The sequence below is a fragment of the Thioclava sediminum genome (genome assembly GCF_002020355.1).
Classification (GTDB): domain Bacteria; phylum Pseudomonadota; class Alphaproteobacteria; order Rhodobacterales; family Rhodobacteraceae; genus Thioclava; species Thioclava sediminum.
Genome location: NZ_MPZV01000002.1, coordinates 1 through 56261 on the forward strand (window position 1 = coordinate 1; position 56261 = coordinate 56261).

Annotated in this window: 56 protein-coding genes and 2 tRNA genes (1 of these 58 running past the window's edge); 25 read left to right on the forward strand and 33 right to left on the reverse strand. The window is 64.9% G+C overall.

Annotated features, from left to right (window positions below; genetic code table 11):
- Positions 1-75: transfer RNA gene (locus BMI91_RS07240), tRNA-Glu, on the forward strand.
- 278 nt (positions 76-353) lie between these two features.
- Here BMI91_RS07240 and BMI91_RS20335 read toward each other — a convergent pair.
- From BMI91_RS20335 to BMI91_RS07295, 11 genes are all read right to left on the reverse strand, one after another.
- Positions 354-965, reverse strand: coding sequence for a GNAT family N-acetyltransferase (locus BMI91_RS20335; RefSeq protein ID WP_078604495.1), 612 nt, complete (start codon positions 963-965; stop codon positions 354-356).
- Positions 966-1081: 116 nt separating this feature from the next.
- On the reverse strand, positions 1082-3442 hold the full coding sequence (locus tag BMI91_RS07250) for an aldehyde dehydrogenase family protein (protein WP_208607966.1): 2361 nt from the start codon (positions 3440-3442) through the stop codon (positions 1082-1084).
- A gap of 11 nt (positions 3443-3453) precedes the next feature.
- Entirely contained in the window at positions 3454-4461 is a 1008-nt protein-coding gene (deoC, locus tag BMI91_RS07255; RefSeq protein WP_078570184.1) for a deoxyribose-phosphate aldolase, read from the reverse strand.
- Positions 4462-4565: 104 nt separating this feature from the next.
- Positions 4566-5498, reverse strand: coding sequence for a ribokinase (gene rbsK / locus BMI91_RS07260; protein ID WP_078604496.1), 933 nt, complete (start codon positions 5496-5498; stop codon positions 4566-4568).
- A complete protein-coding gene (locus BMI91_RS07265; protein WP_078604497.1) occupies positions 5491-6585 on the reverse strand; it encodes a DUF4432 family protein in 1095 nt (364 codons plus the stop codon). Before BMI91_RS07265 ends, rbsK begins: the two co-directional genes overlap by 8 nt.
- A gap of 1 nt (position 6586) precedes the next feature.
- Positions 6587-7609, reverse strand: a complete 1023-nt coding sequence (locus tag BMI91_RS07270; protein WP_078549734.1) for an ABC transporter permease — start codon at positions 7607-7609, stop codon at positions 6587-6589.
- Positions 7610-7625: 16 nt separating this feature from the next.
- Positions 7626-8603, reverse strand: a complete 978-nt coding sequence (locus BMI91_RS07275) for an ABC transporter permease (RefSeq protein WP_078604498.1) — start codon at positions 8601-8603, stop codon at positions 7626-7628.
- A complete protein-coding gene (locus BMI91_RS07280; protein ID WP_078604499.1) occupies positions 8600-10114 on the reverse strand; it encodes a sugar ABC transporter ATP-binding protein in 1515 nt (504 codons plus the stop codon). Before BMI91_RS07280 ends, BMI91_RS07275 begins: the two co-directional genes overlap by 4 nt.
- Positions 10115-10190: 76 nt before the next feature.
- Positions 10191-11246, reverse strand: coding sequence for an autoinducer 2 ABC transporter substrate-binding protein (locus BMI91_RS07285; protein ID WP_078604500.1), 1056 nt, complete (start codon positions 11244-11246; stop codon positions 10191-10193).
- Positions 11247-11378: 132 nt separating this feature from the next.
- On the reverse strand, positions 11379-12113 hold the full coding sequence (locus tag BMI91_RS07290) for a DeoR/GlpR family DNA-binding transcription regulator (RefSeq protein WP_078604501.1): 735 nt from the start codon (positions 12111-12113) through the stop codon (positions 11379-11381).
- Positions 12114-12247: 134 nt separating this feature from the next.
- Positions 12248-13921, reverse strand: a complete 1674-nt coding sequence (locus BMI91_RS07295; RefSeq protein WP_208607967.1) for an FGGY-family carbohydrate kinase — start codon at positions 13919-13921, stop codon at positions 12248-12250.
- Between the two features lie 305 nt (positions 13922-14226).
- Between BMI91_RS07295 and BMI91_RS07300 the strand changes: the two genes are divergently transcribed.
- The 4 genes from BMI91_RS07300 to BMI91_RS07310 all read left to right on the forward strand — a co-directional run bounded on the left by BMI91_RS07300 (position 14227) and on the right by BMI91_RS07310 (position 17508).
- On the forward strand, positions 14227-15168 hold the full coding sequence (locus BMI91_RS07300; protein WP_078604503.1) for a sulfurtransferase: 942 nt from the start codon (positions 14227-14229) through the stop codon (positions 15166-15168).
- 14 nt (positions 15169-15182) lie between these two features.
- Positions 15183-16301, forward strand: coding sequence for a YeeE/YedE family protein (locus BMI91_RS07305; protein WP_078605088.1), 1119 nt, complete (start codon positions 15183-15185; stop codon positions 16299-16301).
- Complete coding sequence (locus tag BMI91_RS20130) at positions 16298-16462, forward strand: hypothetical protein (RefSeq protein WP_167376014.1); 165 nt, start codon at positions 16298-16300, stop codon at positions 16460-16462. The genes BMI91_RS07305 and BMI91_RS20130 overlap by 4 nt, the downstream gene beginning before the upstream one ends.
- A 134-nt stretch (positions 16463-16596) precedes the next feature.
- Entirely contained in the window at positions 16597-17508 is a 912-nt protein-coding gene (locus BMI91_RS07310) for a DMT family transporter (RefSeq protein ID WP_078604504.1), read from the forward strand.
- Between the two features lie 6 nt (positions 17509-17514).
- Here the strand turns inward: BMI91_RS07310 and minE are convergent, their stop codons facing one another.
- The 7 genes from minE to BMI91_RS07345 all read right to left on the reverse strand — a co-directional run bounded on the left by minE (position 17515) and on the right by BMI91_RS07345 (position 23472).
- On the reverse strand, positions 17515-17835 hold the full coding sequence (minE, locus tag BMI91_RS07315; RefSeq protein ID WP_198453191.1) for a cell division topological specificity factor MinE: 321 nt from the start codon (positions 17833-17835) through the stop codon (positions 17515-17517).
- Positions 17832-18674: a septum site-determining protein MinD gene (minD, locus tag BMI91_RS07320; protein WP_078520208.1), complete on the reverse strand. Its 843-nt coding sequence runs from the start codon at positions 18672-18674 to the stop codon at positions 17832-17834. Before minD ends, minE begins: the two co-directional genes overlap by 4 nt.
- A complete protein-coding gene (minC, locus tag BMI91_RS07325; RefSeq protein WP_078541781.1) occupies positions 18671-19435 on the reverse strand; it encodes a septum site-determining protein MinC in 765 nt (254 codons plus the stop codon). The genes minD and minC overlap by 4 nt, the downstream gene beginning before the upstream one ends.
- A 230-nt stretch (positions 19436-19665) precedes the next feature.
- Positions 19666-20475 (reverse strand): COG3904 family protein, encoded by an 810-nt coding sequence (locus BMI91_RS07330; protein ID WP_078604505.1) that lies wholly within the window; start codon positions 20473-20475, stop codon positions 19666-19668.
- Between the two features lie 3 nt (positions 20476-20478).
- Complete coding sequence (locus BMI91_RS07335) at positions 20479-21795, reverse strand: hypothetical protein (protein ID WP_078604506.1); 1317 nt, start codon at positions 21793-21795, stop codon at positions 20479-20481.
- A gap of 220 nt (positions 21796-22015) precedes the next feature.
- The gene (locus tag BMI91_RS07340; RefSeq protein WP_093476970.1) at positions 22016-22795 is read right to left on the reverse strand and encodes a DUF4394 domain-containing protein; all 780 of its coding nucleotides are present in this window, start codon (positions 22793-22795) and stop codon (positions 22016-22018) included.
- A 179-nt stretch (positions 22796-22974) separates the two neighbouring features.
- A complete protein-coding gene (locus tag BMI91_RS07345) occupies positions 22975-23472 on the reverse strand; it encodes a lactoylglutathione lyase family protein (protein ID WP_078604508.1) in 498 nt (165 codons plus the stop codon).
- Positions 23473-23574: 102 nt separating this feature from the next.
- Between BMI91_RS07345 and BMI91_RS07350 the strand changes: the two genes are divergently transcribed.
- From BMI91_RS07350 to BMI91_RS07370, 5 genes are all read left to right on the forward strand, one after another.
- The gene (locus BMI91_RS07350) at positions 23575-24462 is read left to right on the forward strand and encodes a LysR family transcriptional regulator (RefSeq protein WP_078604509.1); all 888 of its coding nucleotides are present in this window, start codon (positions 23575-23577) and stop codon (positions 24460-24462) included.
- Between the two features lie 143 nt (positions 24463-24605).
- The gene (locus tag BMI91_RS07355) at positions 24606-25160 is read left to right on the forward strand and encodes a sigma-70 family RNA polymerase sigma factor (protein WP_078520217.1); all 555 of its coding nucleotides are present in this window, start codon (positions 24606-24608) and stop codon (positions 25158-25160) included.
- Positions 25157-25888 carry an anti-sigma factor gene (locus BMI91_RS07360; RefSeq protein ID WP_078604510.1) on the forward strand — a complete coding sequence of 244 codons (732 nt, stop codon included), beginning with the start codon at positions 25157-25159 and terminating at the stop codon, positions 25886-25888. The genes BMI91_RS07355 and BMI91_RS07360 overlap by 4 nt, the downstream gene beginning before the upstream one ends.
- Before the next feature lie 130 nt (positions 25889-26018).
- Entirely contained in the window at positions 26019-28313 is a 2295-nt protein-coding gene (locus BMI91_RS07365; RefSeq protein ID WP_078604511.1) for an arginine/lysine/ornithine decarboxylase, read from the forward strand.
- A gap of 106 nt (positions 28314-28419) precedes the next feature.
- Complete coding sequence (locus BMI91_RS07370) at positions 28420-29496, forward strand: alcohol dehydrogenase family protein (RefSeq protein WP_244176584.1); 1077 nt, start codon at positions 28420-28422, stop codon at positions 29494-29496.
- Between the two features lie 75 nt (positions 29497-29571).
- On the opposite strand, the gene BMI91_RS07375 is transcribed toward BMI91_RS07370, so the two are convergent.
- The 11 genes from BMI91_RS07375 to BMI91_RS07425 form a co-directional block, all read right to left on the reverse strand.
- Positions 29572-29877 carry a DUF4342 domain-containing protein gene (locus tag BMI91_RS07375; RefSeq protein WP_078604512.1) on the reverse strand — a complete coding sequence of 102 codons (306 nt, stop codon included), beginning with the start codon at positions 29875-29877 and terminating at the stop codon, positions 29572-29574.
- Between the two features lie 231 nt (positions 29878-30108).
- On the reverse strand, positions 30109-31647 hold the full coding sequence (locus BMI91_RS07380; protein WP_078604513.1) for an amidase: 1539 nt from the start codon (positions 31645-31647) through the stop codon (positions 30109-30111).
- Between the two features lie 228 nt (positions 31648-31875).
- The gene (locus tag BMI91_RS07385) at positions 31876-32874 is read right to left on the reverse strand and encodes an acetamidase/formamidase family protein (RefSeq protein ID WP_078604514.1); all 999 of its coding nucleotides are present in this window, start codon (positions 32872-32874) and stop codon (positions 31876-31878) included.
- 45 nt (positions 32875-32919) lie between these two features.
- Positions 32920-33633 carry an ABC transporter ATP-binding protein gene (locus BMI91_RS07390; RefSeq protein ID WP_078604515.1) on the reverse strand — a complete coding sequence of 238 codons (714 nt, stop codon included), beginning with the start codon at positions 33631-33633 and terminating at the stop codon, positions 32920-32922.
- A complete protein-coding gene (locus BMI91_RS07395; protein ID WP_078604516.1) occupies positions 33626-34342 on the reverse strand; it encodes an ABC transporter ATP-binding protein in 717 nt (238 codons plus the stop codon). The genes BMI91_RS07390 and BMI91_RS07395 overlap by 8 nt, the downstream gene beginning before the upstream one ends.
- On the reverse strand, positions 34342-35412 hold the full coding sequence (locus BMI91_RS07400) for an ABC transporter permease subunit (RefSeq protein ID WP_078604517.1): 1071 nt from the start codon (positions 35410-35412) through the stop codon (positions 34342-34344). Before BMI91_RS07400 ends, BMI91_RS07395 begins: the two co-directional genes overlap by 1 nt.
- Position 35413: 1 nt before the next feature.
- Positions 35414-36286, reverse strand: a complete 873-nt coding sequence (locus tag BMI91_RS07405) for an ABC transporter permease subunit (protein ID WP_078520226.1) — start codon at positions 36284-36286, stop codon at positions 35414-35416.
- 105 nt (positions 36287-36391) lie between these two features.
- Positions 36392-37627 (reverse strand): urea ABC transporter substrate-binding protein, encoded by a 1236-nt coding sequence (locus tag BMI91_RS07410; RefSeq protein ID WP_078520575.1) that lies wholly within the window; start codon positions 37625-37627, stop codon positions 36392-36394.
- A 41-nt stretch (positions 37628-37668) separates the two neighbouring features.
- On the reverse strand, positions 37669-38325 hold the full coding sequence (locus BMI91_RS07415) for an ANTAR domain-containing response regulator (protein ID WP_078604518.1): 657 nt from the start codon (positions 38323-38325) through the stop codon (positions 37669-37671).
- Positions 38322-39482 (reverse strand): transporter substrate-binding domain-containing protein, encoded by a 1161-nt coding sequence (locus tag BMI91_RS07420; protein WP_078604519.1) that lies wholly within the window; start codon positions 39480-39482, stop codon positions 38322-38324. The genes BMI91_RS07415 and BMI91_RS07420 overlap by 4 nt, the downstream gene beginning before the upstream one ends.
- Before the next feature lie 368 nt (positions 39483-39850).
- Positions 39851-39940, reverse strand: a tRNA-Ser gene (locus tag BMI91_RS07425).
- Positions 39941-40122: 182 nt separating this feature from the next.
- Between BMI91_RS07425 and BMI91_RS07430 the strand changes: the two genes are divergently transcribed.
- From BMI91_RS07430 to BMI91_RS07460, 7 genes are all read left to right on the forward strand, one after another.
- Positions 40123-41088: an SPOR domain-containing protein gene (locus BMI91_RS07430; protein ID WP_078605090.1), complete on the forward strand. Its 966-nt coding sequence runs from the start codon at positions 40123-40125 to the stop codon at positions 41086-41088.
- A gap of 15 nt (positions 41089-41103) precedes the next feature.
- Positions 41104-42279 (forward strand): D-alanyl-D-alanine carboxypeptidase family protein, encoded by a 1176-nt coding sequence (locus BMI91_RS07435; protein ID WP_078520229.1) that lies wholly within the window; start codon positions 41104-41106, stop codon positions 42277-42279.
- A gap of 6 nt (positions 42280-42285) precedes the next feature.
- A complete protein-coding gene (tmk, locus tag BMI91_RS07440) occupies positions 42286-42900 on the forward strand; it encodes a dTMP kinase (protein WP_078604520.1) in 615 nt (204 codons plus the stop codon).
- A gap of 215 nt (positions 42901-43115) precedes the next feature.
- Positions 43116-44240 carry a DNA polymerase III subunit delta' gene (locus BMI91_RS07445; protein ID WP_078604521.1) on the forward strand — a complete coding sequence of 375 codons (1125 nt, stop codon included), beginning with the start codon at positions 43116-43118 and terminating at the stop codon, positions 44238-44240.
- Positions 44241-44262: 22 nt separating this feature from the next.
- The gene (locus BMI91_RS07450; protein WP_078604522.1) at positions 44263-45081 is read left to right on the forward strand and encodes a TatD family hydrolase; all 819 of its coding nucleotides are present in this window, start codon (positions 44263-44265) and stop codon (positions 45079-45081) included.
- The gene (locus BMI91_RS07455) at positions 45078-45881 is read left to right on the forward strand and encodes an MBL fold metallo-hydrolase (protein ID WP_078604523.1); all 804 of its coding nucleotides are present in this window, start codon (positions 45078-45080) and stop codon (positions 45879-45881) included. The genes BMI91_RS07450 and BMI91_RS07455 overlap by 4 nt, the downstream gene beginning before the upstream one ends.
- Positions 45881-46828: an AEC family transporter gene (locus tag BMI91_RS07460; protein WP_078604524.1), complete on the forward strand. Its 948-nt coding sequence runs from the start codon at positions 45881-45883 to the stop codon at positions 46826-46828. The genes BMI91_RS07455 and BMI91_RS07460 overlap by 1 nt, the downstream gene beginning before the upstream one ends.
- A 74-nt stretch (positions 46829-46902) precedes the next feature.
- On the opposite strand, the gene irrA is transcribed toward BMI91_RS07460, so the two are convergent.
- Positions 46903-47328, reverse strand: a complete 426-nt coding sequence (gene irrA, locus BMI91_RS07465; RefSeq protein ID WP_078520235.1) for an iron response transcriptional regulator IrrA — start codon at positions 47326-47328, stop codon at positions 46903-46905.
- 151 nt (positions 47329-47479) lie between these two features.
- Between irrA and fabA the strand changes: the two genes are divergently transcribed.
- The 5 genes from fabA (at position 47480) to BMI91_RS07490 (ending at position 51802) form a co-directional block, all read left to right on the forward strand.
- Positions 47480-47989: a bifunctional 3-hydroxydecanoyl-ACP dehydratase/trans-2-decenoyl-ACP isomerase gene (fabA, locus tag BMI91_RS07470; protein ID WP_075776914.1), complete on the forward strand. Its 510-nt coding sequence runs from the start codon at positions 47480-47482 to the stop codon at positions 47987-47989.
- 31 nt (positions 47990-48020) lie between these two features.
- Entirely contained in the window at positions 48021-49250 is a 1230-nt protein-coding gene (gene fabB / locus BMI91_RS07475) for a beta-ketoacyl-ACP synthase I (RefSeq protein WP_078541827.1), read from the forward strand.
- Between the two features lie 30 nt (positions 49251-49280).
- Positions 49281-50069, forward strand: coding sequence for an enoyl-ACP reductase FabI (locus tag BMI91_RS07480; RefSeq protein ID WP_078604525.1), 789 nt, complete (start codon positions 49281-49283; stop codon positions 50067-50069).
- Between the two features lie 230 nt (positions 50070-50299).
- Positions 50300-51079 carry a pyrroline-5-carboxylate reductase family protein gene (locus BMI91_RS07485; protein WP_078604526.1) on the forward strand — a complete coding sequence of 260 codons (780 nt, stop codon included), beginning with the start codon at positions 50300-50302 and terminating at the stop codon, positions 51077-51079.
- A 51-nt stretch (positions 51080-51130) separates the two neighbouring features.
- Positions 51131-51802 (forward strand): haloacid dehalogenase type II, encoded by a 672-nt coding sequence (locus tag BMI91_RS07490; RefSeq protein WP_078604527.1) that lies wholly within the window; start codon positions 51131-51133, stop codon positions 51800-51802.
- A 7-nt stretch (positions 51803-51809) separates the two neighbouring features.
- Here BMI91_RS07490 and BMI91_RS07495 read toward each other — a convergent pair whose 3' ends face one another.
- Positions 51810-52400: a hypothetical protein gene (locus BMI91_RS07495; protein ID WP_078604528.1), complete on the reverse strand. Its 591-nt coding sequence runs from the start codon at positions 52398-52400 to the stop codon at positions 51810-51812.
- A 63-nt stretch (positions 52401-52463) separates the two neighbouring features.
- Here BMI91_RS07495 and BMI91_RS07500 point away from each other — a divergent pair, with 63 nt between their 5' ends.
- Positions 52464-53288, forward strand: coding sequence for an alpha/beta fold hydrolase (locus tag BMI91_RS07500; RefSeq protein ID WP_078604529.1), 825 nt, complete (start codon positions 52464-52466; stop codon positions 53286-53288).
- Positions 53285-54175 (forward strand): DMT family transporter, encoded by an 891-nt coding sequence (locus BMI91_RS07505; RefSeq protein ID WP_244176585.1) that lies wholly within the window; start codon positions 53285-53287, stop codon positions 54173-54175. Before BMI91_RS07500 ends, BMI91_RS07505 begins: the two co-directional genes overlap by 4 nt.
- A gap of 66 nt (positions 54176-54241) precedes the next feature.
- On the opposite strand, the gene efp is transcribed toward BMI91_RS07505, so the two are convergent.
- The gene (efp, locus tag BMI91_RS07510) at positions 54242-54811 is read right to left on the reverse strand and encodes an elongation factor P (RefSeq protein WP_078520244.1); all 570 of its coding nucleotides are present in this window, start codon (positions 54809-54811) and stop codon (positions 54242-54244) included.
- A gap of 99 nt (positions 54812-54910) precedes the next feature.
- On the opposite strand from efp, the gene epmA reads away from it, so the two are divergent.
- Positions 54911-55951 (forward strand): EF-P lysine aminoacylase EpmA, encoded by a 1041-nt coding sequence (gene epmA, locus BMI91_RS07515; protein ID WP_078604531.1) that lies wholly within the window; start codon positions 54911-54913, stop codon positions 55949-55951.
- 3 nt (positions 55952-55954) lie between these two features.
- On the opposite strand, the gene BMI91_RS07520 is transcribed toward epmA, so the two are convergent.
- Positions 55955-56261, reverse strand: partial view of a DUF2237 family protein gene (locus BMI91_RS07520; RefSeq protein WP_078547997.1) — the 3' portion only. Its footprint extends 83 nt past the window's final position; 307 of the gene's 390 nt are visible here — the last part of the coding sequence; its start codon lies off the right edge, out of view; the stop codon is at positions 55955-55957.

The window sequence follows — 56261 nt, forward strand, 5'->3', positions numbered from 1 at the left end:
GGTCCGTTCGTCTATCGGTTAGGACGCCAGGTTTTCAACCTGGAAAGAGGGGTTCGATTCCCCTACGGACTGCCACTACTCCCCTGATTTCAAAACGATTTCGTCACGCGCTGTTTGGTCGCGTGTGTTTGCGTTTGCCGCCATAGCGCGACTTTGCGCGCGTCGATCCCGCATGAAAAAGCGGCCCGTTTCGGGGGCCAACCCTTTGCAGTAGATGGTGCAGCGTGGGGCCGAACGCCTTGTAGGCGCGACGCCATGTCGATCAGCAGCTCCCGACAAGATCTTCGGGAGCCGTCTGCGGCGGATGTCGGTTAGGCATGACAGCGCGCAACCTCGCCGCCCGGTCTTCACGGTCAGCTGTCATCAGAGTGCGCAGCGATGCCAGTGCGCCGGACTGGATAATGGAGGCGTTTTTCCTTCAGGAAGTTCGTCAATGTAACGCCAGCCCTTTCGATCTTCTGCTCGCGAACCACGTCCCACCCCTGCTGCTCAAAAAGGCCTCGGGCAAGATAGCTCGCGTGGGAGTGAAGGCGTGCTATCACGCCGTCTCGTGCGATTGCCTCGATCCGGGCATAGAGAGACCCACCGACGCCCTGTCGTTGGTAGCCGGGCGCGACGAAAGCAAGATCTATGTAGCCATCATCGTCCAAGGTCATAAAGCCAACGGGCTGGCCTACCAAACGCGCTACCACAGTTCTCTGAGCGGTCAGGCGTGATGCCCAGTTGGGTCCCGAAGGCGGCCCCGACGCCCAAGCCCGCCGCTGCTCAAAATTATAGAATTCCCTAGCTCCTTCACGCACGGCATCAAAGAATATGACTCCGAGCTGATCCGCTTCTGAGATGCGGAAATCACCAATTTCTATGGAAGAGTTCAGCATTGCGGCGGTCCTGCGGTGGCATCTGAAATGAGCGCGATCGAAGCCCAACAGCGCCAAAGCTGACCTTCCCGCGTAACGTCGTATCATGCAAGTTCGGGCTCGAAGCGACCATTGCGCTTCGAGCCTTCACGTTTCTCACGCGCACCATTTACTGAGAAGGCCTGTCCTCTCGGCGCCGCTTTCTCGATGCTCTGTCAGAGGCCTCACGCGCCGTAGGCCACCCAGATGTTTTTCACCTGCGTCGCGCGGTCGAGGAACAGGCGCCCTTGCCCCGCACGGGCACCCCAGTCGCGTGCGTCATCGGCTTCGACCCAGGTCTGCTTGAGGTTCCCGGCGCTTTGCGCCTCGACCATCTGGCAGCCCTCGGCATTCCCGAAATACCACATCGCATCGACGCCATCATGGGCGGCCAGCGTCTTCGCCAACTCGTCGCGCGGGCCCGTGACGATGTTGACCACGCCGCCCGGCACGTCGGAGGTGTCGAGCACCTGATAGAGGTCGGTCGCGGCCAGCGGATGCGTCTGGCTCGGGACCAGCACCACGCGGTTGCCCATCGCAATCGCGGGGAGCACCAGCGAGATCGCCCCCAGAAGTGGTTGCGCGGTCGGGGCCACCAGCCCCATCACCCCGATCGGCTCGTTCATCGCCAGCGTCACGAAGTCCGACTTGGTCGCATGGACCGCGCCGTCGAACTTGTCGGCCTGGGCTGCATACCAGAAGCAGCGCGCGACCGCCGTCTCGACCTCGGCCTCGGCGGCCTTGCGCGAGGCGCCGAAGCTTTCGAGACGGGCGGCGAATTCCGCGCCGCGCACCGAGAGGTTCTCGCCGATGTAATAGAGCACCTGCGCCCGGTTATGGCCCGTGGCCTTGCCCCAGCCCTTGGCCTTATGCGCCGCCTCGACCGCGTTGCGGATATCCTTGCGGTTGCCGAGCCCTGCGAGCCCCACGACCGCTTTGCCGCCCTTCACCTGATAGCTGTAGCCGCTATCGGGCCGCGCCTGCCTGCCGCCGACATAGAGCTTCGCGGTGCGGTCGATCTCGCCGCCCTTGATCGTATCTGCGGGGCCGGTCTCCAGCTCGGCGGGCGTCGTGCCCTTACCCTTGCCGGTTGCCGCCGCCGGGTTGCGCAGATAGGCACGCATGCCTTCGCGCCCGCCCTCGCGGCCGAAGCCGCTCTCGCGATAGCCGCCAAAGCCCGCGCCCGCGTCGAAGATGTTCGTGGAGTTGATCCAGACGATCCCGGCTTTCACCTGCCCCGCGATGTCGAGGCACAGGTTCACGTTCTCCGACCAGATGCTGGCCGCCAGCCCGTAGCGCGTGTTGTTGGCCAGCGCGACCGCATCGGACGGCGTGCGGAAGGTGGTGAGCGTGACCACGGGGCCGAAGATTTCCTCGGTCGCGAGAACGCTTGCGGGTTCGACATCCGTCACCAGCGTCGGCGGGAAGAAGCACCCCTGAGGCGCGGAGCCTTGGGTCAGCGTCGCGCCCTCGCTTGCGCCCTTCTCGACCAGTTCGCGAATACGCGCGAGCTGCGAGGGATGCACGATCGCGCCGATATCGGTGCTCTTGTCCATCGGATCGCCGGTGCGCAGCGTCTTCATCCGGGCACGCAGCAGCGTCTCGAACCGCTCGGCCACGGCCTCGGCGACGAGGATGCGCGAGCCTGCGCAGCAGACCTGTCCCTGATTGAACCAGATCGCATCCACCACGCCTTCGACGGCGGCGTCCAGATCGGCATCCTCGAAGACGACGAAGGGGGATTTGCCGCCCAGTTCCAGCGTCAGCGCTTTGCCGGACCCTGCGGTGCGCTCGCGCAGAATGCGGCCCACATCGGTCGAGCCGGTGAAGGCCAGTTTGTCGATCCCCTCATGGCCGACGATGGCAGCGCCGGTCTCGCCGTCGCCGGTGACGATGTTGATCACGCCTTTCGGGATGCCGCATTCCTGTGCGATCTCGGCGAAGGCCAGCGCGGTCAGCGACGTGTATTCGGCGGGCTTCAGCACCACCGTATTGCCCGCCGCCAGCGCGGGCGCGACCTTCCACGACAGCATCAAAAGCGGGAAATTCCATGGGATGATCTGGCCGCAAACGCCCTGCGCGGTGTGACCCGGCAGCTCGTCCTCCAAGATCTCCGCCCAGCCCGCATGGTGATAGAAGTGGCGCGCGACCAGCGGGATGTCGATGTCGCGGCTCTCGCGGATCGGCTTGCCGCTGTCGAGGGTCTCCAGCACCGCCAGAAGGCGCGAGTGCTGCTGGATGTGGCGAGCCAAAGCGTAAAGATGCTTCGCACGCTGATGGCCCGACAGCTTCGCCCAACCGCTTTGCGCCTTGCGCGCGGCGGAGACGGCGGCATCCACGTCCGACGCTGTGCCTTGCGTGACGCGCGCCAGCACCGTGTCGCTTGCCGGATCGCGGACCTCGAACAGATCGCCCGGCTTGGTCATCGCGCCGTCGATGAAATGGCCGAAGCCGCCCTCATGCTTGGCGAGCCATTTGCGCGCCTGGCTGTCGTCTTCGGGGGCCACGCCGTACTCCATGGTTTCGAGGATGTTCTGAATGCTCATTTTGTCTCTCCTCAGGCCAGCGCGTGACGGCTGCTATCGGCGTAACGGCCGGTGACGTAGTGCTCCAGCTGGCGCTCGATATCGCCCAGCATCGAGCTTGCACCGAAGCGGAACAGGTCGGGGTTGAGCCAGTCGCGGCCCAGCTCTTCTTTCATAAGGATCTGCCAGGCCAGCGCCTCTTTCGCCTGCTTCATCCCGCCCGCGGGTTTGAAGCCGATGCGGTGGCCGGTCGCCATCCCGTAATCGCGCAGCGCGCGCAGCATGGTCAGGCTGACGGGCAGCGTGGCGTTGACGCTTTCCTTGCCGGTCGAGGTCTTGATGAAATCGGCCCCCGCCTGCATCGCCACCATCGAGGCGGAATAGACGTTGTTGAGCGTCTCCAGCTCGCCAGTCGCCAGGATCGCCTTCATATGGGCGTCGCCGCAGGCCTCGCGCATCGCCGCGATCTCGTCATGCAGGCCCTGCCAGTTCCGGGTCAGCGCCAGTTCGCGGTTGATCACGATGTCGATCTCGGCCGCGCCCTGCGCCACCGCCCAGCGGATTTCCTCGAGCCGCAGATGCAGCGGCATCAGACCTGCCGGAAAGCCTGTCGCGACCGAGGCCACGGGGATATTCGACCCTTCCAACGCCTTGACGGCATGGGGCACCATCGTCGGATAGACGCAGACCGCGCCCACGGTCAGCTCGCCCGCGCTCAGGCCCAGCCCCGCCTCGATATGCGAGGCCAAGGGCTTGCGCGCCTTCGCGCAAAGCCGTTTCACCCGGCCCTCGGTATCGTCGCCCGCAAGCGTCGTCAGATCGACGCAGCGCACCGCGTTGACCAGCCACGCCGCCTGATGCGCCTTCTTCACGCTGCGCCGGGTGGTGAGCGTCGCGCAGCGGCGCTCGGCGGCGGCGCGGTTGACGCGGTGGCCCTCGAACATCCCCACATCGAGCGCCATGCCGGGGTTGCGCGCATGCTCCCCTGCGGCCGCGGCGGTGGGCACCAAAGCCCCTTCCGCACGCGTCTCGGTTTTCATTTCGGTCTTCATTGCGTGTCTCCTAAATCGGGACTCGTCACAGCCTCGCCGCCACGTCCGGAGTAATTCCCGGGCGTGCGCGATCGGGACAAGATCAGCATAAGTCAGCCGAGCCCATGCTCGGAAAGAAAGTCGTCGAATTCGGCGGGCGTCGCGTAGCTTGTTTGCGTGCCGCGACGGGTGATCGACAATGCGGCATAGCGCGCGGCACGGGTCAGCGCCGCGGTGGGCTCCACCCCTTGGCCAAGGAAATGCGCGAAACTGCCGATGAAAGCGTCGCCCGCGCCGGTGGTATCGACCGGGCTGACCGAGACCGGGGCGATCTCTTCGACGGTGTCCGCGGTGATCCGGCGCGCGCCGCGCCCGCCAAGCGTCACCACGACGTTGTGGATGCCGCGTTCGATCAGGCTGCGCGCGGCGGCGATCACCTCGTCATCAGTGCCGGTGGGCAGCCCCGAAAGCATCGCCAGTTCGCTCTCGTTCGGGCAGAACCAGTCGAGCCCATCGAGCCGCGCGATATCCAGATCGGGATGCGCAGGCGCGGGGTTCAGGATCGTCGTCACCCCTTCGCGCGCCCCGAAGGCCACAGTGTGATAGACGGTTTCCAGATCGACCTCGAGCTGCATCAGGATCGCAGAGGCTGCGCGCAACGTCTCGGCCGCCGCATCGACATCGGCCGGTGCCAGCGCCGCATTGGCCCCTTTCACGATCAGGATCGCGTTCTCGCCATCACGCTCGACGAAGATCGGCGCCACGCCCGAGGCCGAGCCTTCGACGGTGCGCACATGGGTCGTGTCGATCCCGTTTTTCTCCAGATTGGCGCGGACCTGCGGGCCGAACCCGTCATCGCCCACGCAGGTGACCATCGCCACATCCGAGCCCAGACGCGCCGCGGCAACCGCCTGGTTCGCGCCCTTGCCCCCGAACCCCATCGCGAAATCGGGGGCTTCGAGCGTCTCGCCGCGTCCCGGCATCCGGTCGATATAGGTCACCAGATCCATCATGTTCGAGCCGACGACGGCTATCTTCTCAGGCATTCTCTTTCTCCGTCAGGTCGGAAATCGTCTTGGCGAGCGCGGTAGTCTCGGCCTTGTCAGTATAGCCGAAGCGGGTCGCGAAATGCGCGGTCTCTCCGGCTGGGAGGCTGCGGAGATTGCCCTTCGCCTTCTCCGCCGTGTAACCCTCGGGCTCGCAGGTGGACGGCAGCGCGAAGGCCGCGACCGAGGCATCCTCGCCGTTCAGGATCCAGCGCGCGAGGTGGTCGAACTGATCGGGCCGCCAGCTCATCGAGAACCCGTCGCCCGCGGGCCGCTCCAGAAGCGCGTGGCTCTCGCCCGACGCATCGGCTGCGGGCCGCTCGATATAGAGAACCTGTTCGGGGTTCCACTTCTCGGGCGCGTCCAGCGTGGCGCTGTCTTCGGGCGCTTCCGCCAGCCGTTCAATGAAATCGGTATAGGCCCGCGTCGGCTGAACATGGGCGGGCACGTCGCGGCGGACGCGGGTACGCTCGGGCGTGAAGGGGGCCGCCTGATGGATGCGCCCGTCTTTGACGAAGGCGAAGTTCACATGGCACATATACATCAGGTCCATCGGCAGGGCGGAGCGGTTCTCGACCGCCATCGCCATCTCGATCTGAGTGGTTTCCCGCACCGTGATCGAGGGCATCGCGCGGTAATGCGGGCCGAAGCCACGGATGTAATCGACATGACCGCCAAGGCGCACGAACGCCCCCTGCCCGTCTTCGCCGATCTCCAGATGGGCGGCGTCCATCGTGGCACAGGCCATCTCGCCATGCAGCGGATGGTCATCCTGCGGACCGGGGCAACCGTTGCGCAGCAAGCCAGAGTGATAGGCGAGACAGCCATAGGTTTCGACGATCACCTGCGCCGGGCGCGGCTCGGCAAAGGCGCTGTCCATCGTCAGGCGCACGCCGTCGAACATCGCGTCCCAGAGCATCTGGCCCATGTAGGGCAGCATCTCGACCCGGCCGCGCGGGGTCTCCACGCCCACCATCTCGATGCCAAGCGCGGTGCGCCAGCCGGTGACGGTGAAACTGTCGGTCTTGGCGAGCACGCTCGGGGCCAGCCCGAACCGCTCACGCGGGAGAGGAATGATCACGCTCATCTTACGCTCCTTTCCGGCGACGCCAGGAATTGAGGGCGATCACCCCGATCAGGAAGGCGCCCCAGACGAAATCGATCAGGTGGTTCGAGACCCGCATCATCTGGAAGCCCGAGGACAACAGCGTCAGCGAGATCAGCGCAAGGGCCACGCCCAGCACATTGCCGCGACCGCCTGCCGGGTTGGTCCCCCCCAGCACCGCGATCAGCACCGCCTGCAGCAGGTAAGACGCGCCGTAATCCGACTTCGCCGCGTTGGTCCGCGCCGACAGCAGGATACCCGCCATCGCGGCCAGCATCCCCGTCAGCATGTAGGAATAGAGGATCATCTGGCCGCGCTTCACCCCCGCATAGACCGCCGCTTTCGGGTTGGTCCCGATCAGCTTGAGCCGCAGCCCGAAGGAGGTCCGCGCGAGCAGCAGCGACAGTGCGATGCAGACCAGCACGAAGATCACCAGCGGCACCGGGATGCCCACCAGTTTGCCGTTGCCGATCGCGTTCCACCCCGGCGGGAAGCCGACGATCGCAGGCCCTCCCGTCAGCACGAGGCACATCCCGATGAAGACCTGGCCGGTACCCAGCGTCGCAAGGATCGGCGTAATCTTCAGCACCGAAATCAGGAAGCCGTTCAGCAGCCCCGCCAGCAGCCCCACGATCAGGGCCGCGCTCACGCCCAGCGTCACCGGGCCGAGGCCCAATGCGCCCGAGCCGCCATCGCCCGCCATCGCCCCGAAGAGCGTGCCGGCCGTGATGCCCGCAAGGTTCGCGACGCCCACGATGGACAGGTCGATCCCCCCGGTCAGCATCGCGATCATCATCGCGATCGACAGGATGCCGAGTTCCGGCATGAAGAAGGCCATCGACTCGAAGTTGTAAGACGACAGGAACATCGAAGGCCGCAGCGCCGTCATCGCGATCAGCACCAGCACACAGGATACGGCCAGCATGACGTTGGTCTGTGCCGCCTCGCCCTTGAGCCAGCCGCGCAGGCCGGGCCGGGAGGTGGCGTTGGTCTTGGTCTCGCTCATCATCATCTCCCCTGCCTCACACCAAAGCCCTGCGGTCGCGCAGCGCCGTCACGGTCACAGCCGCAACCAGCATCGCGCCCACGACGACCCGCTGCCATGTCGTGTCGATCCCCATCAGGATCAGCGAATTCTGGATCATCACGAGGATGAACACGCCCAGCACCGTGCCAAGCACCGTGCCGCGCCCGCCGAAGATCGACGCGCCGCCCAGCACCACCGCCGCGATCACGTCGAGCTCCAGCCCCACGAAGTCGCGCGGATTGGCGAGCCAGATCATCGAGCTGTGCAATAGCCCCGCAAAACCCGCCAGCGCGCCCGCCGTGACATAGACGAAGATCATCGTGCGGCCGGTCGAGAAGCCCACGCGCTTCGCCGCCTCCGGGTCCGCGCCATAGGCATAAACCGAGCGCCCGATCATCGTGTGTTTCAGCACCAGATGCAGCGCGACGGCGAGACCCAGATAGATCACGATCATCGCGGTCAGCCCGTAGGTCGAGCCGTTCGCGCGTTCGAGCACGAATAGATCTGTCTTGCCGAAATTCACCAGCGCCTCGGGCATCTTGTTGATGTTCACGTTCGAGGTGCCGACGAGGCCCAACACCAGCCCGCGCACGACCGAGGCCGTGCCGAGTGTCACGATCAGCGGGATCATCTTGAACTTGTGGATGATGCCCGCATTCATCAGGCCCAGAAGCCCGCCGATTATGATTGTTGAGGCGAAGGGCAGCACCAGCCCGTTATAGTCGAGCGCCACCATCGAGCGGACCACGAGATACATCCCCGCGACCGCGAAGGCGGTGAAAGACACGTCGATCCCGCCCGAGATCATCACCAGCAGCACGCCCAAGGCCATGATGCCGATGACGACGTTTTCCTTGAGCAGGCTGAACAGGTTGGACATTTGCCAGAAGGCCGGGTTCACCAACCCGATGAAGATCATCGCGACCGCAAGGATCGCCAGAATGATCGCGTCGGAGCTGCGCAGGAATCTCATGCGGGCTCTCCTTGTTTTTCATTGGACAGCGCCGCGTCGAGCGCCTCTTCGGTCAGCGCGTCGCCCGCGAGTTCTCCGGTGATGCGGCCCTCGGTCATGCACAGCACGCGGTTGCAGTTCGCGGCCAGCTCCGGCAAGTCGTCCGAGATCATCAGAACCGCCAGATCGTTGTTGCGGGTCAGGTCCTGAATGATGCCGTGGATCTGCTCTTTCGAGCCGACATCGACGCCCACGGTCGGGCCGTTCAGGATCAGCACGCGCGCATCGGTCATCAGCCAGCGCCCGATCATCACGCGTTGCGCGTTCCCGCCCGAGAGCGTGCCCACCGGCACGTCGATCCCCGGCGCGGAAATCGCCATCTCGCCGAACATCTTATGGGTCTCCTCCCCCGCCTTCTCGGCATCGAGCCACAGATGCGGCGCGAAGCGGCTCAGCGAGGAGACGATCGCATTGTCGCGGATCGAGCGGGTCAGGAACAACCCTTCCGACAGGCGATCCTCGGGCACATAGGCGATGCCAGCCGCGATCGCTTCGGGGACGTTCTTCGGCATCACGGGCTTGCCGTCGACCAGCATCTCGCCGCTCATATCGCTGCGCAGACCGAAGATCGCCTGTGCGATGGCCTTGCGGCCTGCACCTATCAGGCCGGACATGCCGACGATCTCGCCCGGCATCAGCGTCAGGTTGATGCCCTGCGCCTTGTCGCCGACGGTCACGTTGCGCAGCTCCAGCCGCGGTTCGCGCCCGCTGACATCGGGGGCAATGAAATGCCCCTGATGCAGGTCGCGCCCGGTCATCGCGCGGGTGATCGAGCGTTCGTCATAATCCGAGATCGGGCCTTCGGTGACCTTCTTGCCATTGCGGAAGACGGTGAGACGCTCGGAGATTTCCAGCATCTCGCGCATCTTGTGACTGACGAACAGCGTGGCGATGCCGTCGGCCTGCAAATCCCGCACGATGCGGAAGAGGCGTTCGACTTCGCGCCCCGTGAGCGTCGTCGTGGGTTCGTCCATGATAATGAGCCGCGCATCGGCGAGCATCGCGCGGGCAATCGCCACGATCTGGCGGCCGGCGGCGGGAAGGGTCTCGACGGTCGCATCGAGATCGAGCGTCACATCGAGCCGCGCCAGCACGTCGCGCGCCATCTTGCGGGCCCGGGTCCAGTCGATCCGGGTCTTGCCTTCGCGCAGGAAAGTATTGAGCGCGAGGTTCTCGACCACGGTCAGTGTCGGGAACAGTGAGAAATCCTGGTAGATGACCTGCACGCCATGGGCGATCGAGGTCGCGGGGTCGAGCTTGCCGACCGGTTTGCCGTCGATCAGGATCTCGCCCTCGTCGGGCTGATAGACGCCCGAGACGATCTTGATGAGGGTGGATTTGCCCGAGCCGTTCTCGCCGGCGAGGCAGTGGATGCGGGCGGCGTCGAGCGTCAGCGACACGTCATCGAGCGCGCGCACGCCGCCGAAGCGCTTCGAGATGTTGCGCAGCTCGATCAGGGGAGCGGTGGCCATGGGGGTCTCCTCGCAGGCAGGTCGGCAACGGGTGGCGCGATCGCGCGCGCCACCCGAGCTTGAGAACCGTCAGGGATCAGAAGTCGTATTGATCCATGTTGTCCTTGGTCACGCCGACCCAGCCGGCCCCGTAGAGCACTTTCGCGTCCGCGCTATCGGCTTCCTTGAGATCGGTATAGCCTTCGAGACCGAGGTTAGTGCCCGCCTTGATATCGGCATGGTCCTTGCCCGCATCACGTGCTTTCAGCTCGGCCAGTGCGATCATGTTCATCGCGTAGCCAGCAACCGCCGGATCCCAGAACTGGATGTAGCTGATATCGCCCTGCGAGATGTACTGACCCGCGACCGACGGAAGACCGGTGCCCGCGAAGTGCAGCTTGCCCTGCAGACCGCCTTCCGCGATCAGACGACCGGCGCCTGCCGAGGTCGGCATCGGACCACCCACGACACCGGTGATGTCGGGATGCGCGGTCAGCGCCTCTTTCAGCTTGTTGTAGTCGGTGTTCGCGTCGTCATAGGTCTCCAGACGATCCGTCGCGAGCGACATGTCCGGATAGGCTTCCTTCTGACGCTCGATCGCGCCGTCGATCCACTCGTTTTGCGACTTCGAGGTCAGCGAGCCGACGGTGGCGACATATTTGCCCTTCTCACCCATCTGCTTGGCGAGGTGGTCCATCAGCTCCGCGCCATAGGCTTTGTTGTCGAAGGCTTCGATGTCGTAATCGACATTCTTGATGTTCGAGGCTTCGTGGCTCACCACGACGATGCCGCGATCACGAGCCTTCTTGAGCACCGGCTCGACCGCTTCCACCGAGAACGGCACGACGGCGATGGCGTCCACGCCCTGCGCGATCAGGTTCTCGATCAGCTGCACCTGCGCTGCCGCATCCGCCTGCGAGGGGCCGACCATCCAGGTGTCGCTGCCGGTGTCGTCGCCGAACTGCTTCACGCCGTCACGCATCCGGTCGAACCACGCGATGCCGTCGACCTTCACAACGGTCGCGATGTGGTAGGTCTTGTCGGAGCTGAGCATTTCCTTGTCGACATTGCTCGTGTCGACGACCTGCTGCGCCAGTGCCGGGGTGGCCATGGCGACCGCGAATGCAGCGGCCGGAATGAATCCGAGCTTCATGATAATTCTCCCTTCAAGCGGACCTCCTCGTCCGCGTTTCCCGGTTCAGGCGCATGCCGAAACCGGCCCTCCAAGTAATGTTACGATCGCAACATAACTCGGGACCATCTAGGGGATGAAGGGAAGTGTCAACTACATCTTAAGCTGCGCTGCAGCGAGAAGTCCGGCCTCGGTGACGACGCCCGAAACCTCGTCGAGAGACGCGAAAACGACCGGCTTGCGCTGGCCGATCTTGCTGGCATCCATGACGACAAAACACTGTTTTGAAAGCTCTATCGCCGCACGTTTCAAGGGGACTTCGTACTCGTGCGAACAGCTCAGCGCCCCATCGGAATCGAGCCCGCCCGCGGACAGGAACGCTACATCGATGTTCAAAGGCGCCAATCGGTCGTGCGGATTTCCCGCATGACACGAGCGCGTACTCGACTTGATTTCGCCGCCCAGAAACTCGACCGGGACGCTGCTGCGCCCCTGCAGGATCTCCGCCGTGGTCAGACAATGGGTGATGATTCGCCGCGCTTTGCCCTGCGCCAGAAGCCGCGCGAGATGGGGCAGCGTGGTGCCGGTATCGAGGAACACGACCGCGCCCTCGGGGACGAGTTCAAGCGCATGACCCGCCGCCGCGCGCTTGGCGTCGATGGCGCGGTTCATCTGCGCGTCGAAGTCGTAATGCTCGGTCGTACGTGTGGTGACGATATAGCCGCCCCGGCAGGCAAACCCCGCTTCGGGCTGCGCCGCGTCGCGCCGCAGGGTCATCTCGGTCACGCCCATCTGCTCGGACAGGTCGCGCAAACGCAGGGCGGGCGAGACATCGAGCAAGGCGGTTATCTGGTCGATCCGCTCTTGTTGGCGGCTGGGTCTGGTCACGATTTGGCTTTCAAGATTTGGGTTTCGAAACGCATTCTATAATCCGCAGAGTGTCCGAAACCGGACCTGCGAAAGCAAGCGCTGCGTTCCAATCCGCACTGCGCCGCAGCGTCACACCTTGTCAGCGAGCCCCGTCACTCGGCCGCCTTGGCCATGCTCTCGCGCACCGAACGCGCAGTCGATTGCAGCGTCAGGAACGCCTCGAACCGCGCCGCGTGCAAACGCTCCACCGCGCCGCCTGCGGGTGCAAACCGGGTCGCGACCTGCGACATCGCGCCCATCGCGGCCTGCAGGTCGTCGAACCCCTCCGCCGCGACCGCGCCGAGCATCGCAGCCCCCAGCAGCACCGGTTCCTCGCAGCGCGTGACCACGACGTCGCGCCCGGTCGCATCCGCGATGATCTGACGGGTGACGGGATGCGCCCCCGCCCCGCCCGAGATCGAAATCTCCGAAATCGGCGCACCATGTTCGGCCTGCACCTCGATGATCTGGCGCAGCCCATAGGCCAGCCCGCACACCCCCGCGACATAAAGCGCCACGAGCGAGTCCAGCCCGGTTTCCATCCCCTGCCCCACGATCACCGCGCGCGCATCGGGATCGGCGAAGGGCGCGCGGTTGCCCAAGAACTCCGGCACGACGTGAAGCCCATCGGCAAGCGTCGCGACTTCAGAAGGTGAACCCGCCGTCTCGAGCGCGAGATCGGCGAGGAATTCCGGCACGGATTTGCCGGCGGCCTTAGCCCGTTCGCGCGCCTCCGCTGCTGCCGGATGCAATTGCACGAGCTGCGCGATCGCCGCCCCGGCGCCCGATTGGCCACCCTCATTGAGCCACATCCCCGGGATCATCGCCGAGAAATACGGCCCCCAGACACCGGGCACGAAGGCAGGTTCGCGCGTCGAAGTCATTGTGCAAGACGAGGTACCGAACACATAGCCCAGACAGTGCGCCGGATCGCCCGACCCGCCCTGCGCCGCCACGGTGCCGATCCCGCCAGCATGGGCGTCGATCAGCCCGGCGGCGACCGGCGTTCCGGGCGTCAGGCCCATCTGCGCGGCGGCTGCCTCGGTCAGCCCTGCCCCAAGCGGCGTGCCCGGATCGACGATACGCGCGCCGATCCGCGCGAAACCGTCCTCCGCCAGATCGCCAAGGCCGATCGCGTGGAAATAGTCCGGATCCCAGCGGCCCTCATGGGCGAGATAGGTCCATTTGCAGGTGACCGTGCAGGCGGAGCGCTCCAGCGCGCCGCTCGCCTTCCATGTCAGGAAATCGGCGAGATCGAAGAATTGCACGGCCTGCGCGTAGATGTAGGGGCGCTCCTCGCGCAGCCACATCAGTTTCGGCGTCTGCATCTCCGGCGAAATCCGGCCGCCCACATAGCGCAGCACATCATGATCGCCCGCATTGATCCGCGCTGCCTGATCGCGGGCGCGGTGATCCATCCAGACGATGACGTCGCGCTCGGGCGCATCAGGATCGCCCACGGGCAGCCCGCCCTCCGGGCCGATCACGGCGAGCGAACAGGTCGCGTCGAACCCGATCCCCGCGACATCGAGCGGGTCGGCCCCCGAGGCCGCCAACGCCCCTTTCACCGCATCGCAAACCGCCTGCCAGATCTGGGCGCTCGACTGCTCGACATGGCCATGATCGTCCTGCCACATCTCCAACGGGTGCTTGCCGACGCCGAGAAGCGTGCCCTCCCGATCGAAAATCCCGGCGCGCGCCGAACCGGTTCCGACATCGACACCGACGAATAACTTGCTCACGTTGATCCTCCCCAGACGCGCATCTTGCCCAATCCTTAACGACATCGGGCGGGGACTGCCAACCCGGGGGCGCGGCAGGCGATTCTCGCAACACAGAGCAGCCGCGCCGCCGGAACCCCGATATCGAGGCCGAAAGACGTGCCGCTGCGAATAAAAACGCGGTCGCGCCCTTCAGCACCGCGACAGACCGCGCGTCCAACCTGCCCTCCGGAACGGGACGCAAATCTCGCGAACCACGCCGATACCGGAATATTTTCCTTCCGCGCAATAGAAGCAGTGAACCGCTTAAGCTTGCCATCGCAAAAATCCTGAACAATTTGGGACAAAATCCCTAACCAGCGAGGTTTCCCATGACCCGTCTCGCACGTATTTCCGCAGCCGCCGCGACCGGCGCTGCTCTCTTCGCCGCCAGTGCCGCGATGGCCAGCGACCTCGGCCCGCTCGTCACCCCGAGCGAACTGAACGCCGAGATCGACACGGTCGATCCGGTGCTGCTCGACATCCGCACCGGCAGCTATGAAAAAGGCCATATCGACGGAGCCGTCTATGCGCCCTATTCGCTGTTCCGCGGCCCGGATAACAATCCCGGCCAAGTGCCGCCGATCACGAAGCTGCAGGCGTCCTTCGAGCAGATCGGCCTCGAGCCCGACCGCCCCATCGTGATCATCGCGCAGGGCGATACCGATACTGACTTCGGCGCCGCCGCGCGCGTCTATTGGACGCTGAAAAGCACCGGCTTCACCGAGCTGTCGATCCTCAATGGTGGCACGACCGCCTGGGCCAACGCTGGCCTGCCGATGTCGGACGTGACCGAGAACCTGATGCCCACCGATCTCGATCTGACGTGGAACGACCGCTGGACGGCGGAGACGCCCGCAGTGAGCGATCTCGTCAACGGCAAGGGCAAAGCCGTGCTCGTCGATGCGCGTCCGCCCGCCTTCTATGAGGGCAAGAAAGCGCACTCCGCCGCTTCGCGTCCCGGCACCCTGCCCGGCGCCGAGAACCTGCCCTACACCAAGTTCTTCCGCTCCGGCGCGACGGTCATCGACGCGAAAACCGATGCGGCCGCTCTGAAAGAGCAGCTGGGCATCAAGGACGGCGAAGAGGTCGTGTCCTTCTGCAATACCGGGCACTGGGCGGCGACCGACTGGTTCGCCATGTCCGAGCTCGCAGGCATCGAGAACGTGAAGCTCTACCCCGGTTCGATGGTGGAATATTCCAAGACCGACGGTGAGATGGCGAACACGCCCGGCCTGTTGCGCAACCTGCTCAACCAGCTCACCGGAGGCTGATGATGAACACTGCCATTCTTGAACGGCAGGCAGCGTCGGGCGGAATCGCCCGGCGCAGTGCTTTGATCCTCGCAGCCCTTGCAGCGGTCGCGGCCCTCGCGCTGTTCGGCGGCGCGCGCTACGGCTTCATGCTGGCGATCGGGCTGGGCTTCGGTATCGCGCTGGAAGGGCTGCGCTTCGGCTTTGCGGGCCCTTGGCGCGCGATGATCGTGCGGCGTGAGCCTGCGGGCATCCTCGCGCAGCTTCTGGCGATCGCGCTGGTGTCCATCGTCGCGATCCCGGCGATCTCGAGCCATCCGGGCGAGCTGACCGGCGCGCAGGCCCCGATCGGCTTCGCGATGGTCGGCGGCGCGTTTGTCTTCGGTGCGGCGATGCAGGTCGTGATGGGCTGCGGCTCGGGCACGCTTGTGAACGCAGGCTCGGGCAACCCGATCGGGCTGCTCGCGCTGCCGTTCTTCGCCATCGGCAGCTTCTTCGGCGCTTACGGGCTGATCTGGTGGACCAATCTCGGCGCGCTGCCGATCCTGACCCTGCGTGGCACGAGCGGACTTGCCGTGACGCTGGTTCTTCTCGGGCTGGTCGCGGCCACGGTCTTCTTCCTCGGCAAGCGCGGCTCGCGAAGCCTGCCGCGGCGCTACATCATCGCGGCCCTCGTCCTCGCAGCGCTCGCCATCGCGAACCTGCTGGTCGCAGGGCAGCCTTGGGGCGTGGTCTACGGGCTGGGCCTCTGGGTCGCCAAGGGCGTGAACGGAATGGGCTTCGACCTGACGCAATCGGCCTTCTACGCAGCCCCCGGCTCGATCACCCGTGTGAAGGAGAGCCTGCTGACCGACTACACCTCGCTCACCGATATCGGCCTGATCGCGGGCGCGTTCGGGGTCGCCGCTTGGCGTCAGGGCGGGCTGTCGCAGAAATTGCCGAGCTATCCGGCCCGCGCCTGGGCCGCGACGATCATTGCAGGCTTCCTGCTGGGCTATTCCTCGCGACTGGCCTTCGGCTGCAACGTGGGCGCGTTCTTCTCGGGGATCTCGACCGGCAGCCTTCATGGCTGGGTATGGTTCGCGGCAGCCTTCGCGGGCGCCTATCTGGGCATCTGGCTACGGCCCCGCCTTGGACTGGAGGCACGCGCATGACCCGGAAAGCGACTGCCTTCACCGCCCTCGCGGCCCTGCTTCTTCTGATCGGCGCCGATCTAATCGGAGCGCCGCTCAATCCCTACCAAGCCCCTCCGGCCTTCGCCTTCGGATCCGGTCAGGTCGCAAGCGGCGGGTTCTGCGGAGCCTTGCCGAACTGATCTCCCAAAATCCTTGCGATCTGGGACACCGGCCCGCTTCCCTCGGGCCGGTGTTCTCTTGCCCGGCCTTGGAACCGCGCGCGCGGACCGCTAGAGATCGCCAGACGCGCGGTCCGCGCGAAGGGAGCCCCATCATGACCAGACATCCGATGTTCGGGATATTCCTCGCGCTGTTCGGCGCGCTGGCGATTTCGCCCGACACGCTACTGATGCGCTGGTCCGAGATGAGCGGCGCGCAGATGGTGATTTGGCGCGGCTTGCTGATGGGCGGCGCGATGTGGCTGACCTCCATCACCCTGCGCAGACGCCACCTGAAGCGCGACCTGCAGGCGCTCGCCAGCAGCGCGGGGCTCGTGCTGGTCGCCTGCCATTTCTCGAACATGACGCTGTTTGCCGTGGGGATCGCCGCCGCCCCGGTGTCGGTCGTGCTGTTCAGCGTCTCGACCGTGCCGGTCTTCGCGGCGCTGCTGTCCCGCCTGCTCCTGCGTGAAAACACCCACTGGTCCACATGGCTCGCCATCGCCGCCGTTCTCAGCGGGATCGGGCTGGCCGTCTTCGGCCCTGCCCCGGCGAGCGTGGGCGGCAATCCGATCTACGGCGCGCTTGCGGGACTTGGGGTCGCGTTGAGCCTGTCGACGACTTTCGTCACGATCCGACGCAATCCGCATCTGCCGATCCTGCTCGCCGTCGGCTCCGGGGCCGGGCTGGCCGGACTTTCAGCATTGCTCTGGACGGGAGGCGCGGCAGTGACGGGCGGTCAAATCTGGGCAATCGCGCTGGCGGGCGGTGTGGTGCTGCCGATCTCCTTCATGTCGCTGTCGTTTGCGTCGCGCTACACCTCGGCCTCGAATGTCAGCCTGCTGATGCTGCTCGAGACGATCCTCGGGCCGATCTGGGTCTGGTGGGGAACGGGCGAGGCTCCGAGCCGCGCGATGCTGATCGGCGGAGCGATCGTGATCGGGAGCTTGGCGCTCTATCTCTGGCACGCGGGCCATCGGCAAAGCGTTCTCCGGCGCAGCCAATCCGCCGCGCCGGAGCATCTCTAGTAACGCTTACTTCCGGGCAGCCGACTTGGCGGCCGGTTTCGCGGACTTCGCGGATTTGGCGGCTTTCTCCGAATCCGAGGGCATCTCGATATTGATCTCGAGGCTCGAGATATCGTCGTTGCGCTCCATCCGGATATCGACGCCATCCTCTTCGATCTGCATGTATTTGCGGATCACCGCGAGGATGTCGCGTTGCAGATCGGGAAGGTAGTCGGCCTGCGCCGACCCGCTTCCGCGTTCATGCGCGAGAAGGATCTGCAGACGGTCCTTGGCCGTCTGCGCCGATTTCGCGCGGCGGGGTTTGAGCGAGAAACCGAACAGGCTCATGCGGACCGCCCGAAGAGACGACCGATGAAGCCGGGGCGCTTCTCGCCCGGAATGCGCATCGGAATATCCTCGCCCAGAAGGCGCGAGACCGCGTCGTCATAGGCGGCCGACGCGCTGGACGGCTCGTCGAGTACGACCGGCATGCCGGTGTTCGATGCGCGCAGGACGGCGGTGCTTTCGGGCACGATACCGATCAGCGGGACCGCCAGAAGCTCCAGCACATCCTCGACCGTCATCATCTCGCCCTTGTCGATGCGCGACTGGTCGTGACGGGTCAGAAGCACCTGCGCCTTGACCGGCTCGCCGTCGCTTTCGGCCCGGCGGGTCTTGGACGACAGAAGGCCCAGCACCCGGTCGCTGTCGCGCACCGAGGAGACTTCGGGGTTGGTCACGACGACCGCCTCATCGGCGAAGAACATCGCGAGCTGCGCGCCACGCTCGATCCCGGCAGGGCTGTCGCAGATGATGTAGTCGAATTCCTGACGCAGTTCGTCGAGCACCTTCTCGACGCCCTCTTGCGTCAGCGCATCCTTGTCGCGCGTCTGCGAGGTCGGCAGGATCGAGAGCGTCTCGACTCGCTTGTCCTTGATCAGCGCCTGCTTGAGCCGTGCATCGCCCTGAATGACGTTGATGAAGTCGAACACCACGCGACGCTCGCAGCCCATGATCATGTCGAGGTTGCGCAGGCCCACGTCGAAATCGATCACGACGGTCTTATGGCCGCGCTTGGCGAGACCGGCAGAGATTGCGGCGGCGGAAGTGGTCTTGCCCACGCCCCCCTTGCCCGAGGTGATCACGATCACCTTGCCGAGCGGCGAATCGTCCTTGAGTTGCGTCATTCGAACGCCTCCACACAGAGTTTGTCATCGTCGAGGAAAACCTGCACGGGCTTGCGACGAAGCTCCGCGGGGATGGTTTCGCTCGTTTTGTAAAGGCCCGCGATCGCGAGCAATTCGGCGTCGAGCTGGCGGCAGAAGATACGCGCGCTCTCATCGCCATGTGCGCCTGCCATCGCCCGTCCACGCAGCGTGCCGTAGACATGGATGTTGCCCGCCGCGACCAGTTCCGCGCCCGAGGCGACCGATCCGACCACCGTCAGATCGCCATGCTCGGCCACGATCATCTGGCCCGAACGCACCGGCGTCTGCACGACCTTGTTGCGCGGGACCGGCGGGGCCGCCCGCTTCGCCGCAGGCTGCGGCTTTTGCGGCTTTTGCGGCTTCGGCTCGGGCATCGCGGTCTCGCGGCCCACCTTGATCGGAATAATTCCGTAGCCTTTTACTGCGCTTAGCTGCGCCTCGGTGGCGTTTTGCGCCCCGAAGATCTGCAGATCGCGCGCGAAAAGGTTGTCGATCATGTCGCGCACATCGGCCGGTTTCGAGAACTCCGGCACCTGCGCGAAATCGAGCACCATCGGCGCTCCGGCCAACAGATGGGGCGTCTTCGCAAGCTGCGCATCGAGCGCGGCATAGAACACGTCATCAGGCGCGTCTGTCTCGAGCCGTAGCGCGATGGCGGTCAGGAACAGACCGCGGAACTGGAAAGGTTGAACCGAGACCGGCGCAGGCTTCTGCCCGGTCGGAGATAGGGTATCTGACACGAGGGTAGCTCGCTTCTGCTCAGGAGTCGGGGCGCATCGTGCACCCACGTTGTTTTTCTTTGTTGTGTCGGATCACGCACTGCAAACGCCAGCACAAAATCGCGATGGCCTCTCTACTCGGCTAAATCCTGCCGTCAACCGGAAGTAGACGAAGTTTTCGTGTTCAGGCGCAGAGGCGGGCCCGGATCGCAGGTTGACCCAGCGTCGTCAGCCGGTATCGCCGCGCCGGATCACTCGAGCATCGCCGTCGCGAGCTGGCTGTCGAGAAGCTCTTCGGGCAGCAGGATGTAGATGTCTTCCGGCGGCGTCGTCAGAGAATAGATCATCACGCCGGGATCGACGCCCATGTCGATCAGATATTCCATCGTCCGCCCCTGCCCGCGCTGGATTTCCTCGACCGCGAAATAGGCGGGCATGTAGAGGTTCTCGTCGTAATAGTGCTGGTGCATCCCGATATATCCGTCGGGCGAGACACGACGTTCCTGACCGGCCGCGAGGACATAGGGACAGGCCGACATGCAGGCCATGCCGGGCAGGATCACGGTGCTCTTCTCGGCCTCGCGCAGCACGCGGCCAATCGCCAGCGCCTCACTCACTTCGCCGCCGGGGCTGCTGAGTGCGATCGTCGCCGGGGCCTCCTCGGGCGCGTCGCCTTCGGTGAGCCCCGCGAGATAGGTCTCCAGCCGATCCGCATCGCCCGGCGCGATGGCCCCGTTCAGCAGCAGCACCGTGCCGATCCCCTCGACCTCTTCGCGCGCAAAGGTCAGCCGGTCGGGATAGTTCGACGGCAGCTCGATCCCCGGCGGCAGCGCAGGCGCATCGCGGCGCGGCGTCGGACGTGCGGGATCGAAGCGGCGGCGCTGATCGCCCGGCGCGACCGGGGTGGTCATTTCCGGCACGGCGGAGGGCGGCTGCGGGCGATAGCGCCCCAGCCAGTCGCCCGCAATCATCACCACGGCGATGCCGACCTGCACCAGCAACACGACGTGCAGCCAGCGGCGCACGTCGAACCGGTCGAAGCGCGGGAGCGACAGGCGCATCGCTCAGCTCTCCGCAGGGCGCGGCGGCGCGTCCGCGGGCGCAGGCGGGTCGACCTTCTCGGACACCCGCTTGAGCATCTCGGCATCGGCGCCCCCCATTGTCTGCTCGACATCGCGCATCGCGTTCAGCGCGGCTTTCAGATCGGCCAGCGTCAGCGTCTCCTCGATCGGCAGCCCGTCGCGGCCCGAACGGATCGCGGCCTGCGTCACCGCCAGCACGAAAACCAGCACGGCGGGCAGCAGGTCGATCGCAATCGCCCCGGCCCAGGAAGGCACGAAACTGCCCGCGTAACGGATTACGGCCTCGGCGCTAGTGATCGGGTTATAGGCGGTCTGAATCGGCGGATCGCGGGCCAGAACCTCATCGGCGGCGCGCTCGAGCGTACGGCCCCGCTGATCGAGCGCTTCCAGAACGGAATCGATGGTCGAAGACTGCGCATCGCGGACATTGGTGGTGCGCCCGTCCAGTTCCGGCAGTACCACCGACGCCGGCAGATCCTGCGCTGCCCGCGCCACCAGCGGCGCGACAGACAGCTGATCAAGCCGCGCGATCACGCCCGCCAGCCGCACGCTTTGCTCGGCAAATTCGACCGAGCGTTTCTCCACCGGGCCGGGCGCCACGATCAGCGCGCGCATCCGCCCGAGGATCTGGTTGCCGGTCTCGAAGGAGTCGTCGATCAGCGGCTGCTGCGCGCGGATCTGCTCTTCGAGATTGGCCAGTTCCTCGGTCTTCTGGGTCAGCACGCGGAACACCGCGCCCCGCCCTGCCGTGCCCGAAAGCTGGCCCGATTGTTCCTGATCCGCCAGTGCCTCGAAGGCGGCACGCGCGCGTTCGACCTCGCGGCCCAGCGCCTGCGCCGAGAGCGCAATGTCATGGGCCTGCTCCAGCGCGGACTGGTAATCGCGCACGGTGGTGTCCAGATGCTGCTCCACCGCCGCCGACCCCGCCAGCGCCGCCGCATTGAGCCAACTCGACATCGCGACAATGGCCAGAGAGCCCACGATGGTCGAGACCGTCAGCCCCAGAAAGCCGCTCGCCGTGCGCATCGCGGGCAAAAGCCGCAGCATGTAGCTCCAGAAGACGAAAATCCCGACCGAGACGGCGATGGAATAGGCCAGTGCCGCGAAGAAGCTCATCGCGCCGTTATCCTCGAGGATCGAGGACACGCCGAGATAGGTATAGATCCCCGAGGCGATCGCCAGCACGCCCAGCGCCGCCGGCGTGATCGTGTCGAGCCAGGCCAGATGGCCCTCCAACTCCTTCGCGGTGCGCAGACCCTTGGTCTCGGCCGCGCTCAGTCTCTTGGTGGGTTCGGTCATCTGGGGCTCGCCCTTCTCGAAATTGGGATCGGGAATTGATCACAATTGGGGCACGGCACGGTGAATTTTAAGGGTTTGGAAAGAATAGTTTACTTCAGCCTGCGCCTGCGCGCGCCCGGTTGCGGCGGTTTCGCGCGTGATCTGCACCCGAATTGGTGAGGCCACCCGGGGGACTCCGGGTGGCCTCGTCTTGACGAACCGGCCACAACCGGCGCCCCACTTACATCGCCGGCAGGATCGTCAAGTCACGGATGTCGCCGCCGGCTCCTTCGACCATGCCCTTGCCCATCGCCTCACCACTCTCGAGGTCGACGGTGTAGAGCATGTTCCCGGTGGCGAGCCACGCCGTGTTTTTCATGTCTTCGGTGGTCTGGATGTCGAACGCATAGCCCTCGCCCGGCATGTCGATGCCGAACTTGCCGATGGCGGCGAGCGTGCCGTCATTGGGCGAGGTCTGCTGGATCAGCGCGACGATGGTGGAATCCACGTCATACATCGCGGTACTGTCGGGCATCCCGTAGCTGTTGGCATAGGCAGCGGCAGCGATCGCCGGGGCCTCGCCTGCATGCATGTCCTTTTCCTCATAAGCGAGGCTGCCATCGACGGTCACATCGCCGGTTTCTACGTTCACGCGGTGATTGGTGGTGCCCGACATGAAGCGCAGCTTGTCGGCCTTCGGGTTGAAATCGACGATCACCGGCCCGTCCACGGGCAGCATCTTGTCCATCTGCGAGATTTTCGTCGCAGCGCCGCTTTCCATATCGATCGTATAGAGCGCCTGATCGGCATCCACCGCGACCAGCGTCTTGTTCGACGGGCGCAGGTCGATCCCGTGCAGTTTCGCGGTGCCGGTGACATCCATCGTGCCGGTGACTTCGAGCGTCTCGGTATCGAACATCACGAGCGTCTTGTCGCCCACGAGGCCGATGGCCGAGGCCGCCAAGGCGCCGCTTGCGCCCATTGCGGTGACGAGAGCGGTCGAGAGGGTCAGTTTCAGCATGGTTATTCCTTTCGTTTCCCTGTTCGCGGCAAGCGCCTTTCGCGCCGTCCATGCCCCCTAGACCCGGCCAGATGCGGATCGGATGCAGGAAATCAAAATTTTTTCTGCGAAGTGGTGCGATGCCCCCTGCGACAGCAGGCGAGACACCGGCCCCGCAACAACGGGGCCGGTGTGAGAAATCAGACGTAAGCGCCTGCCGAATAGGTCAGATCATAGCTGTGGCTGTAGATCTCGAAGACGATGCCGAACGGGTCTTCGACATAGACCATGCGGTAAGGCTTGGTGCCGGGGAAGTATTCCCGGATCGGCATCCGCTGCTGCCCGCCAGCCTCAACGATGCGCTGGGTCAGCCCTTCCACATCCGGGTCCTGCACGGCGAAATGGAAGGTGCCGTGGCGCTTGTGTTCGAGCTTGTCCTCTGGCGCGTAATTGCCGGGGAATTCGAAGATCTCGATACCGATCCCATCCGCGGTCGACAGATGCGCGATCCGCAGCGAGCCCCATCCGGGCCCGAACACATCGGTGCACATCACGCCGATGGCGCTGTCATCCTCGACGGCCTCGGAGGGCTCCATCACGACGTAGAACCCGAGAACCTCGGAATAGAACGTCACGGCGGCCTCGAGGTCGGGGACCGACAGGCCGATATGGGAGAAGGTGCGCGGGGTGGTTGCCATCTCAAGGCTCCTTTCTGGTTGCGATGACAGCGATATGGATTGTCATACCCCTCATGTGAAATTATCATATTTCATCTGAACAATAACAATCTGTTATCCCTCATGCTGAACGCAACCTGGCTCGAAACCTTCACCGCGCTTTGCGAGGTGGGGCATTTCACCCGCGCCGCGGAGCGGTTGCACATGACACAGCCGGGCGTGAGCCAGCACCTCAAGAAGCTAGAAGCTCAGGTCGGACAAAAGCTGATCACGTGGCAGGGCAAGAGCTTTTCGCTCACTCCTGCGGGCGAGGCGGTTTTCGCGCTCGGCCTGTCGCGGCGGGCCGAGGAGAAACGCCTGCGCGACGCGATCGAGACCGATGACCGGGATGCGGGCCCGGTGCAGATTGCCTGCTCAGGCAGTTTCGCGATGCTGCTCTACCCGATCTTGCTGGAATGGATGCAAAGTGCGCCCGCGCTGAGCGTCCATCTGCAGGCCGCACCACAGGCGGATATACTGGCGGGACTGCTGGAGGGGCGGTTCGACCTCGGTGTGCTCGGCACGGACCCGGATCACGCGCGACTCGAGGCGCAGCATATCGGGCGCGAAGAGCTGTGCCTCCTGCTGCCTGCCGGGGCCGTGCCGCCCGAGACCTTCGCCGATCTCGACGCGCACGGCTTCATCGCCCATCCCGACGGCTACGCCTATGCCGACGACCTGCTGAAGCTGAACTTCCCCGAGGACTATCCCGGAGCTGACCGGCTGCGCCTGCGCGGTTCGGTCAACCAGATCGGGCAGATCCCTGCCCCGGTGGCCAATGGGATCGGCTACACTCTCCTGCCGCGCAGTGGGGTCGAGGCCTTTGCGGACAAGGCGCAGCTCTCTGTCGTCCCTCTACCGAAGCGTCGCTGGCACGAGCTGTGGCTGGCCTCCCGGCGCGGGCGCAGCGCCCCGGCGCGGGTGCTCCATACGCAAGAGATGATCGTCCAAGCCGCGCGGCAATTGCGCTGAGCGCCACGCTTTTCGACCGAAATCCGAGATTATTTTCATCCAATCGAGCGTTTCGCGGGTCTAGAGCTTGGAAACGGGAGAAAATCGTGAAGAACTTGGTCCGGGAGAGACCGCCGCGCGGCAGGCGGAACATGGGAGCGTTTATGACGAAAGCGGAAAGCTGCCCCGTTGCGCAGGCGCTGCACGATTGTGCCGAGGGCGATGCGGGCGCGCTTGAGCGGCTGGTGGCGTTGGAAGGCGGGCGCATGCTGGGCGTGGCCAAGCGCATCCTGGGCCGCACCGATCTGGCCGAGGAGGCCTTGCAGGAGGCGCTGGTGCGCATCTGGCGCAAGGCCGGGCAATTCAGCGGCAATCCCGGCTCGGCCAAGGGCTGGGTCTATACCGTCCTGCGCAGTCGCTGCCTGAACATTCTGCGCGACGGCAAACGGCTGAGCCTGCTCTCGCCCGAGGAATTGGGGGCGTTGCAGGATGCACGCGAGCAAAGCGTGCCCGAAGAGGGCTGGCAGATGCTCGCAGGCTCCAGCCGCCTGCGCGATTGCCTGGAGGCGCTCGACCCCGCCAGCCGCCATTCGATCCTGCTCGCCCATGTCGGCGGGTTCAGCCATGGCGAGATCGCCGCGCGCCAGTCGGTGCCGCTGGGGACGGCGAAAAGCTGGATCCGGCGCGGATTGGCCAGCCTGAGGGAGTGCCTGTCATGAGCCTGAACCGGACCGACCTCAATGCCATCGCAGATGATTACGTCCTTGGCCTGCTCGGGGAGACCGAGGCCGAGTTGTTCGAGGAACTGCTGGCGCGCGACCCTGCGCTGGAGGCCCGCGTGGCGGCGCTGCGCGACGGGTTGCTCCCGCTCGACCTCTCCGCGCCCAAGGTCGACCTGCCGGATGATTTCATGGATCGCCTGCGCGAACGCATCGCGGCGGAACCTGCACGCGAAGACGCGGCCCCACGGGGGGTGACGATCACGCCGGTCCCGCCGCAAGCCGACAACCTGCCGCAAGCCCCGCGCGCGAAGCGGCGCTGGTTGATCGCGGCGGGGATCATCGGCCTCGCGGTAGGGCTGGGCACCGGCTCGCTGCGCCCGACGCCAGAGCCGCGCGTGGTCGCCGTTCTGATGAACGCGTCCGGCGAGCCGCAGGCCGTGATCGAGGATTACGGCAATCGCGATGCCAAGATCCGCTTCGTAGCCGATGTGACGCTGCCCTCGGACAAAACGATCCAGGCCTGGACCCTTCCCTCGCCTGAGACGGGCCCGGTGTCGCTCGGCACGCTCGACCGGGTGGCGCCTGCAGTGTTGACCGGGCCCGACCTGCCCGCTCCCGCACCGCAGCAGCTCTACGAGATCACGCTGGAACCCGCGGGCGGCTCGCCCACAGGGCGCCCGACCGGCCCGATCCTCGGCAAGGGCTTCGCCCATATCCAGAGCTGATCGGGCCCTGCCCGTGCGGGAGGGTCTCCCGCACGGGCTTGACCTTGCCTATATTCGGCTGAAATGAACAGGGCGCGGCGCACGCGCCCCATTCGCCCGACCCAGACAGGCCCGAGAGAGGACCCCCCTGATGAAATTTCGCTTCCCGATTGTCATCATCGACGAGGATTTTCGCTCCGAGAATACCTCCGGTCTCGGCATCCGGGCACTCGCGCAAGCCATCGAGGCCGACGGGTTCGAAGTGCTCGGCGTCACCAGCTACGGCGACCTGTCGCAATTCGCGCAACAGCAAAGCCGCGCCTCGGCCTTCGTGCTGGCGATCGACGACGAGGAATTCTCCTCCGGTCCCGAACTGGACCCGGCAGTCGAGAAGCTGCGCGCCTTCATAGAGGAAGTGCGCTGGAAAAACGCCGATGTGCCGATCTTCCTGCATGGCGAGACCAAGACCTCGCGCCACCTGCCCAACGACATCCTGCGCGAGCTGCACGGCTTCATCCACATGTTCGAGGATACGCCGGAATTCGTCGCCAAGCACATCATCCGCGAGGCGAAAAGCTATCTCGAGAGCATCCAGCCGCCCTTCTTCAAGCAGCTTCTCGACTATGCCGAGGACGGCTCCTACTCGTGGCACTGCCCGGGCCATTCGGGCGGCGTCGCCTTCCTGAAATCGCCGATCGGCCAGATGTATCACCAGTTCTACGGTGAAAACATGCTGCGCGCCGATGTCTGCAACGCGGTGGAGGAGCTGGGCCAGCTGCTCGATCATAACGGCGCGATCGGCGCCTCCGAGCGCAATGCCGCGCGGATCTTCAATTCCGATCACTGCTTCTTCGTGACCAACGGCACCTCGACCTCGAACAAGATGGTCTGGCACCACACGGTCGCGCCGGGCGATGTGGTCGTCGTGGACCGCAACTGCCACAAGTCGATTCTGCACGCGATCATCATGACCGGCGCGATCCCGGTCTTCCTCAAGCCCACGCGCAACCACTGGGGCATCATCGGCCCCATCCAGCGCTCGGAATTCGAGCCCGAGGCGATCCGCGCCAAGATGAAGGCGAACCCGCTACTGGCCGATTACGACACCGACAATGTCCAGCCCCGGATCATGACACTGACGCAGTCGACCTATGACGGCGTGCTCTATAATACCGAAGTCATCAAGGGGATGCTCGACGGCTGGGTCGACAACCTGCATTTCGACGAGGCGTGGATCCCCCATGCCGCCTTCCACCCGTTCTACGGCCAGTATCACGCGATGGGCCGCAAGCGCGAGCGCACCGCCAAGTCGATCACCTATGCGACGCAGTCGGTGCACAAACTGCTCGCCGGGATTTCGCAGGCGAGCCATGTGCTGGTGCAGGACAGCAAGGAAGAAAGGCTCGACCGGCATCTCTTCAACGAGAGCTACCTGATGCACACCTCCACGAGCCCGCAATATTCGATCATCGCAAGCTGCGATGTGGCGGCGGCGATGATGGAGCCGCCGGGCGGCACGGCACTTGTGGAGGAAAGCATCGTCGAAGCGCTCGATTTCCGCCGCGCGATGGTGAAGGTCGAAGAGGAATACGGCCCCGAGGACTGGTGGTTCCAGGTCTGGGGCCCGACCGATTTCCGCGCCGATGGCGACGGGATGGCCGCGACCCGCGACTGGGTTCTCAAGAAGACCGATGCCGAGGGCGTCGAGACGACCGGCTCGGATAGCTGGCACGGCTTTGGCGACATGGCGCCGGGCTTCAACATGCTCGACCCGATCAAGGCCACGATCATCACCCCCGGCCTCGATATCGAGGGGCGTTTCGACGACAGCGGCATCCCCGCCTCGATCGTGTCGAAATACCTCGCCGAGCATGGCGTCGTGGTCGAGAAGACCGGGCTTTACAGCTTCTTCATCCTGTTCACGATCGGCATCACCAAGGGTCGCTGGAACACGCTGCTGGCCGCGCTGCAGCAGTTCAAGGACCATTACGACAAGAACCAGCCGCTGTGGCGCGTGATGCCGGAATTCTCGGCGAAGTTCCCGCGCTACGAGCGCATGGGGCTGAAGGATCTCAGCCAGCACGTCCATTCGCTTTACGCGAAATACGACGTGGCGCGGCTCTCGACCGAGATCTACCTGACCGACCATCACCCCGAAATGACCCCGTCGGAGGCGTTTTCGCATATCGCGCGGCGCAAGACCGAGCGCGTCTCCATCGACGAGCTGGAGGGCCGGATCACGACGAGCCTCGTGACCCCCTACCCGCCGGGCATTCCGCTGCTGATCCCGGGTGAGGTCTTCAACGCGAAGATCGTGGATTACTTGCGCTTCAACCGGGAATTCGCCCGCGAATGCCCCGGCTTCGAGACCGATATCCACGGGCTCGTGACGGAGACCAGCGAGGACGGCCAGACGTATTACTTCGCGGATTGCGTGGCGCGCTGAGCCTGCGCGCCCCGTGTTCGGCTATCACTCTCAGGGCGCGGCTCGGTTTATCCCGACCGCGCCCTAATTCATTCCTCAGACGGATCGGTTGCGAGAGGAAAGCAGCATGAGCGACAGGCCCAAAGGCACGATGATGGCCGTGGTCACGACCGGAACGGGCGGCTACGAGCGGCTCGACTACCGCGAGGTCGCGATGCCCGAACCGGAGCCCGGCGAGGTGCTGCTGCAGGTGCTCGCGGCGGGCATCAACAATACCGACATCAACACCCGGCTGGGCTGGTACTCTTCTGACGTCAAATCCGGCACGCAGGAGTCGCGCGAAGACGCCGAGCATGCCGATGGCGGCTGGAGCGGGGCCACGCCCTTCCCTCTGATCCAAGGCACCGATTGCTGCGGCCGGGTCGTCGCGGTGGGCGACGGCGGCGACGAGACCCTGATCGGCACCCGCGGCCTGGTGCGCTCCTGCATGCGCGAGCGCGATTTCTCCTCGATGGACACGGTTTGGCTCGGCTCGAATTTCGACGGGGCCTTCGCGCAATATGTCAAAGTCCCCGCTGGCGAGGTCTTCGCCGTCGAAAGCGACTGGAGCGACGCCGAACTCGCCACCCTGCCCTGCGCCTATGGCACCGCCGAGAACATGATCCACCGAGCAGGCGTCACCGCGCGCGAGCGCGTGCTGGTGCCCGGCGCCTCGGGCGGCGTGGGCTCGGCGTTGATCCAGCTCCTCAAACGGCGCGGCGCGGAAGTCGTTGCCATCACCAGCGCCGCCAAGCGCGAGATGGTGCTGGAGATCGGCGCGGACCAAGTGCTCTGTCGCGAGGACGATCCCGTAGCGGCGATCGGCGAGAACAGCGTGGATGTGGTGATCGACAACGTCGCCGGGCCGGGTTTCGGCACGATGCTGAAACTGCTCCGACGCGGCGGGCGCTATGCCTCATCGGGCGCGATTGCCGGACCGGTCGTGGAGCTCGACATGCGCGACCTGTATCTCAAGGACATCACCCTGATCGGCTGCACCGCATGGGGCGAGCCCATCTTCGGCAACCTGATCTCCTATGTCGAGAAGGGCGAAATCCGGCCCCTGCTGGCCGCCACCTACCCGCTCGATCAGATCGTCGAGGCGCAAAAAGTGTTTCAGGAAAAACACCACGCCGGGAAGATCGTGCTGATCCCGGCGTCCTGAGGCGTTGGATCCGGATATCCGGGTGGGAGCGCAAGCCCCACGCTGATGGCGCTCCCGCTCCGCCCGGCCCGGGGCCTACTTGTCCTTCTTATCGCCTTCGTCAGGCTCCTCGACACGCTCGATTTCCACCTTCACGCGGGTAGCCAATCCGGCGATCACGCCGAGGACGGCCAGCCAAGGCGCGGCGAGCACCACGACCCCGCTGACGACGAGGCTGAGATTGAGGGGCGCCTCGACGAAAGGATCCCCGCCGGCGGAGCTGATACGCAGCTGGCGCACGCTCCCCTCCTGCGCCAATTCCTTGACGCGATCGACGAGTTGGTTGCCTGCGACCTCGATTTCTTCCCAAACGGTGCGCTCGGGTTTCTTGTCGTCTTGCATCGAACTGTTCCTCTCGATTTGGGGGGTAAACACGGAGGTAATTACGGCAGCGCCCATCGGGCACGTCGCTTTGCCACGGCGCGCTGCGCAGAGGGAAAGGAACATGATTCCACAGCCCGCGCCTTGATCTTCGTCAGGCGCGGGCAAAAGGGCCGCTGCGGCGCGCGCTCGGGCAAAAGCCGAGTTCACGCCGCAACGGCCAAGTGATGCTGTGACGCCGATTAGCCCCGATCAGACCGCAGGTTTGCGGTGCAGCGTGCCCTGCTCGTAGGCATAGGCGCATTGGATCAAGGCGTGTTCGCTCCACTGCTGGCCGAGGAAGATCAGCTCGAACGGCGCGCCGGAGGCGTAGTAGCCCGCGGGCACGGTGACGCCCGGAATGCCCGCGATATTCAGCTCCCCGACGGTTGTCTCGAGGATCGCGTCGCCCGAATGCAGGCCCGGCAATTCGCAGAGCATCTGCGGATAGACGAGCGCGTCGAGTTGATGGCGCGCGAAGACTTCCTCCATCAGCAGCAGATAGGTCCGCTTCAGGGCCGTGAACGCAGGCAGCGCGGGCGGCGTGGTCGGGGATTTCACCGCCTCGACGAAATCGGGCAGCTCGTTGAGGAAGCCGAGGATCGCCCCCTTCGCGAGCACGTTTTCCTCCTTCGTCGCCTCGACGAACTCCTCCCAAGTCTTGATCGCCGCATTCGGGCCCAGCCGTTCGAGATATTTCGTCATGTCATAGGGGATGGATTCCAGCCCGCGCCCGTCGAAGAAGGGCGTGCCCGGCGTGATCTCCCGGTAGCTTGCGAAATCGGTGCCTGCGAATGGGTCCTCGACGAGAACCGCGCCAAGGTCTTCGAGCTCGCTCTTCGCGCGGTCATAGAGATCCGACGCCTCGTGCGAGAGTTCGTTCTTCCGCCAGCCCGGCCCGTACAGCCCGAGCCGCTTGCCCTTCAGGCCGTCCTTCGACAGGCCCGAGGCGTAGCCGCCTTCGGGGATCTTGTCGACGCAAGCCAGCGTCTTGGGATCTTCGGTGGTGAACCCCGCCAGGACATCGAGGCCGAGGGCGGCATCCGTGACAGTGCGGGCAATCGGCCCGACCACGTCGCGATTGCCCGAGAGCGGCACGACCCCGGCATTCGGCACCAGCCCGATCGTCGGCTTGATGCCCACCAGCCCCTGCGCCGAGGCCGGGTTCTGGATCGAGCCGCCGGTTTCCTCGGCCAGCCCCATGACGCACATATGGGTGGCGACCGCCGCCGCCGTGCCTGCGCTCGATCCGCCCGGCGCACGATCCTCGATCGCGGGGTTGATCGTGGGACCGGCCCAGCTGTCATTGGCATGCGTTCCGGTCCAGCTGAGGATCGGGACGTTGGTCTTGCCGAGGATCACCGCATCGGCGGCGCGCATCCGGGCCACCACCGGGCTGTCGCGTTCGGGCATCAGATCGACGCCGCCCGTCCCGGAATAGAGAAGCCGCCAACCGGCCGTGGTGGGGATGCCCGCCATGTCCATCGGATCCTTCACGACGATCGGCACCCCGGCCAGCGGCCCGAGCGCCTCGCCCGCGGCGCGCCGCCGGTCGATGTCGCGGGCGGTCTCGAGGGCTGCGTCATTCTCGAAGATTATCGCGTTGTATTTGCCGTTCAGCGCCTTGACCTGAGCCATGCAGGCTTCGGTCAGCGCCTCTGCAGTGAACGCCCCCGAAGCCAGCCCCTCCTGAACGGCGGCGACGGTGAGCGTTCCGAGGTCGGGCAGATCGGGTTTCGTTTGAGCGGACATGAGAGACTCCTTTTCCGTTTGGCGGGCATGGTGCCGCCATCGCCCGAGCCGGAGCCGGGCGGGGTGGATCGAAAGTGACAAAGCTCGACCCGTGGCGCGAACCGCTGAGGCCGCAGGGACGGTCGAAGCCGGGAAGAAAAAGGTCGCCCTCACCCAAGAAGCTGCCCTCCAAGGCAGAGGCGACAGGTTAAAGACCGCGCAACAAGGGATAGGGGCGCGGCCCTAAGCTCATTCAGCGATGCCGACGATCGACTTCAGGACCGAGGCCCCGACCGTGTATTTCGGGTCGACCATGTTGCCGAGGCGCACGCGCCCGCATTGGGTCAGCAGCATGTAGGCGTCGATCTCGTCGAAGCCGAAATCGGCGGCCATCCAGCGGATCAGCTCGCGGTAAGCGCCGCGCGCGGCGTCTTCCATCGGGCGTGCCGAGCCGACGGTCATGTAGAACTCTTCGTTCTCCAGACGCGGCGTGCGGATCGTCCAGTTCTTGATCAGGTCGATGCGTACGGTAGTCACGGTCGGGTGCTCGACCGCAACGCCGCAAAGCTCACCGTCACCCTGGGCTGCGTGGCAATCCCCGAGGAACAGATAGCCGCCCTCGGTCTGTACGGGCAAATAGACGACCGCGCCCGGTGCGACATCGGGAAGGTCCATGTTGCCGCCGTAATAATCCGGCACCAGCGAGGAGATCGCTTCGGCAATCGGCGCCGTGCCGATCGTGCCGATGAAGGGCTCGTAAGGCAGGCTGATCTTGTCGTTCCACTTCGTGCCCTCCTCGACGGTGATGTCGAGCTTGCGCACCACCTCGGGCAGCGGCGCGGTCAAGAGCGCCGTCTCGAAGGTGGGAACCAGACCGCCGAATTCGGGCATGATCACCGTGGTCCCCCGCGGCTGCGGGCCGCGCGGCACGATGCTTTCGATATAGACCGCGATCGTGTCGCCCTTCTCGGCGCCGTTGACGTAGATCGGGCCGTTTTGCGGGTTCAGGAACGGGAAGTTCAGGATCTCGGTCGGCTTGTCGGTCTCCGACTTGATCGCACCTTCGAACGCGTCATGGGTCTCGGCGCTGACGACGGTGCCCGGATCGACGGTCAGGACCGGCTCGATCCCGGCGGTGTAGATGTAGGGATAGCTTCCCTGCTCTTCCTCGGTGATCGTGCGCTTCTCGAGGGTCTGACCTTTCGCCACGCCCTTGCGCGCCATGATGGATTCTTCAAACCAGCTCATAAGTTGCTCCTTTTACTTGCAAATTCCATGATTGTTCCGGGGAGATCAGACCGACAGGTATCGTCGGATCGTGTCGCGGTCCTGCAGCATCTCGCGGTCGAGCTCGGCGACGATCCGGCCCTTGTCCATGACGTAGCAGCGCTGCGCCATCGCCCGGATCATGTCGACATTCTGCTCCACGAAGACGACGGTCACGCCGGTCTCGCGGTTCAGCTCGACCATGATGCGCGCGATGTCCTGCACGATGTTCGGCTGGATCCCCTCGGAGGGCTCATCGAGCAGGATCATCGACGGATCGCCCATCAGCACGCGCCCGATGGCGAGCTGCTGCTGCTGACCGCCCGACATCGTGCCCGCCCGCTGATCGGCGCGCTCCTTGAGGATCGGGAAATAGCGGTAGATCTCATCGACCTTGCCGGGGGTGGACTTGCCCGCGATGCTTTCACCAACGAGCAGGTTTTCGAGCACGGTCATGCGCGGGAAGACATCGCGGCCCTGCGGCACATAGCCGATGCCCTTGCGCGCCCGTTTATGCGCCGAGAGCAGGTCGATCGACGCGCCGTCGAGGTTGATCGACCCCTTGTCGGTCGACAACAGCCCAATCAGCGTTTTCATCAGGGTCGATTTGCCGACCCCGTTGCGCCCGATCACGGCGACGATCTCGCCCTCGCGGACCTGAAAATCGACGCCCTGCAGCACCGGCTTGCCGCCGTAGCCCGCATTGAGTTCGATCACGTCGAGAAGGACATCCTTACGCATCGACTTCTCCCAGATAGATGGCGGCGACACGTTCATCGGCGGTGATCTCGTCGATGGTGCCCTGCGCGAAAATCTTGCCGAAATGGAGCACCGTGACCTGGTGGGCGATCTGGCGCACAAATGCCATGTCATGCTCGACGGCGAGCAAGGTCATGCCCTCGCGGTTGAGTTCCTGAAGCATCTCGCCGGTGGCGAAGGTCTCGTCGGGCGTCATCCCTGCGGTCGGCTCGTCCAGCAGCAGCAGACGCGGTTTCAGCGCCACCGCCATACCGATCTCGAGCCACTGTTTCTGCCCGTGGCTGAGATTGCCGGCGAGCTGCTTGCGGTCCTGCGAGAGTTTGAGGAACGCCAGCAGCCGGTCGATCTCTTCTTGCAGGATCTCGGGCGCGACATGGTGCTGAAGCGCGATCGTCAGGTTCTGCTGGACGCTCAGTTCCTTGAAGATGCCGGGCACCTGAAACTTCACGCTGATCCCCTTGCGGATGCGCTCGAACGGCTTCGCACGGGTGATCTCCTCGCCGTCATAGAGGATCGCGCCGCTATCGGGCAGATGCTCGCCGAGGATCAGCTTGAAGAAGGTGCTCTTGCCCGCCCCGTTGGGACCGATCAGGCAGTGCATCTCTCCGGGCTGAAGCGCGAAATCGACATTGCCCGTGACGTGGAGCCCGCCGAAATGCTTGTTGAGCTGGCGTGTTTCGAGAATGGCCATCACCGCTCTCCTTCCAGTTTGGATTTCCGGCGCATGAAGGGCGAGATCAGCGCGATGACGATGCCACGCGGGGCGATCAGCACGGTGATCACCAAGAGCGTCCCCATCACGATCAGCGCGTATTGGCTGCCGTAGATCGTGAGCGACTGGAACACCATCAGCACCGCGAGCGTGCCGATGATCGTGGTCGTGAGGTCCGTGCGTCCGCCGACCGCGACCCAGACGATGGGCAGTGAGGCCGCCGTCATCCCCATCGAGGCGGGCGTGATGTAGTTGCCCCAGGAGGTGTAGAGCACTCCCGACAGCCCGGCGAGCGCGGAGCCGATCACGAAGGTCGCCAGCTGATACTTGCGCACGTCATAGCCCAGCATCTCGGCGCGCATCGGGTTCTCGCGGATCGCCACGATGACATTGCCAAAGCGCGAATTCACGAGGATGCGCAGGCCGAGATAGCAGACCAGCAGCAGCGCCAGCGTGACGTAGTAGAGGGTCACATCCGGATAGAGCACGATATTGCCGCCCGGCCACGGGATCGTCAGCGAGGGCATCGCGCCCATACCGTTGAACCCGTTCAGACGCGCCTTGCCGATCGCCCATTCGGGCCCCGCCGTCTGCGCCATGAAGCGCTCGAGCACCAGCGTCACCGAAAGCGTCACGATGCCGAGGAACACGCCGCTGATGCGCCCGAAGAACAGGAAGTAGCCAAGGATCGCCGCGAAAAGTGCGCTCAGGCCAACCGCCAGCACCAGCGAGAGCAGCGTCAGGCCGTAGGCGTCGCCGAGGTTGATCGTCAGGACCCCGTAGGCGTAGCCCGCGACCCCGAAGAAGGCGGTCTGGCCGAAGCTCAGCGCCCCGCCATAGCCCCAGATCAGGCTCAGCCCCATCGCCATGAAGAGCCAGTTGAAGAAGTAGACGTTATTGCCGACGTCGTAGCTGTCCGCGAAGGCCGGATAGGCGCAGGCGGCCAGCAGGACGACGCTGAAGCCCGACCAGAATTTCGGTCCCTTGCCGAGGGTTTGCGGCCCCTCGATGAGCTTCAGAATGGAAGTGAAACGGGATGCGCTGCTCACGTCAGGCCCTTTCTTTCAGGATCTTGCCGCTGATGCCGCGCGGCAGGATGCGGATCACGATGATGACGGCGATGAGCATGCCGATCTGACCGGCAAGCTGGCCCTGCCAGGAGGTCAGCGACGCTTTGATGAAGCCAAGCACGACCGCGGCAGGCGCCGTCCCGAGGAAGATGTCTGCGCCGCCCACGACGACGGTCACGAAAGCCTCGACCATGAAGGCGGCCCCCATCGTCGGCACGAGCGTCATCGTCGGCGCGTAAAGCCCACCGGCAAGCCCCGCGAGCGCTGCGCCCAGACCGAAGGTCAGGCTGTAGATGAGGTTGGTGTTGACCCCGAGCGCCTCGGCCACATGCGGCACCTGGATCGTGGCGCGGGCAAGGATGCCGAATCGCGTCTTGGTGAACATCAGCCACAAGGCGGCCAGCGTCGCGAGCGCCATCACCACGAGCACGATGCGGTAGATCGAATAGGAATAGTCGCCGACGGTGAAGCTGCCGAAGGGCGTGCCGCTGCCCGCCATCGTCGTGCCCAACACGATCAGCGTGCCTTGGGTGACGATCATCGAGATCCCCCAAGTGGCCACGATCGTATCGAGGGGACGTTTGTAGAGCGGGCGGATCACCACGACCTCGACGATCATCCCGGCGATACCGGCGGCCAGAGAGCCCAGCGCGATCGCGATCGGAAGGGGCACGCCCATATGGGTGGCGCTCGTCGAGACATAGGCGCCGCAGAGGATGAACTCGCCATGCGCGAGGTTGATCACGCCCATCATGCCGAAGATCACCGCGAGGCCGCAGGCGCTGAGCACGAGGAAGGCGAACGCGTCTCCGAACTGATAGAAGAAGCTGAAAAGAGAGTAGAGGAACTCCATAGACCGTCCCTTTCTTGGTGGCCGTCGTTCAGGGAAATCCGGGCAGGAAAATCCGGGAGGGGACGGATGCGGAGCCAAGGGGCTCCGCATCCGCGATGTGTCGGATTACTCCGTCGGCAGGTGCGACGGGGTGTACTGGTCGCTCGGATCGTTCTGGGTCAGATCGCAGCCGACATCGCCCAGCCAGTAGGGCTTGATGTCATCCCATTTCTTCGGGAACTCGATCGAGTGATCTTCGAGCACATGGGCCAGATAGATCGTGTGCGAGGTGTGCTGGCTCTTCGGATCGATGCACATCTCGCCCTCGGGCGCGTCGTAGCACAGGTTGCCATCGGCGAGCGTGGCGCGCACATCTTCCAGAGCGGTAGAGCCGCCGGCTTTCTCGACCATCTCCTTGTAGAGATAGACCGCCGCGTAGGAGTTCTCGGCTTCCTGGTTGATGTAGGGCTCGTCGGGGAACATCGCGTGGAACTTCTCGACGAAGGCCTTGCTTTCCGGCGTGTCGATTTCCTCGACATAGTTCACCGTCGCATACATGTCCTTCAGGCTCGGGGGCGTGAAGCGCTTATGCTCGTAGCCCTGACCCACGTTCACCGAGGACGCCATCGGCAGGTCGACATTCGCCGAACCGGCCTGCTCGTAATAGGACGACTGCGCCGTGCCCACCAGCAGCGTCACCACGAAGTCGGGCTTGGCCGCCTGGATGTTCTGGATGGTCTGCGAGAACTGCGACACGCCGAGCGGGATGAACTCTTCGCCCACCATCTCGCCGCCATTGTCCTTGACGATGTTGCGCACCCATTCGGCCGAGATCTGACCGAAGTTGTAGTCGGCGGCGATGGTGTAGACGTTCTTGCCGTACTTCTCCATCATGTAGGGGATCAGCGTCGAGAACTGCTGCTCCGGCACCGCGCCGGTGACGATCATGTTCGCGTCGCAGACGCCGCCTTCATACTGGTTGTTGTAGAAGGCCAGACCGTCGAACTGGTTGACGATCGGGCGATAGGCTTCACGCGAGGCCGAGGAGAAGCCCGCGAAGACCACGTCCACCTTGTCGCGCTGCAGCACGCGGCGCATGAATTCCTGATAGCGCGTGTTGTCCGACTGGGTGTCGTAGGTCACCAGCTCGATCGGACGACCGGCGATACCGCCCGCGTCGTTGATTTCCTTGGTGGCCAGCTGGATGCCATGCACCTTGCCGATGGTCGCGAGGGCGAAATCCCCCGACTGGTCTTCGAGCACACCGATCTTGATCGGCTCGGCGTCCTGAGCCATCACGGGCCCTGCAAAAGACAATAGGGTAGCGAGCACCGAAGCGGTGCTGATCAGTTTCCTGGTCATTTTCAACTCCTTGTTGAGGTTTTTCCGGGTGCCTTGCTGGGCTAGCGCGCCTGACACCTCTTTTTCGTTTCACCGCGATCGAGATCGCTGTCCGGGTTTGCCAGCATCAGGGACTCGCAGTGGTCCTCGACGCTGACGCGCGCGCGCATGCTCTCCTTTCGCAGAAGGTCATATGCGGCATCTTCGTTAAGCCCGCGCTGGCGCATGAGCGCCGCGACAGCCTTGATGACGTAAATACGTTTGCGGCGGCGTTCGCCCATATCGTCGAGGCTCGCCTTGAGGCCGTCGATTTGCTCGAACGCGTTCACGCCCAGATAGAGAGCGGAATAGACGGCGCCGCTATGGATCGGTTTTTGCAGGAAGGACGCGGCCCCGAGTTGGAGCATCGCCTTGAGACGGCTCGGCGCTTCCGTTCCGACCAGCCCGACCGTCGGACACGGCGCATGCTGGGGCGACAGGTTGAAACTCTCGGGCCAAGCCTGCGGCAGGTTTAGGTCGCCGTCGATGATGACGAGGTCGGCCTCTGGGCTCAGGTCTTCGGGCAGTTCGAAAACCTGGCGCGGCGAGACGGGACGGGTATCCGGCTCCAGCCCCAGCCGACGCAATGTCGTTTCGAGAATGCCCAGCGAACGGCCCTCGGTGGTGAAGATGACGGCCCTGCGGCCGCGGAAGTTTTGCGCGATCCGGGGTGTCTTCATTGAACCACCCTCACGTTCCTGCGCCGCTCCGCCGGCTCGAAGGTCGTCGTCGAGGAGACAAGATACGGGTCGGCCGCGATGGGTTCGGGCGCTTCGAGCAGGATGTCGAACTCGAAATCCGCGCGCGACAGCCCGATCCGGGGCGTGAGCGAGGCATGGTAGGTTTCGGGATCGATCGTGACCCGGCCTTGCGGCGCGTCGAACACCTGACCCGCAGCCGCTTCGAGAACCGCCCCCACCGACGCGGTACCCGCATCGGCGATGGATTTCGCGAGCATATGAATGGCGACATAAGCGGCTTCGGCTTCGGCGGAAACGACAGGTCCCTCGGGGAAGGCTTTGCCATAGGCCTCGACGAAGCGCTTGTTGCGCTCACCCGCGAGGGACGAGAAATAGACGCTGGAACTGATCTGCCCATCCGCCCCTACCGGGCCGATCGCGCGAAGCTCGGGCTCCGAGAGGTTACAGCTCGCGATCGGGAAGCGCGTGGTCTGCTCGATGCCGCGCGCCTCACAGGTCTCCCGGAACGCCCGGAAGAACGCGTAAGAGGACTCGCCGATCAGCGCGTTGAACACGAAATCAGGCTTGGTCTCGAGGATCTCCTCGATGATGGCGTCCATATCGGTCTCGCCGACCGGCAGATACCGCTCCGCCACCACTTCGCCGCGGCGCCGCTGAAGTTCCTCGCGCATCACCCGGTTGCTTTCCCAGCCCCAGATATAGTTCGAGCCGATGCAATAGGCGCGGCGGCCGAAGCGGGCGCAGAGAAAATCGATGAGCGGCGACATGTGATGGTTCGGCGCCGCGCCCGTGTAGATGACGTTGGTCGAGCTCTCGAAGCCTTCGTAATGCGTCGGATACCACAGCAGCGCGTCATGCTTCTCGAAGAGCGGGATCACTTCCTTGCGGCTCGACGAGGTGTAGCAGCCGCAGATATGGCGGATGCCTTGGTCGAACATGCTCTGCACCGCCGGCGCGTATTTGTGCAGATCGCTCTCGGGATCGACATGGATGGGGTCGAAGATAACCGCCGCGCTCGGGTCCGCGTTGATCTCATCACAGGCAAGCTGCGCGCCGTTGAGCTGCGTATGCGCCACTCTACCGTATGCGCCGGTGGTCGAGAAAAGCAGGCCGATCTGTAGGTCGAGACGTGTCATTTTCGATCTTCCAACGACAAAAACCCCCAGAAGCAGAAACTGCTTTGGAGGCGGAATTGCCGACATATCTGAGGGTTCAACGCGCCATGACGAGCACATTTGCTCGGCGCTTACCTCAAGCTAGGGAATCGATCACGAAGGTGTCAATAGACATGTTGCTTCGCTGTGGCCGCCCCCCTCTCATGCCCACACATGCACGTTATTGAAGCTGTTCCGAAAGCAGACTGCCCGCAAATTGAGCGCAACCCGGATGCAAAAGGGGCTCGCCTTCCCTGAAGCTGTGATATCCGGAGAATGGGCCGTCCCCCTTAGGGCGGAGGCTTTGCCGACGTGCGACGGGATCGCTCTTGGGCATGGAAGCGATGCGCTGGCGGAGGAGGTGGGATTCGAACCCACGGTAGGCTTTCACCTACGTCGGTTTTCAAGACCGGTGCATTAAACCACTCTGCCACTCCTCCGACCGGCTTCGCTTAGACCGCTTCACGCGATTCTGAAAGTCTTGCGCGCCGTTTTCCGCGCGTGGGCGTTGGGGCAGCTTTTCACGGGCTCTGCAAATCGCTAGGATCGCGCGTAACGCATGGCGCAAGCGGTGCAGACGCGCAGGCAAGAGGCGGGCAAACCGCGCGAAAAGGGGCACAGGATGACTGAGCAGGATAAGATGACGCGCAAGCGGGTGACGGGCTTTGCCCTGATGCTGGGCGCGGGGATCGCGCTGGCAGGCTGTCAGGAGAGCGGCGGCTCCCCGTTCGGGATGTTCAAGAAGAAGCCCGCGGACGAGACCGCGAGCCCCGGCGACGCCGAAACCGTCACCGAAAACGGCCAGAAGATGATCGAGCGCGACGTCGAAGCGCCGCAGGTCTTCTCTGTCGATGAAAAGGGCCTGTGGGACGGGCGCCCCTCGCTGGGCGGCGTCTGGGTCGCGCATCCGAACGTGAAAGACCCCGAGCGGGTGATCATCCGCAACCCGTCGAACGGCAAATTCGTGATCGGGGCGCTGTTCAAGCGCGAGACCGACAATCCCGGCCCGAAACTGCAGGTCAGCTCGGACGCGGCCGATGCGCTGGGGCTGCTGGCGGGCGCGCCGACCGAGCTTTCCGTCGTGGCGCTGCGCCGCGAGACGGTTCCGGTCAAGGAAGACAAGCCCGCGCCGCTCGTCGACAAGCCGGTGATCGCGGCCCCTGAAGAGGTGGAGCAGAAGTCGCTCGACGAGGTAACCTCGACCGCAGCGGCTGGGATCGCGAAGGCCCAAGGCACGCCGAAGCCCGCAGCGAAACCCGCCAAGCCCGCAATCGGTGCGGCCCCTGCCCCGGCGCCCGCCCCCGCAGCCCCGGTAGCTGCGGCGGCTCCGCAGCCGAGCACGCCGAAAATGAGCACCGGCGCAGGCTATATCCAGATCGGCATCTTCTCCGTCGAGGCGAATGCGAAACGCGCCCAGAGCCAGATGGCCAAGGCGGGCGTGATCGCCGAGATCAAGAAGGAACAGAGCCACTCCAAGACCTTCTGGCGCGTGATCGCGGGCCCTGCGCCCACGAAATCCGACCTCGACGCGCTCAAGACCAAAATTCACGGGCTGGGCTATCCCGACGCCTACCCCGTCTCGAAATAGGACTACGCAGAAGATATGACCTTCATTCGCCTGATCGCCGCCACGCTTGCAGCCTGCCTGTTCGCCCTGCCCGCCGCCGCCTTCGACACCAAGGCCCATGCGGCTTGGGTCTATGACCTGTCGACCAAGACCGTCCTGATGGCGAAGAACGCGGACATCCCGCTGCCCCCGGCGTCCATGTCGAAGCTGATGACGCTCGATCTGCTGTTCGAGGCGCTGGAAGATGGCCGGGTCACGATGGATACAACCTTCCCGGTGTCCGAGCATGCGCAGTCGATGGGCGGTTCGACGATGTTCCTCAACACGACCGACCGGCCTACCGTGCGGGATCTGATCCAGGGCATCATCATCAACTCGGGCAACGACGCCTGCGTCGTGGTGGCCGAGGGGCTGGCGGGCTCGGAGTCCTCCTTCGCCGACCTGATGACCGAGCGCGCGCATGAGCTGGGCATGAAGAACTCGATGTTCGCCAACTCGAACGGCTGGCCCGACCCCGGCCAGCGCATGTCGGTCCATGATCTCGGCATCGTCGCGAGCCGGATCATCACCCATTTCCCGCAATATTATCACTTCTTCAGCGAGACCCATTTCAACTATAAGGATCGCGCCCCGGCCAATGCCGAGAACCGCAATCCTCTGCTGGACATCCGCGCCGCCGACTGGAAGGCCGATGGCATGAAGACCGGCCACACGCAGGAAGCGGGCTACGGCCTCGTGGGCTCCGCGGTGATGGGCGAGCGCCGCATCGTCTTCGTGCTGGCAGGCATGCCCTCCGAGCAGTCGCGCCGGTCGGAAGGCGAAGCGGTCGCGAACTGGGCCTTCCGTCAGTTCGTGATGAAGGACGTGGCGAAGGCGGGCACCCAGCTTGCCGAGGCGCCGGTCTGGCTGGGCGGCAAATCGACCGTCGGCCTTGCGCCGAAAACCGATCTGTCGCTGCTGGTTCCCGCGGGTTCGAAAGACAAGGTGACTGCCGAGGCCGTGTTCAAAGGACCGCTGCAGGCCCCGATCAAGCAAGGTCAGGAAGTCGGCAAGCTGGTGATCACCGTGCCGGGCCTCGACAACGCCAACGAAGTGCCGCTCGTCGCCACCGAGGACGTCAAGAAAGGCGGCTTTGTCGTGCGCGTGAAAGCGGCGCTGGCGCGGCTGTCGGGCAAGGCGTTCGAGGCCGCGATGGAACGGGTGAACAGCTAAGCGCGCATGTTCATCAGCTTCGAGGGGATCGACGGATCGGGTAAATCCACACAGGCGCGGATGCTGGCCGAAACCCTGCGGGACGCGGGGCGCGAGGTTGTTCTGACGCGCGAACCCGGCGGCTCTCCGGGGGCCGAGGAAATCCGGCGGCTGGTGCTTGAGGGCGATCCCGACCGCTGGTCGGCCGAGACCGAGATCCTTCTGTTCACCGCCGCGCGCCGCGACCATCTGGAGCGCGTGATCGAACCAGCGCTCGCCGCAGGCAAGGTCGTGATCTGCGATCGTTTCGCGGATTCGACCCGGATGTATCAGGGCCTCTCGCGCGGCGATCTGCGCGCGGTGGTCGATCAGTTGCACGCCCTGATGATCGGGCGCGAGCCGGACCTGACCGTCCTGATCGACATCGACCCCGCTGTGGGGCTATCGCGCGCAAAGGGGCGGCAAGGCACCGAGGAGCGGTTCGAGGATTTCGGCGTCGGCCTGCAGGAAAAGATGCGCGCGGGTTTCCTGTCGCTGGCCGAGGAATTCGCGCCCCGCTTCCGGGTAATCGACGGCGCGCGCGAGGCCGATGCGATTGCCGCCGATGTGCTGCGTGCCGTGCAGGCGGAACTGCAGAGCTAAGGGCAGCGCCAGACCCTCGGGTGGGCGCTTCGCAACGTTGGTGGCTTGGCGTTTTATCTCGAAAGCCCAGGAAAACCCGCGTGCCCGCGATGTCATCGCCAATGCGCCCTCCCGGTGGGAGGGTCGGGCGCGGCCCGGGGCTGGTCGCCCCGCGCCGACAGCATTCCGCAAAAACCCCGCTGGAAACCGCCCGCGCGCGCAACTAGAGTGCCGCCATGAGCCTCGCCGACCTTCCCGATCCAACCCTTGCGCCCGGTGCGCGACACCCGCGCGACACGCTGCGTCTGGTCGGTCAGACGCGGGCCGAGGAGGACTTCCTCGACGCCTTCAACATGGGGCGGCTGCATCACGGCTGGCTGCTGACCGGACCGCGCGGCGTGGGCAAAGCGACGCTCGCATGGCGGATCACCCGCTTCTTGATGACCCAGCCCGAGGACAATGGGCCGGGCCTGTTCGGCGAGCCGGAACAGCCCACCAGCCTCGATCCCGATCCGAACCACCCGGCGCTCAGCCGTATCCACGCCGGATCGGAGCCGGGCATCTTCGTGCTCAAGCGTGGCGCGAACGCCACCGAATCCGCGCTGTCGCAGGACATTCGCGTCGATGAGGTGCGCAAGCTGCGCTCCTTCCTGCATCTGTCGGCTGCCGAGGGCGGACGGCGGGTGGTGATCATCGACGCCGCCGACGAGATGAACACCCAGGCCGCCAACGCGGTGCTGAAACTGCTCGAAGAGCCGCCGCCGCGCGTCACCTTCCTTTTGATCGCGCATCAGCCCGCGCGGCTCTTGCCGACGATCCGCTCGCGCTGTCGGGAATTGCGGCTGGGCACGCTCACGCCAGATCAGATGGAAGCTGCCATCGCCGCCGCCGAAGAGGAGGGCGAGCCGCCGGATCTCGACCACCACGCGCTGGCCGCGCTGTCGGGTGGCTCCGTCGGTGCCGCGATCCGGCTGATCAATCAGGACGGCATGACGACCTATGCCAAGCTCGTCGATCTGATGGGCACCCTGCCCCGGCTCGACCGTCTGGGCGCGCTGGCGCTGGCCGAAAGCTGTGTCGGCAAGGCGAACGAGAACCGCTTCATCCTCGTCCTGAACCTGATCGACCTCTTTCTCTCGCGCACTGCGCGCGCGGGCGTGATGGGCCCGGCGCATCCCGAAGCGTCGCCCGGCGAGGCGCAGCTCCTCGCACGATTGTCGCCTGACGATCAGGCAGCGATGAAATGGGCTGCCCTCCATCAGAGCATGGGGGCACGCGCCGCCCACGGTCGGGCGGTCAACCTTGACCCTGCCGCGCTCGTGATGGATATCGTCTTGGAGATCACAGCCGCCGCTTCCTGATGCGGCGCGAAAGGAGCCGATTTTGACCCTCCCGCCCGAGATCACAGACAGCCATTGCCATCTCGATTTCCCCGATTTCGACGGTGAGCGCGACGATATCATCAGCCGCGCGAACGCCGCCGGAGTGACGCGGATGGTGACGATCTGCACCAAGCTGAAGAACGAGCCCTCCGTGCGCGCCATCGCCGAGGCGCATCGCGGCGTCTTCTACGCCGCAGGCACCCATCCGATGAGCGTCGCCGAAGAGCCGATGGCCACGGTGGACGAACTGGTGGCACTGGCCAAACACCCGAAATTCGTGGGCATCGGAGAGACCGGGCTCGATTATCACTACACCGCCGAGAGCGCCGAGGTTCAGAAGCAATCCCTGCGCCTGCATATCGAGGCCGCGCAGGAAACCGGTCTGCCGCTGATCATCCATTCGCGCGATGCCGACGAGGACATGGAAGCGATCCTGACCGAGGGGATGAAGGCCAAGCCCTACTCCTGCGTCATGCATTGCTATTCGTCGGGGCCGCGTCTCGCGCAGGTCTCGGTCGATCTGGGCTTTTACCTGTCGATGTCCGGCATCGCGACCTTCCCGAAAAGCCAGGAGGTGCGCGACATCTTCGCGAGCGCACCGCTCGAGCGGATCCTCGTGGAGACCGACAGCCCCTATCTCGCGCCGCCACCCTATCGCGGCAAGCGCAACGAGCCCGCCTACACGGCGCACACCGCCAAGGTCGGCGCCGAAGTCTTCGGCCTGCCGCTGGAGGAATTCGCCGCCGCGACGCAGGCCAATTTCGACCGCCTGTTCTGGAAAGCCGCCGAGCATGGCGAGCGGGGGAGCATCGCTGCATGAGTCGGATGCGCTTCACGATCCTCGGCTGCGGCTCCTCGGGGGGCGTGCCGCGCATCGGCAACAATTGGGGCGACTGCGACCCGGCAAATCCGAAGAACCACCGGCTGCGCTGTTCGATGCTGGTCGAGCGGGTCTCACAATCGGGCACCACGCGGGTCCTGATCGACACCACGCCCGACATGCGCCAGCAACTGCTGACCGCGGGCGTGGGCGAGCTGGATGCGGTGGTCTACACCCACAGCCATGCCGATCACGTCCACGGGCTCGACGATCTGCGCCAGATCGTCTTCAACATGCGCACCCGCCTGCCCGTCTGGGCCGATGCCGATACCGAGGCCGCGCTTCTGGACCGCTTCGCCTATGCCTTCGTCCAGCCCTCGGACAGCAATTACAAACCGATCTGCGAGCTGAAATCGATCCATCGCGAGCGGCCCTTCCAGATCACCGGCGCGGGCGGCTCGATCGAGTTTCAGCCCTTCCGCGTCGAGCACGGCAATATCGACGCGCTCGGCTTTCGGATCGGCGGGCTGGCCTATCTGCCGGACGTCTCGGACATTCCCGAAGAGGCATGGGCCTATCTCGAAGGCCTCGATTGCTGGGTACTCGACGCGCTGCGCCGCACGCCGCACCCCACCCACGCGCATCTGGCCCGCGCGCTGGAATGGATCGAGCGTGCGCAGCCCGCGAGCGCGGTGCTGACCAACATGCATATCGACCTCGACCACGACACCGTCGCCGAGGAAACGCCGGATCACATTCGCCCTGCCCATGACGGGATGGTTCTGGACTTCGGCCTCTGATGAGCGTTCTGATCGACGTCATCCTGCCGGTCTTCCTCGTCATCGGCTTCGGCTATGTCGTGGCCTGGCGCGGGCTGTTCTCCGAAGGCGCGGTCGACGGGCTGATGCGCTTTGCGCAGAACTTCGCAGTGCCGGTGCTGCTGGCACGCTCGATCGCCAATCTCGACCTGACGCAGAGCTATAACTGGGCGATGATGGCCGCGTTCTATTCAGGCGCACTGATCTCTTTCGCCATCGGCATCACCGGTGCGCGCATGATAGGCCGCAACGGTCCGGAGAGCGTCGCCATCGGCTTCGCCTGCCTGTTCTCGAATTCGCTGCTGCTGGGCGTGCCGATCACCGAGCGCGCTTACGGCACCGATGCGCTGTCGGGCAATTTCGCGATCATCTCGGTGCACTCGCCCTTCCTCTACACGATCGGCATTCTCGCGATGGAGATGGTGCGCTCGTCGGGCACCGGCACGTCGCTGGGGCGCGTCGGGCTCAACGCACTGATCGGCGTGCTGCGGACCCCGCTGGTGATCGGCATCCTGACCGGCTTCGCGATCAAGATCCTCACCACGCTGACCGGCCAGCCCCTGCCCCATCCGATCCGCGAGGGGATGGATATGATGGCGCGCGCAGCACTGCCTGCGGCGCTGTTCGGGCTGGGTGGCGTGCTCTATCGCTATCGTCCCGAAGGCGATGCGAAGGCGATCGCGATGGTCACGGGCCTGTCGCTGATGCTGCATCCGGCGATCACCTATGGGCTCGCGCATTTCGCCTTCAAGGTGGACACGTCCGCGCTGCGTTCCGCCACGCTGACGGCGGCGATGGCGCCGGGGGTCAACGCCTATCTCTTCGCGAATATCTACGGGGTGGCGCGCAGGGTCGCGGCCTCGGCCGTGCTGATCGCGACGGCGTTGTCGATTCTGACGATCTGGGGCTGGCTTGCGATATTGCCGTGAGGTTTAGGGGCTCTGCCCCTTTGGCCTGCGGCCATTCACCCCGGGATATTTAGGGCAATTGGAAGAAGGGCAGCTTACGCCTTACGGACACGGATCACCACGTCGACGCGGGTGATCTCGGCGCCCTCGGGAGCCTGCGGGATCGAGGCGAGTTTCAACTCCTCGGCCGGGGCATCCGACAGACGGTTGTCGTCTTCCCAGAAGAAATGCGGGTGATCGTCCATACGCGTGTCGAAATAGCTGCGCGCGCCGTCCACCGTTATCTCATGCATCAGCCCCGCGTCGCAAAACGCCTTGAGTGTGTTGTACACGGTGGCGAGCGAGACCTTCTCGCCCGCATCGCAGGCGGCCGCGTAGAGGCTTTCGGCCGTGACATGACGATTTTCCCCATCGCCAACGAGCAATGTGGCCAGCGCCAGTCGCTGACGGGTCGGGCGCAGCCCGCCACGGCTCAGCCAGTCCTGCCCGCGGCGCTGTTCGGTCGAATTCGTCACAGCCATGTCATGTCTCCTCGGTACCTATATGAGACTTTTCCACTCAGGTTTCAATGCAACCGCGCAGGGGCGCGGCCTGTCACCGTCGCCCTTGCGCCACGCGGCCACGCGGTGATAGAGGGATGCAAAAGCACGCCAAAACCGGGAAGGAGCGCCGATGGCTGGGTTTCCGACGAGCTTCGGGAAAGAAGATCTTCTGAAATGTGCACGCGGGGAGCTGTTTGGCCCCGGCAATGCACAGCTTCCGGCGCCGCCGATGCTGATGATGGACCGCATCACCGACATCTCGGGCGATGGCGGCAAGCACGGCAAGGGCCATGTGGTCGCCGAGTTCGACATCACCCCCGACCTGTGGTTCTTCGAATGCCATTTCCCCGGCAATCCGATCATGCCGGGCTGCCTCGGCCTCGACGGGTTGTGGCAGCTGACCGGCTTCAACCTCGGGTGGCGCGGCTGGCAGGGTCGCGGCTATGCGCTTGGCGTGGGCGAGGTTAAGCTCACAGGCATGGTCCGCCCGGATCGCAAAATGCTGACCTACAAGGTCGATTTCACCAAGGCCGTTCAGACGCGTCGCCTGACCATGGGTGTCGCCGACGGGATCGTCGAGGCCGACGGTGACGTGATCTACGAGGTCAAGGACATGAAGGTCGCGCTCTCCGAGAGCTGACCCCCATAGACAGACAAGACAGGAGGCCCGCATGCGCCGCGTCGTCATCACCGGTTTGGGCATCGTCTCGCCCATCGGCAACAATGCCGAAGAAGTCACCGCCAGCCTGAAGGCCGGCAAATCCGGCATCGTATTCGCCGAGGATTACGCCGAGCGCGGCTTCCGCAGCCAGGTCAAAGGCCAGCCGAAGATCACGCTCGAGGACCATATCGACAAGCGCAACCTGCGCTTCATGGGTCCGGGCGCGGCCTATAACTTCATCGCGATGGAGCAGGCTCTGGCCGATAGCGGTCTCGAAGAGAGCGACATCTCGAACCCGCGCAGCGGCCTGATCATGGGCTCGGGCGGTCCGTCGACCTCGAACTTCTTCGAGGCGCATCGCATCGTCATGGAGAAGGGCTCGCCCAAGCGGATGGGGCCGTTCATGGTCACCCGCTGCATGAGTTCGACGAACTCGGCCTGTCTGGCCACGCCGTTCAAGATCAAGGGCGTGAACTACTCGATCACCTCGGCCTGCTCGACCTCGGCGCATTGCATCGGCAACGGCACCGAGCTGATCCAGATGGGCAAGCAGGACATCGTTTTCGCCGGCGGCGGCGAGGAACTGGACTGGACGCTGAGCTGCCTGTTCGACGCGATGGGCGCGATGTCGTCGAAATATAACGACACGCCCGAGCTGGCCTCGCGCGCCTTCGACGCGACCCGCGACGGGTTCGTCATCGCAGGCGGCGGCGGTGTCGTCGTGCTGGAGGAACTCGAGCACGCGAAGGCGCGCGGCGCGAAGATCTACGCGGAAGTCACCGGCTACGGCGCGACCTCGGACGGCCACGACATGGTGGCGCCGTCGGGCGAAGGCGGCGAGCGCTCGATGAAGCTCGCGGTCGGCACCCTGCCCGAAGGCCGCAAGATTTCCTACATCAATGCGCATGGCACCTCGACGCCCGCAGGCGACGTGACCGAAGTGCAGGCCGTGCGCCGCGTCTTCGGCGAGGAAAACGTGCCGAAGATCTCCTCGACCAAATCGCTCACCGGGCACTCGCTCGGCGCGACCGGCGTGCATGAGGCGATCTATTCGCTGCTGATGATGGAAAACAACTTCATCACGGCCTCGGCCAACATCACCGAGCTCGACCCGGAGATCAAACCGGAAGAGATCGCGATGGAGCGGATCGACAATGTCGAGTTCGACTCGGTCCTGTCGAACAGCTTCGGCTTCGGCGGCACCAACGCGTCGCTCGTGATGAGCAAGTATAAAGACTAACGGCAAGAACAAACGGCGGCAGGGACGGGAATGGCGGAACTGATGAAGGGTAAGCGCGGCCTCGTGATGGGGGTCGCCAACGAGCGCTCAATCGCTTGGGGGATCGCGAAGGCACTGGCCGAGCAAGGCGCGGAACTGGCGTTCTCCTATCAGGGCGAAGCCTTCGGCAAGCGGGTCGAACCGCTGGCCGAGAGCGTGGGCTCGAAATTCCTGCTGGATGTGGACGTGAATGACGACGCCTCGATGGACGCCGCCTTCGCCAAGCTGAAAGAGGAATGGGGCTCGATCGACTTCGTCGTGCACGCCATCGCCTATTCCGACAAGTCCGAGCTTGCGGGCCGGTTCATCAACACCACCCGCGAGAACTTCAAGAACTCGCTGACGATCTCCTGCTACAGCTTCATCGACGTGGCCAAGCGCGCCTCGGAACTGATGAACGAAGGCGGCTCGATGATCACGCTGACCTATATGGGCTCGCAGCGCGTGACGCCCTATTACAACGTGATGGGCGTGGCGAAAGCGGCGCTGGAATCGGCGGTGCGCTATCTGGCGGCCGATCTGGGCCCCGACGGCATCCGCGTGAACGCGATCTCGCCCGGCCCGATGAAGACGCTGGCCGGCGCTGCGATCGGCGGCGCGCGCAAGACCTTCCGCCACACCGAGCACAATTCGCCCCTGCGCCATAACGCGACGCTGGAAGCGATTGGCGGCACGGCCGTCTATCTGCTCTCGAACTATGGCGCCTGCACCTCCGGCGAGATCATCTCGGTCGATAGCGGCTATCACGTCATGGGCATGCCCGCGGCGGAGAACCTGTAAGCTCAGCCAATCACAAGCAGGGCGCGCGCCGGCCCGTGGGGTGGCGCGGTCCTCGCTCTGTGCGGCAGCGCTTTATCCACGCCACATACCTCGAACATGGCTGCGTTTCGCGTGGTTGGCCAAGGCGCCAGCCCGCGGGGACGGGCCGGCGCGCGCCATGCTACCCATTCCCTCCCTTCCCCCATCCCCTGCCCCGCGTTAGGCTTTCGCGAACACGCAGGGAGGCGCGCATGGCACTCGATTTCTCCATCGGCATCATCGGCTCAGGAATGCTCGGCGCAGCGATTGCCGAGGCGCTCTGGCGCGCGGAGCCCAAGTCGCTTCTGATGGCCAACCGCTCCGGCGCGCGGCCTGACATTGAGGGCTTCCCGCCGGAGAACGTGCTGACCGATCCGCAGGTGCTGGTAGAGGCTTGCGACGTGGTGATCCTCTGCGTGCCGCCCGCCGCTGCCCGAGACCTCAGGATCGACGCGAAGGACAAGCTGGTGATCTCCGTCATGGCGGGCGTGCCGCTCTCCGAGCTCACCCGCATCAGCGCCAGCCCCCGCGTGATCCGCGCCATGTCGAGCCCGGCGGCAGCAAAGGGCCTCGCCTATAGCCCATGGTTCGCGAGCGATGCCGTGACCGAAGACGACCGCGCCCGCACCCGGGCCCTGTTTGAGGCCTGCGGGCAGACGGACGAACTCACCGACGAGGCCCAGATCGACCTCTTCACCGCGATGACCGGCCCGGTGCCGGGATTCGTCGCGGCCTGCGCCGCCGCGATGGCGCGTCATGCCGAGGATCAGGGCGTCCCGCCCGAGATCGCCGATCGCGCCGTGCGCCAGCTATTCCTCTCGGCCGGGCAGATGATGGGCGAGGGCCCGACGCCTCAGACCCATGTGCAGGAGATGATCGACTACGCGGGCACGACGGCCAAGGGCCTGACCACTCTGCGCGACAATGGCTTTGCCGAGCGTCTGGCCGAAGGGCTCGCCGCCGCGACGCAAGCCTCGCGCGACATCTACTGACCCTTGCACCCGGCCCCGCCAACGCTAGGCTGTGGCTCGGGAGGAAATATCATGTCCATACAGCTTTGCGTCTTCGACGCCTACGGCACGCTTTTCGACGTCGACGCCGCCGCGCGCAATCTGGCCGCCGAAGAGCCGCGCCTGACCGAGATCTGGCCGCGCCTTGCTGCCGATTGGCGGCGCAAGCAGCTCGAATATAGCTGGCTGCGCGAGGTGATGGGCGATTACGTCGATTTCTGGCAGCTGACCCGCGACGGGCTCGATTGGGCGATGGCGGCGCAGGATCTCGACGATCCCGATCTGGCCGAGCGGCTGATGGCGCTTTACCGCGAATTGCCCGCCTTCCCCGAAGTGCCCGAGATGCTCGATGCGCTGCACCATCGCGGTGTCGGACGTGCGATCCTGTCTAACGGCGCGCCCGACATGCTGGGGGCTGCGGTTCATGCGGCGGGGGTCGGGCATCTGCTCGACGAGGTGCTCTCGATCCACGAGATCGGTCATTACAAACCCCGCGCCGCCGTCTACGACATGATCGCGCAGAAGATGGGCGTCGAACCGGAGAAGACCTGTTTCATCTCGTCTAACGGCTGGGATGCGGCGGGCGCGGCCAAGGCGGGCTTCCACGTCCTTTGGGTCAACCGCGCGGGCGCCCCGGTCGAGCGGCTGCCCTATAAACCCGCGGCGATCCTGACGGACCTGCGCGCGGTGCCCGACCACCTCTGAGAAGCGCTCACTCGTCCATCTCGCGCAGCGCGCGCCGCAGCCGCATCGTCTGCGCCTGAAACCCTTCCGCATCCGTGTATTCCACGAAATCGCGGTAGCGCAGATGCGGCCCCTTCACCCGATGCGCGTGCTTGATCGGGCACCAATATTGCTCGGTCCGCGCGGCGATCTCGTAGGCATAGCTCAGAAGTCCGTTGCAATAGCCGCAATAGACGCAGTTCAGCTTCTGCAACGTGTTGAGATAGGCCAGATGCTGACGGTCGACCACGATATGATCGGAGCGCTTTACCTTGGCGATGCGGTAGATCGGAAAACAGATCGCCTGATAGAGGCTCACGAAAAGGTCGAGCAGCACGAAGGGCACGATCAGCGAATAGATCACCGGGGCGGTCAGAATGACCATCGGGCGCGCATAGGACAGGAAGCGCAACAGCCCCACCCGCGCCTGCCGATGCGCATCGCGAACGCCCGCCTCGAACACCACCCGGTTATGGTCGAGCCGGAACGCCATCGCCTCGCGCCTGCGCTCCCATTCCGCTTCGATTTCGTCTTCGAGCGCACTCAGTCTTTCGTGTAATCTTTCCAGTGTGTCAGCCATGGCGATCTCCCTCTAACGCACTATGATCGCTGACAGGTCAGCAATCCAGAGAGGAGCGGCGTAATGGAATTCTTTACCGCGGATGATGGCGCGAAGATCGCCTATCGCGACAGTGGCAGCGGCGTGCCGATTCTGGCTTTGTCCGGGCTGACGCGGAACACCCGCGATTTCGACTACGTCGCGCCGCATCTCAAGGACGTGCGTCTGATCTGCATGGACTATCGCGGCCGCGGCGAGAGCGACTGGACCGGCGAGAAAACCTATACCGTGCCGCGCGAAGCGGCGGATGCGCTGCAACTGCTCGATCATCTGGGGATCGAGAAGGCCGCAATCCTCGGCACGTCGCGCGGGGGCCTCGTGGGGATGTATCTGGCGCTGACCTCGAAAGAGCGCATGACCGGGCTCGCGCTGAACGATGTCGGGCCTGTTCTTGACGAGAAGGGGCTGAACAAGATCTTCGACTATATCGGGCGCAACCCGGCGGCGAAGAGCTATGCCGAAATGGCTGAAAAGCTGCCCGAGGCGATGATCGGTTTCGATAAGGTGCCGCCCAATCGCTGGGCGATGGAGGTCCGCCACCACTACGTGGAGACCGATGACGGGCTGAAGATCAATTACGACCCGGCCCTGCGCGATGCCTTCCTCGGCGTCTTCAAGGGCGGCGTGGAGCCCGCCTGGCCGCTCTTCGAGGCCACCGAAGGGCTGCCGATCGTCCTGACCCACGGCGCGAATTCCGATCTGCTGAGCGACGCCACGGTGGACGAGATGCAGCGCCGCCGCCCGGACATGATCTATGCGCGCGTCGCCGACCGCGCCCATATCCCCTTCCTCGACGAACCCGAGTCGCTTGCAGCCCTCGAAGCATGGGTCGAACGGATCAAAGGGTGAGCGAGGCCCGTGTCACCCTCATTGCCAGCGCGATCACGCTGATCACGGGCGCGCTCTGGGGGCTTTACTGGCTCCCGGTGCGCGCGCTCGACGGGCACGGCCTGGCGGGCGCTTGGGGCACGGTCGCGATCACCCTGGTCGCCTGCGTGGCCCTTGCGCCCATCGCCTGGACCAAGCGCTACGAACTCGCCACCGCCACGCCAGCCGCGCTAATCTCGGTCGCGCTCGGCGGGGCGGCCTTTGCGCTCTATTCGATCGGCTTTCTCTACGGCCGCGTCGCGCTGGTGATCCTGCTGTGGTTTCTCACCCCGGTCTGGTCGGTGCTGATCGGACGGTTCGTGCTGGGCTGGCCGGTCTCGCGCCTGCGACTGGCCGCGATCGTCATTGGCCTCGCGGGGCTCGGCCTTATGCTGGGCGCAAGCGGCGGCCTGCCCTTGCCCAGCAGCTTGGGCGAATGGATGACGCTTGTAGGCGGCGTGATCTGGTCGGTCGCGACCACGGGGATGCGCACCAGATCGACGCTCTCGCCCGGCCCCGCCACCTTCGTCTTCGCACTCGGCGCGGCCCTTACCGCGCTCTGCCTCGCACCGTTCCTTGCGCCCCTTCCCTCGAGCGGCGTCGATTGGGCAGCGTCGGTTGGGCTGATCGGTGCCGCCGGGGTGTTCTGGTGGGGCGCAGCGACGGCCGGGCTCATGTGGGCGACCGTGCGGCTCGAACCAGCACGGATCGGAATCTTGCTTATGAGCGAGGTGCTCGTCGGCGCGGTCTCCGCCGCGCTGATCGCGGGCGAACGGCTTGCCGCGCTGGAGATCGCAGGCGGCGCGCTGGTGCTGGGCGCTGGCCTGCTGGAGGTCTGGCCTGCGCGCGCCACGCAACGCCCCGCCTGACCGACCCAATCCGCAAACAAAAAAGGCGCCCCGCGGGGCGCCTTTTTCATAAGATCGCGGCGCGGATCAGTCCTTCGCGCGCTCCACATAGGTGGTGTCTTCGGTGTTGATCACGATGCGCGTGCCCACGCCGATATGCGGCGGCACCATCACGCGGATCCCGCCGGTGCAGATCGAGGGCTTGTAGCTCGACGAGGCGGTCTGACCCTTCACGACCGGCTCGGTCTCTTCGACTTCGACGGTGACTTTCTGCGGCAGGTCGATCGCGATCGCGTTCTCCTGGAAGGTCTTGAGATGGACGCGGATGCCGTCGCGCAGGAACACCTTCGCGTCGCCGATCACGTCATCCTGCACCGCGAGCTGCTCGTAGGTCTCGGGGTCCATGAAGTGATAGCCTTCGCCATCCTCGTAGAGGAAATCGTATTCGCGCTCTTCGACATGGGCGCGCTCGACCTGCTCGGTCGTGCGCCAACGCTCCGACACCTTCGTGCCGTCCGAGATGCGGCGCATATCGACCTGCGTGACAGGCGTGCCCTTGCCGGGATGGATGTTCTGCGCGGTGATCACGACGTAGAGCTTGTCGTCGATTTCAAGCACGTTGCCCTTGCGGACAGAGGAAGCGATGACTTTCGCCATGAAAGGACCCCTTTGAATTCGGATAAAACAGGCTCTGGCGCCCGGATTGCAGAGCGCCTAAACCATTTGCGCCCCGATTTCCAGCCTGAAAGGCCTGTCATGCCCCCGTTCTGGACGCCCGAGCGCCACGCCGACCGCCGCCCCGCCCTTCTCGCGCGCAACCGCATTCAGGCGGCGATCCGCGGCTGGCTGGCGGCGGAGGATTTCGTCGAGGTCGATCCCTGCGCGCTGCAGGTCTCCCCCGGCAACGAGGCGCATCTGCACGCCTTCGCCACCGACATGATCGGCAATGACGGTGAGGCGCGCCGGATGTACCTGCACACCTCGCCCGAATTCGCGATGAAGAAGCTGCTGGCGGCGGGCGAGCGGCGCATCGCCGCCTTCGCCCATGTCTGGCGCAACCGCGAGGCGGGCAAGCGGCATTCGCCCGAATTCACCATGCTGGAATGGTATCGCGCGGGCGAAGACTATACCGCGCTGATGGCCGATTGCGCGGCGATTCTGCGGCTGGCAGCCGAGGCTACAGGATCGTCGGCGCTGCGCTATGGCACTGCCGAATGCGACCCCTTCGCCGATCCCGAACGGCTGTCGGTCGCCGATGCCTTCCAGCGCCATGCCGGGATCGACCTGCTGGCCACCTGCGACGGGGCCGAGACCGACGCGGAGGCGCTGCGCGCGCAATGCGAAGCGATCGGCTTTGCAGTGGCGGCGGGCGACAGCTGGTCGGACATCGTCTCGAAACTGCTGGTCGCGAAGGTCGAGCCGCATCTGGGCCATGGCCGCGCGACGATTCTGGATCGCTATCCGCTGGCCGAGGCCGCGCTGGCCCGCCCTGCCCCGGATGACGACCGCGTCGCCGAACGCTTCGAGCTTTACGCCTGCGGGGTCGAACTCGCGAACGGCTTTGGCGAGCTGACCGATCCGGCCGAACAGCGCCGCCGCTTCGAGGGCGATATGGATCTGAAGGAAGAACTCTATGGCGAGCGTTACCCGATCGACGAAGACTTCCTCGCCGCCCTCGAGATTATGCCCGAGGCGTCCGGGATTGCGCTTGGCTTCGACCGGCTGGTGATGCTCGCCACCGGCGCGCCGAAAATCGAGGATGTGCTCTGGGTGCCGGTGGGCGGCGCGACGGACTGAGGCTCAGCCCTTCCCGCCCTTCTTCTCGGCGGCATGATCGGCCAGCATCTTGAACGGCACCACCCGCAGCGCATCGCGATGCGTCGAAGCCAGCATCACCTCGGGCGCGCAGCCCTCCTGCACCGCCTGCAAGAAACGCGAGGCGCACAGGCACCATTGGTCGCCCGGTTTCAGCCCCGGGAAATCATATTCCGGGCGCGGCGTGCTCAGATCGTTGCCGAGATATTTCGAGAAGGCGAGAAACTCCGCCGTCATCACAGCGCAGACCGTATGCGAGCCGCTATCCTCCCAGCAGGTGTTGCAGCTGCCA

Coding starts and splice junctions, on each gene's coding strand:
- BMI91_RS20335 (WP_078604495.1), bottom strand. CDS start 965: ATGATACGACGTTACGCGGGAAGGTCAGCTTTGGCGCTGTTGGGCTTC.
- BMI91_RS07250 (WP_208607966.1), bottom strand. CDS start 3,442: ATGAGCATTCAGAACATCCTCGAAACCATGGAGTACGGCGTGGCCCCC.
- deoC (WP_078570184.1), bottom strand. CDS start 4,461: ATGAAAACCGAGACGCGTGCGGAAGGGGCTTTGGTGCCCACCGCCGCG.
- rbsK (WP_078604496.1), bottom strand. CDS start 5,498: ATGCCTGAGAAGATAGCCGTCGTCGGCTCGAACATGATGGATCTGGTG.
- BMI91_RS07265 (WP_078604497.1), bottom strand. CDS start 6,585: ATGAGCGTGATCATTCCTCTCCCGCGTGAGCGGTTCGGGCTGGCCCCG.
- BMI91_RS07270 (WP_078549734.1), bottom strand. CDS start 7,609: ATGAGCGAGACCAAGACCAACGCCACCTCCCGGCCCGGCCTGCGCGGC.
- BMI91_RS07275 (WP_078604498.1), bottom strand. CDS start 8,603: ATGAGATTCCTGCGCAGCTCCGACGCGATCATTCTGGCGATCCTTGCG.
- BMI91_RS07280 (WP_078604499.1), bottom strand. CDS start 10,114: ATGGCCACCGCTCCCCTGATCGAGCTGCGCAACATCTCGAAGCGCTTC.
- BMI91_RS07285 (WP_078604500.1), bottom strand. CDS start 11,246: ATGAAGCTCGGATTCATTCCGGCCGCTGCATTCGCGGTCGCCATGGCC.
- BMI91_RS07295 (WP_208607967.1), bottom strand. CDS start 13,921: ATGTCGTTAAGGATTGGGCAAGATGCGCGTCTGGGGAGGATCAACGTG.
- BMI91_RS07300 (WP_078604503.1), top strand. CDS start 14,227: ATGACCCGTCTCGCACGTATTTCCGCAGCCGCCGCGACCGGCGCTGCT.
- BMI91_RS20130 (WP_167376014.1), top strand. CDS start 16,298: ATGACCCGGAAAGCGACTGCCTTCACCGCCCTCGCGGCCCTGCTTCTT.
- BMI91_RS07310 (WP_078604504.1), top strand. CDS start 16,597: ATGACCAGACATCCGATGTTCGGGATATTCCTCGCGCTGTTCGGCGCG.
- minE (WP_198453191.1), bottom strand. CDS start 17,835: ATGAGCCTGTTCGGTTTCTCGCTCAAACCCCGCCGCGCGAAATCGGCG.
- minD (WP_078520208.1), bottom strand. CDS start 18,674: ATGACGCAACTCAAGGACGATTCGCCGCTCGGCAAGGTGATCGTGATC.
- BMI91_RS07330 (WP_078604505.1), bottom strand. CDS start 20,475: ATGCGCCTGTCGCTCCCGCGCTTCGACCGGTTCGACGTGCGCCGCTGG.
- BMI91_RS07335 (WP_078604506.1), bottom strand. CDS start 21,795: ATGACCGAACCCACCAAGAGACTGAGCGCGGCCGAGACCAAGGGTCTG.
- BMI91_RS07340 (WP_093476970.1), bottom strand. CDS start 22,795: ATGCTGAAACTGACCCTCTCGACCGCTCTCGTCACCGCAATGGGCGCA.
- BMI91_RS07345 (WP_078604508.1), bottom strand. CDS start 23,472: ATGGCAACCACCCCGCGCACCTTCTCCCATATCGGCCTGTCGGTCCCC.
- BMI91_RS07350 (WP_078604509.1), top strand. CDS start 23,575: ATGCTGAACGCAACCTGGCTCGAAACCTTCACCGCGCTTTGCGAGGTG.
- BMI91_RS07355 (WP_078520217.1), top strand. CDS start 24,606: ATGACGAAAGCGGAAAGCTGCCCCGTTGCGCAGGCGCTGCACGATTGT.
- BMI91_RS07360 (WP_078604510.1), top strand. CDS start 25,157: ATGAGCCTGAACCGGACCGACCTCAATGCCATCGCAGATGATTACGTC.
- BMI91_RS07365 (WP_078604511.1), top strand. CDS start 26,019: ATGAAATTTCGCTTCCCGATTGTCATCATCGACGAGGATTTTCGCTCC.
- BMI91_RS07370 (WP_244176584.1), top strand. CDS start 28,420: ATGAGCGACAGGCCCAAAGGCACGATGATGGCCGTGGTCACGACCGGA.
- BMI91_RS07375 (WP_078604512.1), bottom strand. CDS start 29,877: ATGCAAGACGACAAGAAACCCGAGCGCACCGTTTGGGAAGAAATCGAG.
- BMI91_RS07380 (WP_078604513.1), bottom strand. CDS start 31,647: ATGTCCGCTCAAACGAAACCCGATCTGCCCGACCTCGGAACGCTCACC.
- BMI91_RS07385 (WP_078604514.1), bottom strand. CDS start 32,874: ATGAGCTGGTTTGAAGAATCCATCATGGCGCGCAAGGGCGTGGCGAAA.
- BMI91_RS07390 (WP_078604515.1), bottom strand. CDS start 33,633: ATGCGTAAGGATGTCCTTCTCGACGTGATCGAACTCAATGCGGGCTAC.
- BMI91_RS07395 (WP_078604516.1), bottom strand. CDS start 34,342: ATGGCCATTCTCGAAACACGCCAGCTCAACAAGCATTTCGGCGGGCTC.
- BMI91_RS07405 (WP_078520226.1), bottom strand. CDS start 36,286: ATGGAGTTCCTCTACTCTCTTTTCAGCTTCTTCTATCAGTTCGGAGAC.
- BMI91_RS07410 (WP_078520575.1), bottom strand. CDS start 37,627: ATGACCAGGAAACTGATCAGCACCGCTTCGGTGCTCGCTACCCTATTG.
- BMI91_RS07415 (WP_078604518.1), bottom strand. CDS start 38,325: ATGAAGACACCCCGGATCGCGCAAAACTTCCGCGGCCGCAGGGCCGTC.
- BMI91_RS07420 (WP_078604519.1), bottom strand. CDS start 39,482: ATGACACGTCTCGACCTACAGATCGGCCTGCTTTTCTCGACCACCGGC.
- BMI91_RS07430 (WP_078605090.1), top strand. CDS start 40,123: ATGACTGAGCAGGATAAGATGACGCGCAAGCGGGTGACGGGCTTTGCC.
- BMI91_RS07435 (WP_078520229.1), top strand. CDS start 41,104: ATGACCTTCATTCGCCTGATCGCCGCCACGCTTGCAGCCTGCCTGTTC.
- tmk (WP_078604520.1), top strand. CDS start 42,286: ATGTTCATCAGCTTCGAGGGGATCGACGGATCGGGTAAATCCACACAG.
- BMI91_RS07445 (WP_078604521.1), top strand. CDS start 43,116: ATGAGCCTCGCCGACCTTCCCGATCCAACCCTTGCGCCCGGTGCGCGA.
- BMI91_RS07455 (WP_078604523.1), top strand. CDS start 45,078: ATGAGTCGGATGCGCTTCACGATCCTCGGCTGCGGCTCCTCGGGGGGC.
- BMI91_RS07460 (WP_078604524.1), top strand. CDS start 45,881: ATGAGCGTTCTGATCGACGTCATCCTGCCGGTCTTCCTCGTCATCGGC.
- irrA (WP_078520235.1), bottom strand. CDS start 47,328: ATGGCTGTGACGAATTCGACCGAACAGCGCCGCGGGCAGGACTGGCTG.
- fabA (WP_075776914.1), top strand. CDS start 47,480: ATGGCTGGGTTTCCGACGAGCTTCGGGAAAGAAGATCTTCTGAAATGT.
- fabB (WP_078541827.1), top strand. CDS start 48,021: ATGCGCCGCGTCGTCATCACCGGTTTGGGCATCGTCTCGCCCATCGGC.
- BMI91_RS07480 (WP_078604525.1), top strand. CDS start 49,281: ATGGCGGAACTGATGAAGGGTAAGCGCGGCCTCGTGATGGGGGTCGCC.
- BMI91_RS07485 (WP_078604526.1), top strand. CDS start 50,300: ATGGCACTCGATTTCTCCATCGGCATCATCGGCTCAGGAATGCTCGGC.
- BMI91_RS07490 (WP_078604527.1), top strand. CDS start 51,131: ATGTCCATACAGCTTTGCGTCTTCGACGCCTACGGCACGCTTTTCGAC.
- BMI91_RS07495 (WP_078604528.1), bottom strand. CDS start 52,400: ATGGCTGACACACTGGAAAGATTACACGAAAGACTGAGTGCGCTCGAA.
- BMI91_RS07500 (WP_078604529.1), top strand. CDS start 52,464: ATGGAATTCTTTACCGCGGATGATGGCGCGAAGATCGCCTATCGCGAC.
- efp (WP_078520244.1), bottom strand. CDS start 54,811: ATGGCGAAAGTCATCGCTTCCTCTGTCCGCAAGGGCAACGTGCTTGAA.
- epmA (WP_078604531.1), top strand. CDS start 54,911: ATGCCCCCGTTCTGGACGCCCGAGCGCCACGCCGACCGCCGCCCCGCC.